At 74.2% G+C, this 54,668-nt stretch carries 53 protein-coding genes and 6 tRNA genes (1 of these 59 only partly in view); 20 read left to right on the forward strand and 39 right to left on the reverse strand.

The window, feature by feature from the left end:
• Positions 1-75 precede the first annotated feature (75 nt).
• Positions 76-2,469 carry an SCO7613 C-terminal domain-containing membrane protein gene (locus tag ACZ50K_RS21870; protein ID WP_468905525.1) on the forward strand — a complete coding sequence of 798 codons (2,394 nt, stop codon included), beginning with the start codon at positions 76-78 and terminating at the stop codon, positions 2,467-2,469.
• A 50-nt stretch (positions 2,470-2,519) separates the two neighbouring features.
• Here the strand turns inward: ACZ50K_RS21870 and ACZ50K_RS21875 are convergent.
• Both ACZ50K_RS21875 and ACZ50K_RS21880 read right to left on the reverse strand, forming a co-directional pair.
• A tRNA-Val gene (locus ACZ50K_RS21875) sits at positions 2,520-2,591 on the reverse strand.
• Positions 2,592-2,646: 55 nt separating this feature from the next.
• Positions 2,647-3,090 carry a TIGR02611 family protein gene (locus ACZ50K_RS21880; protein ID WP_468905527.1) on the reverse strand — a complete coding sequence of 148 codons (444 nt, stop codon included), beginning with the start codon at positions 3,088-3,090 and terminating at the stop codon, positions 2,647-2,649.
• Positions 3,091-3,267: 177 nt separating this feature from the next.
• Between ACZ50K_RS21880 and ACZ50K_RS21885 the strand changes: the two genes are divergently transcribed.
• Positions 3,268-3,681 (forward strand): SsgA family sporulation/cell division regulator, encoded by a 414-nt coding sequence (locus ACZ50K_RS21885; protein WP_030011909.1) that lies wholly within the window; start codon positions 3,268-3,270, stop codon positions 3,679-3,681.
• A 184-nt stretch (positions 3,682-3,865) separates the two neighbouring features.
• On the forward strand, positions 3,866-4,423 hold the full coding sequence (locus ACZ50K_RS21890; protein ID WP_468905529.1) for a CGNR zinc finger domain-containing protein: 558 nt from the start codon (positions 3,866-3,868) through the stop codon (positions 4,421-4,423).
• Positions 4,424-4,426: 3 nt separating this feature from the next.
• Here ACZ50K_RS21890 and ACZ50K_RS21895 read toward each other — a convergent pair whose 3' ends face one another.
• Both ACZ50K_RS21895 and ACZ50K_RS21900 read right to left on the reverse strand, forming a co-directional pair.
• Positions 4,427-4,600: a hypothetical protein gene (locus ACZ50K_RS21895; RefSeq protein WP_468906041.1), complete on the reverse strand. Its 174-nt coding sequence runs from the start codon at positions 4,598-4,600 to the stop codon at positions 4,427-4,429.
• Positions 4,601-4,668: 68 nt separating this feature from the next.
• Positions 4,669-5,088, reverse strand: coding sequence for a hypothetical protein (locus ACZ50K_RS21900; protein WP_468906004.1), 420 nt, complete (start codon positions 5,086-5,088; stop codon positions 4,669-4,671).
• 188 nt (positions 5,089-5,276) lie between these two features.
• Here ACZ50K_RS21900 and ACZ50K_RS21905 point away from each other — a divergent pair, with 188 nt between their 5' ends.
• A complete protein-coding gene (locus ACZ50K_RS21905) occupies positions 5,277-5,777 on the forward strand; it encodes a DsbA family protein (protein WP_468905531.1) in 501 nt (166 codons plus the stop codon).
• On the opposite strand, the gene ACZ50K_RS21910 is transcribed toward ACZ50K_RS21905, so the two are convergent.
• Genes ACZ50K_RS21910 through ACZ50K_RS21920 form a run of 3 tightly spaced genes read right to left on the reverse strand, consistent with a single transcriptional unit; the run spans position 5,774 to position 8,549 of the window.
• A complete protein-coding gene (locus ACZ50K_RS21910; RefSeq protein ID WP_468905533.1) occupies positions 5,774-6,631 on the reverse strand; it encodes a GNAT family N-acetyltransferase in 858 nt (285 codons plus the stop codon). The genes ACZ50K_RS21905 and ACZ50K_RS21910 overlap by 4 nt on opposite strands.
• 41 nt (positions 6,632-6,672) lie before the next feature.
• Positions 6,673-7,494, reverse strand: a complete 822-nt coding sequence (locus tag ACZ50K_RS21915; RefSeq protein WP_468905536.1) for an aminotransferase class IV — start codon at positions 7,492-7,494, stop codon at positions 6,673-6,675.
• A complete protein-coding gene (locus ACZ50K_RS21920) occupies positions 7,491-8,549 on the reverse strand; it encodes a chorismate-binding protein (RefSeq protein WP_468905538.1) in 1,059 nt (352 codons plus the stop codon). Before ACZ50K_RS21920 ends, ACZ50K_RS21915 begins: the two co-directional genes overlap by 4 nt.
• Positions 8,550-8,725: 176 nt before the next feature.
• On the opposite strand from ACZ50K_RS21920, the gene ACZ50K_RS21925 reads away from it, so the two are divergent.
• From ACZ50K_RS21925 to ACZ50K_RS21945, 5 genes are all read left to right on the forward strand, one after another.
• Positions 8,726-8,798, forward strand: a tRNA-Gly gene (locus tag ACZ50K_RS21925).
• 40 nt (positions 8,799-8,838) lie between these two features.
• Positions 8,839-8,912: transfer RNA gene (locus tag ACZ50K_RS21930), tRNA-Cys, on the forward strand.
• 1 nt (position 8,913) lies between these two features.
• Positions 8,914-8,985 (forward strand) — tRNA-Val (locus ACZ50K_RS21935).
• Between the two features lie 34 nt (positions 8,986-9,019).
• A tRNA-Val gene (locus tag ACZ50K_RS21940) sits at positions 9,020-9,091 on the forward strand.
• Positions 9,092-9,114: 23 nt separating this feature from the next.
• Positions 9,115-9,189: transfer RNA gene (locus ACZ50K_RS21945), tRNA-Val, on the forward strand.
• Between the two features lie 50 nt (positions 9,190-9,239).
• Here ACZ50K_RS21945 and ACZ50K_RS21950 read toward each other — a convergent pair.
• The 4 genes from ACZ50K_RS21950 to ACZ50K_RS21965 form a co-directional block, all read right to left on the reverse strand.
• The gene (locus ACZ50K_RS21950; RefSeq protein WP_468905541.1) at positions 9,240-9,530 is read right to left on the reverse strand and encodes a TFIIB-type zinc ribbon-containing protein; all 291 of its coding nucleotides are present in this window, start codon (positions 9,528-9,530) and stop codon (positions 9,240-9,242) included.
• A 65-nt stretch (positions 9,531-9,595) separates the two neighbouring features.
• Positions 9,596-10,639, reverse strand: coding sequence for a phosphotransferase family protein (locus ACZ50K_RS21955; RefSeq protein WP_468905543.1), 1,044 nt, complete (start codon positions 10,637-10,639; stop codon positions 9,596-9,598).
• 221 nt (positions 10,640-10,860) lie between these two features.
• Positions 10,861-11,052: a hypothetical protein gene (locus ACZ50K_RS21960; RefSeq protein WP_468905545.1), complete on the reverse strand. Its 192-nt coding sequence runs from the start codon at positions 11,050-11,052 to the stop codon at positions 10,861-10,863.
• Between the two features lie 181 nt (positions 11,053-11,233).
• Positions 11,234-11,479, reverse strand: coding sequence for a hypothetical protein (locus ACZ50K_RS21965; RefSeq protein ID WP_468905547.1), 246 nt, complete (start codon positions 11,477-11,479; stop codon positions 11,234-11,236).
• 207 nt (positions 11,480-11,686) lie between these two features.
• On the opposite strand from ACZ50K_RS21965, the gene ACZ50K_RS21970 reads away from it, so the two are divergent.
• Positions 11,687-12,904, forward strand: coding sequence for a serine/threonine-protein kinase (locus ACZ50K_RS21970; protein WP_468906007.1), 1,218 nt, complete (start codon positions 11,687-11,689; stop codon positions 12,902-12,904).
• Positions 12,905-12,941: 37 nt separating this feature from the next.
• Here ACZ50K_RS21970 and ACZ50K_RS21975 read toward each other — a convergent pair whose 3' ends face one another.
• The 9 genes from ACZ50K_RS21975 to ACZ50K_RS22015 all read right to left on the reverse strand — a co-directional run bounded on the left by ACZ50K_RS21975 (position 12,942) and on the right by ACZ50K_RS22015 (position 25,071).
• Positions 12,942-13,754 (reverse strand): TrmH family RNA methyltransferase, encoded by an 813-nt coding sequence (locus ACZ50K_RS21975; RefSeq protein WP_468905549.1) that lies wholly within the window; start codon positions 13,752-13,754, stop codon positions 12,942-12,944.
• A 43-nt stretch (positions 13,755-13,797) separates the two neighbouring features.
• A complete protein-coding gene (gene cobA / locus ACZ50K_RS21980; RefSeq protein WP_468905551.1) occupies positions 13,798-15,030 on the reverse strand; it encodes a uroporphyrinogen-III C-methyltransferase in 1,233 nt (410 codons plus the stop codon).
• Between the two features lie 208 nt (positions 15,031-15,238).
• Entirely contained in the window at positions 15,239-19,048 is a 3,810-nt protein-coding gene (cobT, locus tag ACZ50K_RS21985) for a nicotinate-nucleotide--dimethylbenzimidazole phosphoribosyltransferase (RefSeq protein WP_468905553.1), read from the reverse strand.
• A 220-nt stretch (positions 19,049-19,268) separates the two neighbouring features.
• Complete coding sequence (cbiE, locus tag ACZ50K_RS21990) at positions 19,269-20,471, reverse strand: precorrin-6y C5,15-methyltransferase (decarboxylating) subunit CbiE (protein WP_468905556.1); 1,203 nt, start codon at positions 20,469-20,471, stop codon at positions 19,269-19,271.
• 69 nt (positions 20,472-20,540) lie between these two features.
• Positions 20,541-21,200 carry a GNAT family N-acetyltransferase gene (locus ACZ50K_RS21995; protein ID WP_468905558.1) on the reverse strand — a complete coding sequence of 220 codons (660 nt, stop codon included), beginning with the start codon at positions 21,198-21,200 and terminating at the stop codon, positions 20,541-20,543.
• A 150-nt stretch (positions 21,201-21,350) separates the two neighbouring features.
• Complete coding sequence (locus ACZ50K_RS22000) at positions 21,351-22,214, reverse strand: MetQ/NlpA family ABC transporter substrate-binding protein (protein WP_468905559.1); 864 nt, start codon at positions 22,212-22,214, stop codon at positions 21,351-21,353.
• Between the two features lie 112 nt (positions 22,215-22,326).
• On the reverse strand, positions 22,327-23,013 hold the full coding sequence (locus ACZ50K_RS22005) for a methionine ABC transporter permease (RefSeq protein WP_468905562.1): 687 nt from the start codon (positions 23,011-23,013) through the stop codon (positions 22,327-22,329).
• A complete protein-coding gene (locus ACZ50K_RS22010; protein ID WP_468905563.1) occupies positions 23,010-24,053 on the reverse strand; it encodes a methionine ABC transporter ATP-binding protein in 1,044 nt (347 codons plus the stop codon). Before ACZ50K_RS22010 ends, ACZ50K_RS22005 begins: the two co-directional genes overlap by 4 nt.
• Positions 24,054-24,423: 370 nt before the next feature.
• Positions 24,424-25,071, reverse strand: coding sequence for an HAD-IA family hydrolase (locus ACZ50K_RS22015; protein ID WP_468905564.1), 648 nt, complete (start codon positions 25,069-25,071; stop codon positions 24,424-24,426).
• A 68-nt stretch (positions 25,072-25,139) separates the two neighbouring features.
• Between ACZ50K_RS22015 and ACZ50K_RS22020 the strand changes: the two genes are divergently transcribed.
• On the forward strand, positions 25,140-25,508 hold the full coding sequence (locus ACZ50K_RS22020; RefSeq protein ID WP_468905567.1) for a hypothetical protein: 369 nt from the start codon (positions 25,140-25,142) through the stop codon (positions 25,506-25,508).
• On the forward strand, positions 25,501-25,944 hold the full coding sequence (locus tag ACZ50K_RS22025; RefSeq protein WP_468905569.1) for a hypothetical protein: 444 nt from the start codon (positions 25,501-25,503) through the stop codon (positions 25,942-25,944). Before ACZ50K_RS22020 ends, ACZ50K_RS22025 begins: the two co-directional genes overlap by 8 nt.
• Here ACZ50K_RS22025 and ACZ50K_RS22030 read toward each other — a convergent pair.
• The 3 genes from ACZ50K_RS22030 to ACZ50K_RS22040 form a co-directional block, all read right to left on the reverse strand.
• Positions 25,934-26,437: a GNAT family N-acetyltransferase gene (locus ACZ50K_RS22030; protein ID WP_468905571.1), complete on the reverse strand. Its 504-nt coding sequence runs from the start codon at positions 26,435-26,437 to the stop codon at positions 25,934-25,936. The two genes, ACZ50K_RS22025 and ACZ50K_RS22030, sit on opposite strands and share 11 nt — an antisense overlap.
• A 37-nt stretch (positions 26,438-26,474) precedes the next feature.
• On the reverse strand, positions 26,475-26,990 hold the full coding sequence (locus tag ACZ50K_RS22035) for an RNA polymerase sigma factor (RefSeq protein ID WP_468905574.1): 516 nt from the start codon (positions 26,988-26,990) through the stop codon (positions 26,475-26,477).
• Between the two features lie 73 nt (positions 26,991-27,063).
• Complete coding sequence (locus tag ACZ50K_RS22040) at positions 27,064-28,272, reverse strand: glycerophosphodiester phosphodiesterase (protein WP_468905576.1); 1,209 nt, start codon at positions 28,270-28,272, stop codon at positions 27,064-27,066.
• A 293-nt stretch (positions 28,273-28,565) separates the two neighbouring features.
• Here ACZ50K_RS22040 and ACZ50K_RS22045 point away from each other — a divergent pair, with 293 nt between their 5' ends.
• On the forward strand, positions 28,566-29,195 hold the full coding sequence (locus ACZ50K_RS22045; protein WP_468906009.1) for a lysophospholipid acyltransferase family protein: 630 nt from the start codon (positions 28,566-28,568) through the stop codon (positions 29,193-29,195).
• A gap of 44 nt (positions 29,196-29,239) precedes the next feature.
• Here the strand turns inward: ACZ50K_RS22045 and ACZ50K_RS22050 are convergent, their stop codons facing one another.
• From ACZ50K_RS22050 to ACZ50K_RS22060, 3 genes are all read right to left on the reverse strand, one after another.
• A complete protein-coding gene (locus ACZ50K_RS22050) occupies positions 29,240-30,730 on the reverse strand; it encodes a membrane-associated oxidoreductase (protein WP_468905578.1) in 1,491 nt (496 codons plus the stop codon).
• Positions 30,731-30,823: 93 nt separating this feature from the next.
• Positions 30,824-32,368 (reverse strand): MFS transporter, encoded by a 1,545-nt coding sequence (locus tag ACZ50K_RS22055; RefSeq protein WP_468905580.1) that lies wholly within the window; start codon positions 32,366-32,368, stop codon positions 30,824-30,826.
• Entirely contained in the window at positions 32,368-32,916 is a 549-nt protein-coding gene (locus ACZ50K_RS22060) for a TetR/AcrR family transcriptional regulator (protein ID WP_468905582.1), read from the reverse strand. Before ACZ50K_RS22060 ends, ACZ50K_RS22055 begins: the two co-directional genes overlap by 1 nt.
• An 88-nt stretch (positions 32,917-33,004) precedes the next feature.
• Between ACZ50K_RS22060 and ACZ50K_RS22065 the strand changes: the two genes are divergently transcribed.
• A complete protein-coding gene (locus ACZ50K_RS22065) occupies positions 33,005-33,514 on the forward strand; it encodes an HAD domain-containing protein (protein ID WP_468905585.1) in 510 nt (169 codons plus the stop codon).
• Positions 33,515-33,607: 93 nt separating this feature from the next.
• On the opposite strand, the gene argH is transcribed toward ACZ50K_RS22065, so the two are convergent.
• Complete coding sequence (gene argH, locus ACZ50K_RS22070) at positions 33,608-35,035, reverse strand: argininosuccinate lyase (RefSeq protein ID WP_468905587.1); 1,428 nt, start codon at positions 35,033-35,035, stop codon at positions 33,608-33,610.
• Between the two features lie 157 nt (positions 35,036-35,192).
• On the opposite strand from argH, the gene ACZ50K_RS22075 reads away from it, so the two are divergent.
• The 3 genes from ACZ50K_RS22075 (at position 35,193) to ACZ50K_RS22085 (ending at position 37,998) form a co-directional block, all read left to right on the forward strand.
• On the forward strand, positions 35,193-36,620 hold the full coding sequence (locus ACZ50K_RS22075; RefSeq protein ID WP_468905589.1) for a hypothetical protein: 1,428 nt from the start codon (positions 35,193-35,195) through the stop codon (positions 36,618-36,620).
• Positions 36,621-36,705: 85 nt separating this feature from the next.
• Positions 36,706-37,287: a pyridoxamine 5'-phosphate oxidase family protein gene (locus ACZ50K_RS22080; protein WP_468905591.1), complete on the forward strand. Its 582-nt coding sequence runs from the start codon at positions 36,706-36,708 to the stop codon at positions 37,285-37,287.
• Between the two features lie 3 nt (positions 37,288-37,290).
• Positions 37,291-37,998: a L,D-transpeptidase family protein gene (locus tag ACZ50K_RS22085; protein ID WP_468905593.1), complete on the forward strand. Its 708-nt coding sequence runs from the start codon at positions 37,291-37,293 to the stop codon at positions 37,996-37,998.
• A gap of 40 nt (positions 37,999-38,038) precedes the next feature.
• Here the strand turns inward: ACZ50K_RS22085 and ACZ50K_RS22090 are convergent, their stop codons facing one another.
• The 6 genes from ACZ50K_RS22090 to ACZ50K_RS22115 form a co-directional block, all read right to left on the reverse strand.
• Positions 38,039-38,575 (reverse strand): arginine repressor, encoded by a 537-nt coding sequence (locus ACZ50K_RS22090; protein WP_468905596.1) that lies wholly within the window; start codon positions 38,573-38,575, stop codon positions 38,039-38,041.
• Positions 38,576-38,582: 7 nt separating this feature from the next.
• Positions 38,583-39,827: an acetylornithine transaminase gene (locus ACZ50K_RS22095; protein ID WP_468905598.1), complete on the reverse strand. Its 1,245-nt coding sequence runs from the start codon at positions 39,825-39,827 to the stop codon at positions 38,583-38,585.
• Complete coding sequence (argB, locus tag ACZ50K_RS22100; protein WP_468905600.1) at positions 39,824-40,735, reverse strand: acetylglutamate kinase; 912 nt, start codon at positions 40,733-40,735, stop codon at positions 39,824-39,826. The genes ACZ50K_RS22095 and argB overlap by 4 nt, the downstream gene beginning before the upstream one ends.
• The gene (gene argJ, locus ACZ50K_RS22105) at positions 40,732-41,889 is read right to left on the reverse strand and encodes a bifunctional glutamate N-acetyltransferase/amino-acid acetyltransferase ArgJ (RefSeq protein WP_468905603.1); all 1,158 of its coding nucleotides are present in this window, start codon (positions 41,887-41,889) and stop codon (positions 40,732-40,734) included. The genes argB and argJ overlap by 4 nt, the downstream gene beginning before the upstream one ends.
• Entirely contained in the window at positions 41,886-42,926 is a 1,041-nt protein-coding gene (gene argC, locus ACZ50K_RS22110) for an N-acetyl-gamma-glutamyl-phosphate reductase (RefSeq protein WP_468905606.1), read from the reverse strand. Before argC ends, argJ begins: the two co-directional genes overlap by 4 nt.
• Positions 42,927-43,154: 228 nt before the next feature.
• The gene (locus ACZ50K_RS22115) at positions 43,155-44,585 is read right to left on the reverse strand and encodes an aminotransferase-like domain-containing protein (protein ID WP_468905608.1); all 1,431 of its coding nucleotides are present in this window, start codon (positions 44,583-44,585) and stop codon (positions 43,155-43,157) included.
• On the opposite strand from ACZ50K_RS22115, the gene ACZ50K_RS22120 reads away from it, so the two are divergent.
• Entirely contained in the window at positions 44,584-45,549 is a 966-nt protein-coding gene (locus ACZ50K_RS22120) for a DMT family transporter (protein ID WP_468905610.1), read from the forward strand. The two genes, ACZ50K_RS22115 and ACZ50K_RS22120, sit on opposite strands and share 2 nt — an antisense overlap.
• Before the next feature lie 73 nt (positions 45,550-45,622).
• On the forward strand, positions 45,623-45,820 hold the full coding sequence (locus tag ACZ50K_RS22125; protein WP_468905612.1) for a DUF1918 domain-containing protein: 198 nt from the start codon (positions 45,623-45,625) through the stop codon (positions 45,818-45,820).
• A 34-nt stretch (positions 45,821-45,854) separates the two neighbouring features.
• Here the strand turns inward: ACZ50K_RS22125 and ACZ50K_RS22130 are convergent, their stop codons facing one another.
• Positions 45,855-47,105, reverse strand: coding sequence for a glycoside hydrolase family 10-like protein (locus tag ACZ50K_RS22130; RefSeq protein WP_468905614.1), 1,251 nt, complete (start codon positions 47,103-47,105; stop codon positions 45,855-45,857).
• 139 nt (positions 47,106-47,244) lie between these two features.
• On the opposite strand from ACZ50K_RS22130, the gene ACZ50K_RS22135 reads away from it, so the two are divergent.
• Complete coding sequence (locus ACZ50K_RS22135) at positions 47,245-48,138, forward strand: 3-hydroxybutyryl-CoA dehydrogenase (RefSeq protein WP_468905616.1); 894 nt, start codon at positions 47,245-47,247, stop codon at positions 48,136-48,138.
• Positions 48,139-48,180: 42 nt separating this feature from the next.
• On the opposite strand, the gene ACZ50K_RS22140 is transcribed toward ACZ50K_RS22135, so the two are convergent.
• From ACZ50K_RS22140 to pheS, 5 genes are all read right to left on the reverse strand, one after another.
• Entirely contained in the window at positions 48,181-48,711 is a 531-nt protein-coding gene (locus ACZ50K_RS22140) for an NUDIX hydrolase (RefSeq protein WP_468905619.1), read from the reverse strand.
• Between the two features lie 65 nt (positions 48,712-48,776).
• A complete protein-coding gene (locus ACZ50K_RS22145; RefSeq protein ID WP_468905621.1) occupies positions 48,777-50,117 on the reverse strand; it encodes a tetratricopeptide repeat protein in 1,341 nt (446 codons plus the stop codon).
• Between the two features lie 389 nt (positions 50,118-50,506).
• The gene (locus ACZ50K_RS22150; protein ID WP_468905623.1) at positions 50,507-51,697 is read right to left on the reverse strand and encodes a PP2C family protein-serine/threonine phosphatase; all 1,191 of its coding nucleotides are present in this window, start codon (positions 51,695-51,697) and stop codon (positions 50,507-50,509) included.
• 209 nt (positions 51,698-51,906) lie between these two features.
• Entirely contained in the window at positions 51,907-54,435 is a 2,529-nt protein-coding gene (pheT, locus tag ACZ50K_RS22155; RefSeq protein WP_468905626.1) for a phenylalanine--tRNA ligase subunit beta, read from the reverse strand.
• A protein-coding gene (pheS, locus tag ACZ50K_RS22160) for a phenylalanine--tRNA ligase subunit alpha (protein WP_468905629.1) crosses the window boundary here: on the reverse strand, positions 54,435-54,668 show its final stretch. Its footprint extends 894 nt past the window's final position; 234 of the gene's 1,128 nt are visible here — the last part of the coding sequence; the start codon falls outside the window, past its right edge; its stop codon occupies positions 54,435-54,437. The genes pheT and pheS overlap by 1 nt, the downstream gene beginning before the upstream one ends.

Here is a 54,668-nt window from a genome sequence, read left to right on the forward strand (position 1 = left end):
GGTGAGTAGCGGGGTGGCCGGGCTGAGTATCCGTACCCATGTGCGGGGGCCGTGACCGGCGACACACTGCGGAACATGGAGAACGCACTGCCGCCGGCCGAGGAGCTGGCGCTCATCGACCGCGAACTGGCCGGACTGGACGCCCGTCGCGGGTACTTGCTGGCGCGCCGGGCCCAGTTGATCGCTCTGCTGCGGCAGGCCGCCGGGCGTCCGCCGGTCCCCGTGTGGGGGCCCGTGCCCGCGGCCCCGGCGGCGGGTCCGGGTGCGCAGGGCGTGCTGCTGGTGCTGGGCGCGGTGCTGCTGGGGGTGGCGGCGCTGGCGTTCACGCTGCTGAGCTGGGGTGCGATGGGGATCGGCGGCCGGTCGGCGGTGCTGGCGGTGCTGACGGCGGCCGCGCTGGCGGCTCCGGTGGCGCTGCTGCGGCGGGGTCTGGGGTCCACGGCGGAGGCGGTGGCCGGGCTGGGGCTGCTGCTGACGGTGCTGGACGTGTACGCGGTGTACGCGGTGGGCCTGTCCGGCGTGGACGGTGTCGCGTACGCGTCGGGGGCCTCGGCGGTGCTGGCGGCGGTCTGGGCGGGGTACGGGCTGCTGCTGCGCGGGGCGCGGCTGCCGCTGCCGGCGGCCGTGCTGGTGGCGCAACTGCCGCTGCCGCTGGCCGCGTTGGCTTCTTCCGCCGGTCCGTCCGGGGTGGCCTGGGCGCTGCTGGTGACGGCGGGTCTGGACGCGCTGCCGGTGCTGTGGGGGCGCCGGGGTGCGGTGGTCGGCTGGTGTGCCGGGGTGTCGGGGGCGGTGCTGGGTGCGGCGGCGCTGCTGACCGGGGCGGCGGAGTCGGCGGCGACGGGTGCGGTGGCCCCGTCGCTGCTGCTGGCCTCGGCGGCGGCCGGTTGTGCGGCGGTGTCCTGGCGGTCCTCGGTCCTCGCGGCGGGGTCGGCGGGCTCGGCGGTGGCATCGGTGGCGGCGTACGGTCTGGCGGCGGTCGCGGGGCTGGCGGCCGTGGGGGCGGTCGGGGGGCTGGTGCGGCCGCCGCTGGACTCGGAGTGGCTGGTGCTCGCCTTCCTGGTGCCGGCGCTGCCGCTGCCGGCCGGGCTGCGGGCGGGCCGGCTGCCGCGGCCGGTGCGGCGGGGGCTGGCGGGGGCCGGGGCGGCGGTGTGGCTGCTCGCGGTGCTGACGGTGCTGCCGGCCCTGGTGTCGGCGCTGGTGGGTCGGCTGGGCGTGCTGGACCGGGTGTGGGAGTCCTCGGCGCGGGCGCCGGAGCTGCTCTGGCCGGGGGCGGCGGCCCCGGTGGTGCTGCTGCTGGTGGCGGGCGCGGCGGCCGTGCTGGACCGGTCGGCGTCCCCCGCGGGGGTCCGGGCGGCGGCCGGGGCGGTCGCGGTGGGGCTGGGGTGGGCGGGGCTGTTCCTGGCGCCGCCGGCGGCCGGGCTGCCGGGCCCGGTGGTGCCGGCGGTCCAGCTGGCGGTGAGCCTGGCGGCGGGGGCGGTGGCCCTGGGCGGGCTCCGGGGCCCGGTGGCGGGTGCGGTGGCGGCGGTGTGTGCCGCGGTGGGCACGGCGGACGTGGCGCTGGCCTCGCTGGACGGGCGGGCGGCGACCTTCGCGGTGTTCGGGGTGCTGGTGCCGGCCGCGGTCGCGGGGGCGGCGTACCGGCCCGCTCCGGGGGTGCTGAGGGCCGGGGCGGGGGTGCTGGCCGTCGGGTACGCGACCGGGCTCGCCGTGGCGCTGGGCGGGCTGCTGGAGCTTCCGGTGCACCTCTGGGGGCTGCTGGTGCTGGTGGTGCCCGCCGTGGTGGCCGTCCGGCCGCCGGGACGGGACGGGGTTCCGGGCCCCCGGGTGCCGGTGGAGGTCGCGGCCGCCGGTTCGACGGCCCTGGCGGTGCTGCTGGCGGCCGGCGAGTCGGCCTGGCTGGCGCTGCTGCTGGCGCTGTCCGGGGTGGTGTGCGCGGGCGCGGCGGTACGGGCGGACCGGCGCCGGGTCGGGTACGCGGCGGGGGCGCTGTTCCTCGCGGCCGCCTGGGTGCGGCTGGCGGCCTCGGGGGTGTCGCTGCCGGAGGCGTACACGCTGCCGGTGACGGTTCCGGCGCTGCTGGTCGGCCTGCTGCGGCGGCGCCGGGATCCGGAGGCCTCGTCCTGGACGGCGTACGGTCCGGGTCTGGCGGCGACCCTGCTGCCCTCCCTGCTGGCGGTGTGGGGCGACGGCCACTGGGCGCGGCCGCTGCTGCTGGGCCTGTCGGCGCTGGCCCTGACCCTGGCGGGGGCGCGGTTCCGGCTGCGGGCCCCGCTGCTGCTGGGCGGCGGGGCGCTGGCCCTGGTGGCGCTGCACGAGCTGGCCCCGTACGTGGTGCAGGTGGCGGACGCGCTGCCGCGCTGGGTTGTGCCGGCCCTGGCGGGCCTGCTGCTGCTGGTGGTCGGCGCGACCTACGAGAAGCGGCTGGCGGACGCCCGCCGGCTGCGGGCCGGTCTCGGCCGGCTGCGGTGAACGCGAAGGGCCCGGAGACTTCGAGGAAGTCTCCGGGCCCTTCATCCGGGTGGGCGATACTGGGATCGAACCAGTGACCCCTTCGGTGTGAACGAAGTGCTCTCCCGCTGAGCTAATCGCCCCGGCGCACCGCAAACATTACCGCATGTCAGCGGTGCTCCCGACCAGCCGCCCGGCTCACTGGTTCATGGCGTTCCAGGGCATGACCAGGCCCCACTGCCACAGGTAGACAGCCGTCAGCGCGCCGGCGATCAGCAGGCCGGCGGTGGTCAGGATGATGTTGCGGCGGCGGACCTTGGGGTCCAGGGCCCGCTTGGCCGCCTCGGTGACCTTGCGCTTGGTCCAGCGCAGCACCAGCTGGGCCCAGACGAACTCGGTCGCCCAGATCGCCATGCCGCCGAAGATGACCACCCAGCCCGGTCCGGGCAGCGGCAGCATGATGATGCCCGTGATCACCACGGCCAGGCCGACGATGAAGACGCCGACCTGCCAGCTGAGGTGCAGGGTCCGGCGGGCCTTGATGAACTCCGGCGCCCGCGAGCCGAGCGGCGGCTCGGCGGCGGTCTCCTCCGCTTCCCCGGCTTCCCCAGTGGCCTTGATTTCGTCACTCCCCGTATTCATGCTCCTGAATCTACCGGAGCCGAAAGCACACGTGAATGGGCGTTTCGATCCGCCGTCCGAGGGACCCGAAGGTCCGCAAAACGGTCAGAGGGGTTTACAACGGCACCGTAGGTGGCATGTCGATTTCGCCGACGTGCGAATCCCCGAGCGCACACTGAGCGAAAGGCCCTGGCGCTTATGAACACCACGGTCAGCTGCGAGCTGCACCTGCGCCTCGTTGTGTCGAGCGAGTCATCTCTGCCTGTTCCCGCGGGCCTGCGGTATGACACGGCCGACCCCTACGCCGTGCACGCCACCTTCCACACCGGCGCCGAGGAGACGGTCGAATGGGTATTCGCCCGCGACCTCCTCGCCGAGGGCCTGCACCGGCCCACCGGTACCGGAGACGTCCGGGTCTGGCCGTCCCGTAGCCACGGCCAGGGCGTCGTCTGCATCGCCCTGAGCTCACCGGAGGGAGAAGCGCTGCTCGAAGCACCCGCCCGAGCACTGGAGTCGTTCCTGAAGCGGACCGACGCCGCGGTTCCACCAGGAACCGAGCATCGGCACTTCGACCTCGACAAGGAGCTGTCCCACATCCTGGCCGAAAGCTGACGGGACGGGTTCCCAGGACCGTCAGACACACGAGCCAGCCCGACCCGCCACCCACACCGTCCGAACTCGGGGCGACGGTGTGAGGCGGGCAGCCACACACGGCATGACCGGCGCTGTTCCCACGGAATCCGTCCGCGGGAGCAGCGCCGGTGCGCTTTTCCGGTGAACCGCTAGAGTCACCCACGTGCAGATTCCCCACGACACCCGCCGCGCCCTCGATGTCGTCGTCGCCCTGGTGAACACCGCGCCCGACGGTCAGGGACCGGACGGGCTGGCGGACGTCGGCGCGCTGCGGACCTTCGTCGAAGAGTTCTCGATCAGCGACGTCGGCCAGCTGGGCGCCCGCGATCTCGCCGGGGTGCGCGCCGTCCGCGGGAAGTTCGCCCAGGTGTTCGCCGCGCCGGGCGCCCGGGCCGCCTCGGTGCTGATCAACGAGCTGGTGGCCACCGCCGGCACCACCCCGCAGCTGACCGACCACGACGGCTACGACTGGCACGTGCACTACTTCGCCCCGGGCGCCTCGGTCGGCGACCACCTGGCGGCGGACGGCGGCATGGCCCTGGCCTTCATCGTGGTCTCCGGGGAGCAGGAGCGGCTGCGCCGCTGCGAGGCCCCGGACTGCCGGCGCGCCTTCGTGGACCTGTCCCGGAACCGCTCCCGCCGCTACTGCGACAGCCGGACCTGCGGGAACCGCCTCCATGTGGCGGCCTACCGGGCCCGCCGCAAGGAAGCCGCCGAGTAGGGCTCAGCGCAGGAACAGATCGTGCACCGAGGCCAGCAGGAGCAGCACCCCGATCACGGTCAGGAAGATCATCAGCGGCGGCTGGGAGAGCGCGAAGAGACAGCCGCGCGGCTCCTCGGCGGCGGCGGGGACGCGTCCCGGCGGCTCGCCCTGTGTGGTGTCGGGCATGTCGAGCATGTCGGGCGATGATGGCGCAGCACGGCCCGCTCAGTCCCTCAACACGCCAGCGGAGGCGCGGGAGTTCGTCAGATCCCGTGCTTCTTGAGGATCGCTTCGATGTCCGAGAAGTCCTCGCCGGCCGGAGCCGGGGTGCGGGTCGGTGCGGCCTTCGGGATGCCGGGGGCGGCGGCGGGCGCGGAACCGAGCGAGGGCGCAGAGGCCCCCGGGGCGACGGCTTCCTGGCGGCCGGCCCGGCGGCGCTCCACGGCCCGGGTGCCGGTGAACAGCAGCCAGGCCAGGCCGAGCACCCCGAAGCCCGCCCACACGGAGGGTTTGAAGACGATCCCGGAGACCCAGCCCACCACTCCGGTCATCACCAGCCCCACCGGCACCAGCGAGTAGGCGGCGATCCGGGTCGCGGCGAGGAAACGCCTGCGGTAGGCGGTCACCGCGGCCAAGCCCAGGCCCGCCGCGGACACCGCCGAACAGATGGTCTCGGCCAGCATGCCGTCCTCCAGTGCCGTGGGGTGTGTCACCGTCCATCCTGCACCGCCGGGCCCCGGTGCGGCCACGGTCCGGCGGCCTGACCGGCGGATCTCCGGGAGATCTCCGGGTCGGGCCTCCTCCCCAGGTGGGGCTCCCCCGGCGGACTCCCCCGGCCCGGTCCGGCCGGCGGGCTGGGAGACTGTCCCCCATGACCTCTTCCGTCGTTCTCGAAGTCTGGTGCGAACTCCAGTGCCCGGACTGCCACACCGCCCTCGACGACGTGCGCGCGCTCCGCGCCCGTTACGGGGACCGGCTGGACATCGTCCTGCGCCATTTCCCGCTGGAGAAGCACAAGCACTCCTTCGCGGCCGCCCAGGCCGCCGAGGAGGCGGCGGAGCAGGGCCGCGGCTGGGACTACGCCGAGGCCGTCCTGGCCCGCACCGCGGAGCTGGGCGAACGCGGCGAGGCCCTGCTGCTGGACGTGGCCCGTGAGCTGTCCCTGGACGCGGAGGAGTTCGACACCGCGCTGATCGACGGCCGGCACATCCTGATCGTGGACGCGGACCAGGCCGAGGCCAAGGCCATCGGGGTCACCGGCACCCCCACCTATGTGATCGGCGGCGAGCGGCTGGACGGCGGGAAGTCCCAGGAGGGCCTGCGCGCCAGGATCGAGGCCGTCGCCGACCGCCTCCTCGAAGAGACGGCCTAGAGCAGGTCCTTGGCGCAGTTGACGTACGTGGTGCGGTAGCCGAGGGAGTCGTAGAGGGCCCGGGCCGGGGTGTTGCCCGCGAAGACCTGGAGGCCCAGCCGGTCCGCGCCGGCCTCCCGGGCCTGCCGTTCGGCCAGCAGCATCAGGCCCCGGCCGTGGCCCCGGCCGCGGTGGGCCGCGTCCACCGCCACGTCGAACACGTACGCCTGGCCCGCCGTCGCGGCCGGACCGGAGCCGGTGCGGTCCGGGAGGGCCAGCCACAGATGGCCCACCGGCTCCCCGGCCGCCTCCAGCACGGACAGCCGGATCCCCGGGGTGGCCGGGCCCTGGGGCAGGGCCTCGCGGTGGTCGTGGTCGGACTTGGTCCGGGCCGCCTCCTCGGACATGCCCCGGCTGGTCCAGTCCCGTGCGTACCCCTCGACCGCCCGCTCCAGCCAGGGCCCGTACTCGGCGTCCGTCATGGGGCGGTCCAGCAGCCCGGCGGGCAGTTGTGGCGGCGGTCCGGCCGGCAGGCCGAGGGCCATGTTGCGGCTGTACTCGGTGTAGCCGAGCGCGCCGGCCATCCGCAGGCCGGCCGCCGATCCGGCGGGCACCGAGACCCGCACCCGCCGGCAGCCCCAGGACCGCAGCACCTCCTCGGCGGCCAGGGCCGCCACGGTGGCCCGGCCGCGCCGCCGGTCGCCCTCCTCGATGCCCAGGTCGCGGATCTCGCCGACGGTGGGCCCGAAGGGGGTGTCCGAGGCGAGCAGCAGCGAGCCGACCCGCCGACTGTTGACCCGGACCTCGTACGGACGGGAACGCGCGCCCCCGCTGGTCTGCTGAAGCGGCCCGCTCGGCCGCAGGGTGGTGGTCATCGCTTCGGTTCTACCCGCCGGGACGCCGCCCGTCAGCCCGTTTACGGGTCCAGATCCGCCCCGGACCGCTCGGCGAAGATCCGCATGGCCTCCGCGGTGACCGGCCCCGGGGCGCCCGGGAGCTCCCGGCCGTCGATCCGGTGGACCGCCTGCACATCGCGCAGGGTGGAGGTCAGGAACACCTCCTCGGCCTCGTCGAGGGCCTCGAAGGGCAGGTCGGTCTCCTTGGCTCCGGCCCACTCCACGACCAGGGCGCGGGTGATCCCGGCCAGCGCGCCGGAGCTCACCGGCGGGGTGTGGAGCTCGCCGCCGAGGACCACGAACACATTGCTGCCGGTGCCCTCGCAGAGCCGGCCCACGGTGTTGGCGAACAGCGCCTCGGAGGCGGCCGAGCGGTGCGCCTGGGCGAGGGCGACCACGTTCTCGGCGTACGAGGTGGACTTCAGGCCCGCGATGGCGCTGCGCTCGTTCCGCACCCAGGGGACGGTGATCACGGCGGTGGTGTCGGGCCGGCGGGCCGCGTCGCCGAGGGCGACCACCAGGGTCGGGCCCTCCTGCCCGCGGTCGGAGCCGAGCGGGGACAGTCCGCCGGTGTAGGTGATCCGCAGCCGGCCGAGCGGCAGCGGCTGGGCCGCGAGGACGGCCGCGCAGGCGTGCCGGACCTCGTCCAGGTCGGGTTCGGGCAGGCCCATGCCGCGGGCGGAGCGGGCCAGCCGGTCCAGATGGCGGGTGAGCGCGAAGGGCCGGCCGTGCCGGGCGACCAGGGTCTCGAAGACCCCGTCTCCCACGGTCAGCCCGTGGTCGAACACCGACACCCGCGCCCCGTCCGCGTCGTGCAGCGCTCCGTCGAGCCAGATCTTCACCGTACGGTCCTTCCGCTGTGCTGGTACGTGCCCGACGCTACCGCGAGCAGCCGGGAGGCCTTGAGCTCGGTCTCCGCCCACTCCCGGTCCGGGTCCGAGCCCCAGGTGATGCCGGCCCCGGTGCCGAAGCACAGCCGCGGCCCGGCGGGGGCCTGCCGGTCGATCCAGAAGGTCCGGATGCCCACCGCGAGCTGTGCGGTGCCGCGGTCGGCGTCCACCCAGCCGATGCCCCCGCAGTAGGGGCCGCGCGGGGCGGTCTCCAGCTCCGCGATGATCCGCAGGGCGGAGGACTTGGGGGCGCCGGTGACGGAGCCGGGCGGGAAGGTGGCGGCCAGCAGTTCGGGCCAGCCGGCCCCTTCGGCGAGTTCCCCGCTGACCGTGGAGACCAGGTGCACCAGACCGGGGTGCTCCTCCACGGCGCAGAGTTCGGGGACCGCGACGGATCCGGTGGCGCAGACCCGGCCCAGGTCGTTGCGGACCAGGTCCACGATCATCACGTTCTCGGCGTGGTCCTTCTCCAGGAGGTCGGCGGCGGTCCGGCCGGTGCCCTTGATCGGCCCGGACTCGATGTGCCGTCCGGAGCGGCTCAGGTACAGCTCGGGCGAGGCGGTGGCGATCTCCACCCCGTGGGCCGGAAGCCGAATCGTTCCTGCGTACGGCGCGGGGTTGCCGCGCGCCAGCAGGGCGGTCAGCGCGTCCACATCGGCGCGGTCCGGGTCGGGCAGCGGCGCGGACATCACCCGGCAGAGGTTGGCCTGATAGACCCCTCCGGTGGCGATGTGCTCGCGGATCCGGCGGACGCCGGACACGTAGGCCTCCCGGTCCAGCGAGCTGGTCCAGCGGTCGGCGGCGGGGCCGTGCCAGGCGCCCGGGGCGGGTTCGGGCACGGGATCGGGACGGACGTCGCCGAAGCGGGCACAGGTGACCCGCCCCTCGAAATCGGCCGAGACCGCCCAGAACCCGGTGGAGTCGAGGGCGGAGACATCACCGGTCACGTCCCGGAGATCGGTGGCGAGGAGGCCGCCGAAGCGGGCCATGGGCTGCAGGTCTTGCACGGCTGTGAGTCTATGACCGGCGGCCGCGCGGCGCCGGAGAGGTGACGGAGAGGTGACCCCCGGTGATCGGAGGGCAGCACGCTGCGGAAACGCGTTTTTGAGCTGGCCCGGGAATCCGCTAGAGTTCAACACGTCGCCGGGGAGCGCGGGAGAAACCCCGAGCAGGACGGCGACATGCGGACGTAGCTCAGTTGGTAGAGCACCACCTTGCCAAGGTGGATGTCGCGAGTTCGAGTCTCGTCGTCCGCTCGATGTGGGGGATCTTCCCGAACCCCTGTTTCACACTCCTGGTGGAGTGGCCGAGAGGCGAGGCAACGGCCTGCAAAGCCGTCTACACGGGTTCAAATCCCGTCTCCACCTCCAAGGACGATTAGCTCAGCGGGAGAGCGCTTCCCTGACACGGAAGAGGTCACTGGTTCAATCCCAGTATCGTCCACTGGATCTTCGGATCCCGGATCCACGGATCCCCCGCGCGATTAGCTCAGCGGGAGAGCGCTTCCCTGACACGGAAGAGGTCACTGGTTCAATCCCAGTATCGCGCACGCAGTAACTCCGCAGCACACCCGCGCGATTAGCTCAGCGGGAGAGCGCTTCCCTGACACGGAAGAGGTCACTGGTTCAATCCCAGTATCGCGCACCATCACCGGAAGCCCCGGCCGTTCCCCGGCCGGGGCTTCCGCGTTCCCCCGGTCAGGAGGAGAAGAGCATCCGGCCGAAGCCGCGGTTGTGCCCGTGGCCGTGACCGTGGTGGCCGCCGTGGTGCTGCGGGGCTCCCCAGGCGGGGGCCGGGGCGCCGTGCTGGGCGGGGTAGGCCGGCGGGGCCGGCGGCGGCGGGACCTGACCGTACTGGCCCTCCATGCGGGTCAGGGCCTCCAGCTCTCCGTAGTCCAGGAAGATGCCCCGGCAGCCGCTGCACTGCTCGATCTGGACACCGCTGCGGTTGTACGTATGCATCATCGCGTGACACTTCGGACACTGCATGATCGGCTCACTCCTCGCCGTCGGACCTCGCCCCCGCGCGGCAGGCGCGGTGGCACGGACTCACCTTACGACGGAGGCGGCGGCTCCAACTGGGCCGGGATTGTTCCTATTCGGCCACAGGAACCGGTCACCGCCCGCTCCACCTCGTCGAGTCGGCGTTCCTCGGTCAAAGCCCTGGCCACGGCCAGTGCGCCGGTCTGCACCGTCAACGCGCGTGCGGCCAGATCGAGTTCCGGCCAGGGGTCGCTGCCGGGCGGGCCGGCCGCCGGGCCCCCGGCGGCCCGGTAGGCGTCGAGGAAGCACAGCCAGTCCTCGGGGGCCAGCAGTCCGGCCGCGTACCAGGCGGCGGGGCGGGCCAGGTCCCAGGCCGGCGGACCGATGCCGAGGTCGTCCACGTCGATCAGCCGCCAGCCGGCCCGGACCCGGACAAGCTGGCCCAGGTGCAGGTCCCCGTGGCAGAGGGCGTCCCCGGCGGCGGCCGGGGCGGGCGCCTCGCCCCGGGCCCAGGCCGGCAGGGTGGCGGCGGCGGCCCGGACGGCCGCCGCGTCCTCGGCGACCTCGGCGGGGATCCCGGCGCCGGTGCCGGACGCGGATCCGGCGGCGGCCAGGGCGGTGTCCATCCGGCGCAGCGCCCGGGCCAGTTTGGCCGGTCCGCGCATCGGGGGGACCGGTCCGGGCAGCCGGCCGGTCGGGACCGAGTGCAGAGCGGCCAGCAGCCGGGCCGCGGCCGCCCAGGGGGCGTCCTCGGGGCGTTCGGGGTCCACCGGGGTCCCGTACGGCCAGAGGGTCACCGCGCGGCCCGCCCGTTCCTCGGCGGCGGGCCGCAGCGGGGGCAGCAGCACCCCGGCCAGCTCCGGGGCGGCTGCCACCCGCAGCCGTACCGCCAGCCCGGCCCGGTCGGTGTCCGGCGCGTGGGCCTTGGCCACGGTCTCCCCGCGGCGCAGTACGGTGCCGTCCGCCCGGTCCGCGAGCACCACCGCGGCCGGGGTGGGGGCCGGGGCCGGTTCCGGGGACGGCGGCGCGGCGGAGGGTTCGCGGGGGGCCGGGACGGCGGCTGCCAGAGCGGCGGCCAGGGCCTCGGTCACGGCTGCGGTCACGGCTGCGGTCATGGTCTGGCCCCCCGGGTCGTTCGGGCGCGCGCCCCCTCGGATCGTACGCGGCCCGCCCGCGGGGCGGGGACGAGCGGGCGCGGACAAAAAGGGTGCTGTTCCCGCGACTCCCCAGTCGTGGGAACAGCACCCTTTTCACTGCCGTCCGCCGCTCCCCCGTCCCCACGGGGTGGTGGGCGATGTCCTTGGTCCGGGCCGCTCTCCCGGACCTGGGGCGCCGCTCAGCGCCCCAGCAACGCGCTCACGGACGACGCTTGGGTCACCACCTGCTCCCAGCCGCCGAAGAGCACGACCAGGAGGGTGGCCAGGGGAAGGACCATGGCCGCGGCCACCAGTGGATGGCGCGTACCGGACGCGGACTGGTGCGCGTTGAACGCGAAGGTCTTGCGTCCCTGCTCTGCGCGGTCCGACATGGTCCTCTCCCTGTGGTTGGCAGCGGCGGGTGTATGACCTCGGGGGACGAGTTAGTCACCCGCCGCTTGTGTTCAACCTTAGGAGCGCTGGAGCCGCGGGTCCTCATGCCTGCGAACCCTTTGCCGGGCCTCCGGGAGGATGACGGTCCCCCTCCCGCGTACTCCCCTGGTTGGAGACCGATCACTCCGTCTGAGGGTCTTCCCGGAGGGGTCCCCCCGGAACCGGCTGCTCCACCAGCGCGAGCACCCGGTTGGCCATGAACCGGGCGGTCCGCACGGGCTGACCGCTCCGGGTGACTTCGCTCACTTCCACCACTCCCCTGCGCACCGCGGTCTCCACCCGGCGGCCCGCCCGGGTGGCCACCACCTCATACGTCCGGGTGGTGTCCCCGGCGTCCACGACGATCTCGACCCTGTCGCCCTTCATCGCCAATCCCCCTTACGCGATGGACTCTTGAGCGCCCACCCGCCCCGAACGAGCCACCGGGGCAGGAGTTCTGAGCACCCCTCAAGTGTCCCAGTCCGCACTGACAATCGAATCTCCTGACGAGGGCGCGGCCTCTGAGCGGACATGGCGGATGGTCCGTAAGCTGTGCCACGTCAACAGGACGACCGGTCAGTCAGCGGGGTGGACATGGCGATGATGCGGCTCCGGCGCGAGGACCCGCGTGTCGTCGGCTCCTTCAGGCTGCACCGGCGGCTCGGCGCGGGCGGCATGGGTGTGGTCTACCTGGGCTCTGACCGGCGCGGCCAGCGGGTGGCGCTCAAGGTGATCCGGCCGGACCTCGCCGAGGACCAGGAGTTCCGTTCGCGGTTCGCCCGCGAGGTGTCGGCGGCCCGGCGGATCCGCGGCGGCTGCACCGCCCGGCTGGTGGCCGCCGATCTGGAGGCCGAGCGCCCCTGGTTCGCCACCCAGTACGTGCCCGGGCCCTCGCTGCACGACCGGGTGGCCGAGGACGGCCCGCTGACGGCCGCGCAGATCGCCGCCGTGGGCGCCGCGCTCTCCGAGGGCCTGGTGGCCGTGCACGAGGCCGGGGTGGTCCACCGTGACCTCAAGCCCTCCAACATCCTGCTGTCCCCCAAGGGACCCCGCATCATCGACTTCGGCATCGCCTGGGCGACCGGGGCGAGCACCCTCACCCATGTGGGGACGGCCGTGGGCTCGCCCGGCTTCCTGGCCCCCGAGCAGGTCCGCGGGGCCGCCGTCACCCCGGCCACCGACGTGTTCGCGCTGGGCGCCACCTTGGCGTACGCGGCCACCGCCGACTCCCCCTTCGGACACGGCAGTTCCGAGGTGATGCTGTACCGGGTGGTGCACGAGGAACCGCAGCTGCACGGGGTCCCGGACGCCCTGGCGCCGCTGGTCCGGGCCTGTCTGGCCAAGGATCCCGAGGACCGGCCCAGCACCCTCCAGCTGTCCATGCGGCTCAAGGAGATCGCGGCCCGCGAGGCCCAGGGGATGACGGACGGGCGGCCGCCGGCCCAGCGGGCCCGGCAGCCGGAGCGGGCCGAACGGGCCGGCCGGCCCGACCTGCCCACCGAGTTCACCGGGCAGCGCACCGAACGGCGTACGGCCGGCACCCCGGCCCCGCGTCCGCAGGGGACGAACGGCCGGGCCCCCGCCGAGGGACCGCCGTCCAGGCCGTCCTCGCCGCGTCACCCGGGCCGCGGACCGGGACCCTCCTCCCGGCCCACCGCGGGCCGTACCGGGGGCCGTCCGGCGCCCCGCACCACCGGGACCGGGCGCCGGCCCGGCCGGCCGGACCCCCGGCTGCTGCGGCAGCGGCTGATCGTGTTCGTGGTGGTGACCCTGATCGTCGCCCTGGGCATCGCGGCCGCCCAGCAGCTCTGAGGAGCCGCCGGGCGGCGCCGCCTCGGGGGCGCGCGGGTCAGCGGCCGGCGCCGGCCACCGCGTAGAAGGCCACGGCCGCCGCCGCGCCCACGTTCAGCGAGTCCACCCCGTGGGCCATCGGGATCCGCACCCACTCGTCGGCCGCGACCAGCGCCTGGGTGGACAGTCCGTCGCCCTCCGCGCCCAGCATCAGGGCCACCCGCTCCAGCGACTGCGGGGCGGCCTCGTCGATCGCCGAGGCCTTCTCGTGCGGGGTCAGCGCGAGGAGTTTGAAACCCGCCTCGCGGACCGAGTCCAGCCCCTTGGGCCAGGCGTCCAGACGGGCGTACGGCACCGAGAACACGGCGCCCATGGACACCTTCACCGACCGCCGGTACAGCGGGTCGGCGCAGTCCGGGGAGAGCAGCACGGCGTCCATCCCGAGGGCGGCGGCGCTGCGGAAGATGGCACCGATGTTGGTGTGGTCGTTGACCGCCTCCATCACCACCACCCGGCGGGCGGTGGACAGCAGCTCCTGCGCCGTGGGCAGCGGCTTGCGCTGCATCGAGGCCAGCGCCCCGCGGTGCACGTGGTAGCCGGTGACCCGCTCGGCGAGGTCCGGGCTGACCGCGTACACGGGTGCCGGGAGCTCGTCGATGACATCGCGCATCACGTCGACCCACTTGGCGGAGAGCAGCATCGAGCGCATCTCGTAGCCGGCGTCCTTGGCGCGTCTGATGACCTTCTCGCCCTCGGCGATGAACAGGCCCTCGGCCGGTTCGCGCCGGCGCCGCAGCTCGACGTCGGTCAGGCCGGTGTAGTCGCGCAGGCGCGGGTCGTCGGGATCCTCGACGGTGATGAGATCAGCCACAGGGTGATACTGCCTTGTCCTGGGTTCGGTGCCAACGGCTCGGTCAGCCGGCGGACTCGGTGGTGTGGACCGCCACGACCTCGCCGATGACGATCACGGCGGGCGGACGGACGTCCTCCGCGCGGACCCGCTCGCCGACCGTGGCCAGGGTGGCGTCCACCCGGCGCTGGGCGGCGGTGGTGCCCTCCTGGACCACGGCGACCGGGGTGTCGGCGGACCGGCCGTGCCGGACCAGGGCCTCGGCGATGGCGCCGATCTTGTCCACGCCCATCAGGACCACCAGGGTGCCGGTCAGCCGGGCCAGGGCGGCCCAGTCGACCAGCGACCGCGGGTCCTCCGGGCCGACGTGCCCGCTGACCACGGTGAACTCGTGCGCCACGCCCCGGTGGGTGACCGGGATCCCGGCCGCGCCCGGCACCGAGATGGAGCTGGAGATGCCGGGGACCACCGTGCAGGGGATCCCGGCCTCGGCGAGGGCCTGGAGCTCCTCCATCCCCCGGCCGAAGACGTACGGGTCCCCGCCCTTGAGGCGGACCACGTTCTTCCCGGCCTTGGCGTGCTCGATCAGCGCGTTGTTGATGGCCTCCTGGGCCATGAACCGGCCGTACGGGATCTTCGCCGCGTCGATCACCTCGACGTGCGGCGGAAGCTCCGCGAGCAGGTCGCGGGGGCCCAGCCGGTCGGCGATCACCACATCGGCCTGGGCGAGCAGCCGGCGGCCCCGCACGGTGATCAGGTCCGGGTCGCCGGGCCCGCCGCCGACCAGGGCCACCCCGGGGGTGCCGCGGTGGCCGTGCCGGTGCCCGGGCGCGGCCAGGGTGCCGTCGCGCAGGCCCTCGACCACGGCGTCGCGGACGGCGGCGGAGCGGCGCGGGTCGTTCCCGGTGAGCACGGCCACGGTGACGCCCTCGCTGCGGCCGGTGGCCGGGGTCCAGGCGGTGGCGGCCTCCGCGTCGTCGGCGCGGACCGCCCAGATCCGGTTCCGCTCGGCCTCGGCCGAGGCCAGGTCGTTGGCGGCCCGGTCCCGGGTGGCGATCAGCACGTACCAGGCCTCGGCGAGGTCGCCCTCCCGGTACCGGCGCCGCTCCCAGCGGATCTCCCCGGTCTCGGCCATCGCGTCCACCGAGGGGGTGGCCGAGGGCGAGACCAGCAGGACGTCGGCGCCGGCCGCCACCAGGGCGGGCAGGCGGCGCTGCGCGACCTGGCCGCCGCCGATGACGACGACACGGCGGCCGGCGAGACGGAGCCCTACGGGATAGGCGGGGTGTTCGGCCATGGCGGTGCGGCTCCTGAAGGCGGCGGTGGTTCTGCTGTGCCGCTGCGGCGTTGGAGCGGCTTGTCCGGGGTGACGTGCGGTTTCACGCCGTGCGGGTCCACGATACGACCCGCCGGTCGGCGGGTCTCCCCGGACCCCGCGCAGGGGTGGTCCGGCACCGCGCGGGACCGGGAATCCGGTGCCGGGCGGGGTGCCGGGCGCCCCGGTGCTACTTCTCGGTGACCCCGGCCGAGTCGAAGGTGGCGACCTCGTGCATGGCCCGGGCGGCGCTCTGGACCAGCGGCAGCGCCAGCAGGGCGCCGGTGCCCTCGCCGAGGCGGAGGTCCAGGTCGACCAGCGGGCGCAGGCCCAGCTTGTTGAGCGCGGCCACATGGCCGGGCTCGGCGCTGCGGTGTCCGGCGATGCAGGCGGACAGCGACTCCGGGGCGATGGCCCGGGCCACCAGGGCGGCCGCGCCGGCACTGACCCCGTCCAGGATCACCGGCGTACGGAGCGAGGCCGCGCCCAGGATCAGGCCGACGATCGCCGCGTGCTCCAGGCCGCCGATCGCGGCCAGGACGCCGATCGGGTCGGCCGGGTCGGGCCGGTGCAGCTCCAGGGCCCGGCGGACCACCTCGACCTTGCGGGCGTGGGTCTCGTCGTTGATGCCGGTGCCGCGGCCGGTGACCTCGGCCGGGTCGACCCCGGTGAACACCGAGATCAGGGCGGCGGACACGGTGGTGTTCGCGATGCCCATCTCACCGGTCAGCAGACCCTTGTTGCCGGCGGCCACCAGGTCGCGGGCGGTCTCGATGCCCACCTCGATGGCGGCGACGGCCTCCTCCCGGGACATGGCGGGCCCGGTGGAGAGGTCCGCGGTGCCCGGGCGGACCTTGCGGGGCAGCAGTCCGGGGGTGGCGGGCAGATCCCCGGCCACACCCACGTCGATCACGCAGACCTCGGCGCCCACCTGGTTGGCGAAGGCGTTGCAGACCGCGCCGCCGCCCAGGAAGTTCGCCACCATCTGGGAGGTCACCTCCTGCGGCCAGGGAGTGACGCCCTGGGCGTGCACCCCGTGGTCACCGGCGAAGATCGCCACCGCGGCGGGCTCCGGGATCGGCGGCGGGCAGACCCGGGACAGCCCGGACAGCTGTGCGGAGATGATCTCCAGCATGCCGAGCGCGCCGGCCGGCTTGGTCATCCGCTTCTGGCGCTCCCAGGCCTCGCCGAGCGCCTTGGCGTCCAGCGGGCGGATCCCGCCGACGGTCTCGGCGAGCAGGTCGTGCGGCTCCTCGCCGGGCAGCGCCCGGCGGCCGTACGTCTCCTCGTGGACCACCCAGGACAGCGGGCGGCGCTTGGACCAGCCGGCCTGCATCAGCTCCGGCTCGTCGGGGAACTCGTCCACGTAGCCGACGCACAGGTAGGCCACCACTTCGAGGTGCTCGGGCAGACCGAGGGCGCGGACCATCTCGCGCTCGTCGAAGAAGCTGACCCAGCCGACGCCGAGGCCTTCGGCGCGGGCGGCGAGCCACAGGTTCTCCACGGCGAGGGCCGAGGAGTACGGGGCCATCTGCGGCTGGGTGTGCCGGCCCAGGGTGTGGCGGCCGCCGCGGGTCGGGTCGGCGGTGACCACGATGTTCACCGGGGTGTCGAGGATGGCCTCGATCTTCATTTCCTTGAACTGCTTGGCCCGGCCCTTGGGGAGGGACTTGGCGTAGGCCTCGCGCTGCCGCTCGGCGAGCTCGTGCATGGTCCGGCGGGTCTCGGCGGACCGGATGACCACGAAGTCCCAGGGCTGGGAGTGGCCGACGCTCGGCGCGGTGTGGGCGGCTTCCAGGACCCGGAGCAGGACCTCGTGCGGGATGGGGTCGGTGCGGAACCCGTTGCGGATGTCGCGGCGTTCGCGCATCACCCGCAGGACGGCCTCGCGCTCGGCGTCGGCGTAGCCGGGGGCCGCCTCGCCCGGGGAGGGCAGGGGGGCGTCCGCGCCCGCGGCTCCGGCGGGGAGCTCGGGGCCGGGCACCGGGTCGGCGTACGGGTCGGGCTCGCCGGCCGGGACCCCGGTCAGGTCGAGCGGGGCGGCGGGACCGGCGGCGGGCGCGGCGACCGGTTCGGGGGCCTGCGGGTCGACCGGGAGGACCTGGTCGACGAGGACCTGGTCGACCGGGGCGGCGGGTTCCGCCGGGGTACCGAGGTCTACGGGGGTGCCGAGGTCCACGGGGGTGGTGTGGTCCACCGGGGAGGCGGGAGCGACCGGGATCGGCAGTCCGCCGTCCGCGGGCTGGAGCGGGTCCTGGGCAGGGGCCTGGGCCGGTTCCTGCGCCGGGGTCGGGGTCGGGTCCGTGGCGGCTGCCACGGACCCCGCCTCCACCGGCGCCGCTTCCGCGGCCGTGGCGGGGGCCTGCGGGTCGGCCGGGGCGGTGGGGTCCACGGGGAAGGCCGGGGCGGCGGCCGGGGCCTGCGGATCGGTCACGGGCGGGTGCGTCGGCGCGTCCGCCGGGGCGGGGTCCGCCAGCGCCTCCGGGGCGACGGCGGGCGGCTCCTCGGCCGGGGCCGCGGGGGCGGCGGCCTCCACGGGCCGGTCGAGCGGGGCGGGGGCGTCCGGGAGGACGGCCAGCAGGGGCTCGGGCGCCTCCGGGAGGGCGGCCGGGGCGACCGCCGGGGCCTCGGGGGCCACCGGGGGCGCCGGGTCCTGCTGGGGCGCCGGCACAGGCTCCGCAGCGGCGGCCGGGTCGGGAGCGTCCGCGTCCAGGAACACGACGGCCGGGGCGGGAGCTTCGGCCGGGGCGGCGCTGGCGGCGGGCTGGTCGGCCTCGCCGGGCAGGCCGGCGGGGTCCGCCGGGGCGAAGGGCTCGGCCGGGAGCGTGCCGGGGGCGATGTCGGCGGGAAGCAGCCCGCCGGCCTCGGCGGGCGGGCTCACGGCCGCCTGGGCGGCCGGTACGGCCGAACCGAGCAGCCCGACGGGCTCCACGGGCAGCGACGGGACCTCGCCCTCGGCCACACCGGCCGCGGCATCGGCATCGGCATCGGCATCGGCCGGGACCTGCTCCGGGCCGTCCGGCACCATCGCGTCGGGCTGCACGGCCTGGGGGCCGACGGATTCGGGTGCGGCGGCCTCGGGCGCGAGGACCTCGGGGGCGGCCGCTTCGGGGGCGACGGCCTCGGGCGCCGCAGCCTCCGGAGCCGGGGCCTCCGCGCCCGTGAGGTCCGTACCGTCCGGACCGGCAGCGGCGGCGGGCGCGCCCTCGGGGCCGGGTTCGGCCACGGCGGCGGGGCCCTGGGCTTCGGCCGGGGAGGCCGGCTCGGTGAGCGGGGGGACCTCGGCGGGGGTGTCCGCGGCCTCGGGGAGCGGGTTCGCCGTCTCGGCGGGAGCCGACCACGGGGTGCCGCTCTGCACGGGCAGGTCGAGGAATTCGGGGCCGGTCTGCTGGGGGGCCGCCGGGACCGGGGCCGGGCCCCGGTCGGCGAGCGAGCGTACGACCCCGCCGGTGGCGTCCGGGACGGGCGGGCCCATGTGCAGCGGGCGGCGGACCGGGGGCGCGGCCGGGACGGCGGCGGGCGCGGCCGTGCGCGGGCCGCCGAGGTCCATGCCTCCCAGGTCGACGCCGCCGAGGTCGATGGCGCCGGAGTCCCGGCCGCCCGCCTCGTGCGCGCCGTCGGGGTAGTTGGGGTAGCCGGTCTCCGGGTGCGCCGCCCCGGGGAACGGGGTCCCGGTGAAGGAGGGGTCGGCGAAGGAGGGCTGCGGGTAGGCCGCGGGATCGGCGTAACCGGATTCCGGGAAGGGGGTTTCGGCATAGCCCTCGACGGGGTAGGCCGGAACCGGCGGGACCACCTGGGGGTCGCTCCAGGAGCCCTGGCCGCTGGGCATCAGCAGCAGTTCGTCCTCGTCCTCGCCGGGGTTGTCCGCGAGGTCCTGGAAGGCGTAGGCAGCCGGGGCGGGAACGCCCTGGGCCGGAATCGGCGCGGGGATGCCCTGCTGATCCACCATGCCCGCGTTGTCCGGAAGGCCCTCGCCCGGAACCTGGCCGGTGTCGGTCATGCGTACCCCTCGCCCATCGGTTGTGCTTCTTCCGTCGCCCGGCGCCCTTCGGACGCGACCACTAGGCATTGTCGCGTCCGTCGCGCCACCGTGGCGGCCAATACCGCTGCGGTCCGCTGTGGACTGTGCCACGTCGCGCGGTCCGCGGCGGCGCCGTACCCCAATGGCCCGGAAGGTCCAGGGCGGTACGACGATCGGCCAGCCTACCCGGGCGGGGTGACTAGCGGGGCACGGGGCGGGCGGCGGACAGCAGGAACACCACGGACCGGTCCTGTTCGGTCCAGGTGTTCGGGTCCAGGCCGAGGGTCTGGAGGAGGGCGCACTCGACCTCGTAGCCGCGGCCGGCCAGGGCGCGGCCCAGGGCCTCCGCCTCGTCGCGGCTGGAGGCGTGGGTGACGATCCGTTCGGGGCGGCGGTCGGCGCAGGCCTCCACCACCGGGACTCCCCCGCCGCCGACCCGCACCACATCGGGTTCGGGGAGGTCCTCCAGGACCAGCGGGGCGGTGCCGAGGACGGTCTGGAGCTGGACACCGCGGGTGCGGGCGGCGGCGGTTGTGCGTTCGCAAGCGTCCGGGTCGGCGTCCACGGCGATGACGGCGGCGCCGAACGCGGCCGCGTCCACGGCCAGGGCTCCGGAGCCGGTGCCGATGTCCCAGAGCAGGTCGCCGGGGCGCGGGCCGAGCCGGGCCAGCTGGGCGGCGCGGAGCTGGGCGGAGCCGCCCTCGGTGGCGTCGGCGGCCGGGTCGGGCCGGGCCCAGCCGCGCGGGGGTTCGGCCGGGGCGTGGCCGAGCCGCCAGCCGGCCTCGCCGGAGGGGGCTCCGGCGCCCCCGACGACGATGACCACGTTGGGGTCGCGCCAGTTGTGGTCGGCGGCCTTGTCGGAGGTGAGGACGGTCACCTGTTCCCGGTCGGTGCCGAGCTCCTCGCAGATGACGAAGGTCCGGTGCACCCCGTGGAGGAGCAGGGCGAGTTCGGCGGGCCCGGCGCCGGGCGAGGTGAGGACGGCGACCTTGGGGTGGACGCGGCAGATGTTCACGGCCCGGCGCAGGGTGCGCCGGTGGGCGACGACCACCTGGGCGTCGTCCCAGGGCATGCCGGCCCGGGCGAAGGCGGCGGCGACCGCGGAGACGGCGGGGACGACCTCCACTTCGAGGCCGTGTTCGGGCGCGCGGAGGGTGCGTACGACGCCGAAGAAGCCGGGGTCGCCGTCGGCGAGGACCACCGCGGTGCCGCGGTGGCCGGCGATGCGGCGGGCGGCGAGCCCGAGGCTGCCGAGCCTGATCCGTTCGGCGGCGGGCGGGATCTCGGGGAGGTCGAGGTGGTGCGCGGCGCCCGCCACCAGGGTGGCGGCGGCGAGTGCGGATCTGGCGGCAGCGGTGAGGGGTGAACCGTCCCAGCCGATCACCGTGACCCGGTCGGCCATCGTCGTCAGTCTCCAGATCCTGGGGTGGTGGGCGGAGGCGCGGACCAGTGAGCGTACCCGCTGGGCGGATCAGTTCCGGTCGGTGGAGACGGCGTAGCCGGCGGCTTCGGCCATCTGGCCGCCGTAGGCGTCCTCGTACTCGTCCAGGCCTTCGAGGTCCTCGGGGACCAGGCTCCACACGATGAGGTCGGTGCGGGTCTCGACCCACTGGCCGTTCTCGGTCTGGGTGCGCACTATCCAGGCGTTGCGGAGGACTCCTTCACTGATGCAACCGATCTTCTGGGCCACCTGCTGGGCGGCGGTGTTGTCGGCGGCGGTGCGGAGTTCCAGCCGGGCGAAGGCCTGTTCGCGGAAGAGCCACTGGGCGACGGCGAGGACGGACTCGCTGGCGTAGCCCTCGCCGCGGGCCCAGGGGGCGGTGATGTACCCGGCCTCGGCGGCGCGGGTGCGCCAGTCGGTGTTGCGGAGGTGGACGACGCCGACCAGGCGCTGGGTGAGGAACTCGGTGACGGCGAGGACGATGCCGCGGCCCTCGGTGCGTTCGGCGCGGGCCTGGCGGGTGACCCAGCGGTGCGCGTCCGTGTGGGTGTAGGGGTGCGGGGCGTCGGTCCAGGCCGTGACGAGTTCGTCGTTCATCATCTCGGCGAGCGCGGGGACGTCGGCCTCCTCGAAGGGGCGCAGCACCAGCCGGTCCGTGCTGATGGCGACGTCCGGGAAGGTGGTAGTCATGCGCAGCTCCATGCCTGAGACGGTGGTGCGGGACCGTTGGTGCGGGCCGTAGAGCCACAGCATGCAGCATCGGTGCGCCGATGTGCATGGCCGGGCCCCGCGCCCCCGGTGACGGGGGTGCGGGGCCGGTGCCGCCGGTCTGGGGCGGGGTCAGGACTTGGGGGTGCCGAAGGCCGGGGTGACCGAGCCGTCGTACTTGTCCTCGATGAACTTCTTGACCTCGGGCGAGTTCAGCAGCTTGGCGAGCTTCTGGATGCGCGGGTCGTTCTCGTTGCCCTTCTTCACGGCGAGGAAGTTGGCGTACGGGTTGCCCTCGGACTTCTCCAGGGCGAGGGCCTGCTCCTTGGGCTTGAGGTCCGCCTCCAGGGCGTAGTTGCCGTTGATGACGGCGGCGTCGACCTCGCCGAGGGCGCGCGGCAGGGTGGCGGCCTCCAGCTCCTTGAACTTCAGGCCCTTGGCGTCGGCGATGTCGGACAGCTTGGCGCTGGTGCCGGCGCCTTCCTTGAGGGTGATCAGGCCGTTGTCGGCGAGCAGGTGGAGGGCGCGGCCCTCGTTGGTGTTGTCGTTGGGGACGGCGATGGTCTGGCCGGCCTTGATGTCGGTGAGGGCCTTGGCGTTCTTGGAGTAGAGGCCGAGGGGCTCCAGGTGGACGTTGACGACCGGCACGATGGTGGTGCCGTTCTTGGCGTTGAAGTAGTCCAGGTAGGGCTTGTGCTGGAAGTAGTTGCCGTCGACCTGGCCGTCCTGGGTGGCCTTGTTGGGCAGGACGTAGTCGGTGAACTCCTTGACGTCCAGCTTGAGGCCCTCCTTCGCCGCCAGGTTGTCCTTGACGAACTTCAGGATGTCGGCGTGCGGGGTCGGGGAGGCCGCGATGGTGAGGACGGCGTTGGCGTCGGCGGTGCCGTCGGCCTTCTTGGAGGAGGCCGGGTCCGAGGAGCTGCCGCAGGCGGTGAGGCCCAGGGCGAGCGCGGCGGAGGCGGCGGCGACAGCGGTGAGCTTGGTGTTCTTGCGCACGAAGAGTGCCTCTTTCTTGGTGGTGCGGGTGACGCCCGAGCACGACAAGTGCGGGCTGGCCGGTTCTTGGAGAGGGGAGAGGGTCTGGGGGGTGCGGTGTGCCCGGGCCGGTTCAGGCTGCCCGGCCGCGGCGGGCGAGCAGGCGCACCGCGCCGTCGCCGATCAGCTGGACGACCGTCACGATCAGGATCAGGAGGATGACGGTGGCGAGCATGAAGCCGCCTTCGAACCGCTGGTAGCCGTAGGTGATGGCGAGGCTGCCGAGGCCTTCGCCGCCGACGGCGCCGGCCAGGGCCGAGTAGCCGACGAGGACGATGACGGTGGTGGTGACGCCGGAGACCAGGGAGGGCAGGGCCTGCGGGAGGAGGACCTTGCCCACGATGGTGGGGACGCCGCCGCCCATCGACTGGACGGCTTCGACCAGTCCGTGGTCGACCTCGCGGACGGAGGTCTCGACGAGGCGGGCGAAGAAGGGGATGGCGCCGATGGAGAGCGGGACGATCATCGCGGTGGGGCCGATGTAGGTGGCGGTGCCGGTGAAGACGCCGATGACCCACTTGGTGACCGGGATCAGCCAGATCAGCAGGATGATGAAGGGCATCGAGCGGCCGATGTTCACGATCACGCCGAGGACCTTGTTGAAGGGACGGTTCTGCAGCAGTCCGCCCTTGTCGGTGAGGACCAGCAGGATGCCCAGCGGCAGGCCGCCGAGGACGGTGACCGCGGTGGCCCAGAGCACCATGTAGAGGGTGTCGTAGACACCCTGGCCGAGCAGGGGCTGCATTTCGGACCAGGTCACTTGGCACCGTCCTTGACCAGTTCGACCAGCTCGGTGTCGGGGTCGATGACATCGACCTGGAGGCCCTGCTCGCGCAGGAAGCCGACCGGGACCACGTTGTCCTCGTAGCGTCCGGGCAGTTCGATGCGCATCCGGCCGATCTGGCGGCCGCCGAAGGTGTCCATGGCGGCACCGAGGATCGATATGTCGATGTTGTACGTGCGGGCCAGCTGGGAGATCACCGGCTGGGTGGCCGTGTCGCCGTGGAAGGTCACGTCGACCACGGTGTGCTCCTCGGTGCTGGCGGCGCCGGTGAGCGGGAAGAGTTCGGCGGCGAGCTCGGAGCCGGGGGTGGCGAGCAGGTCGGTGACCGTCCCGGACTCCACGATGCGGCCCTTCTTCATCAGGGCGGCGGAGTCGCAGATGCTCTTGACCACGTCCATCTCGTGGGTGATCAGGAGGACGGTCAGGCCGAGCTGCCGGTTGAGGTCGCGCAGCAGGGTGAGGATGGAGCGGGTGGTCTCGGGGTCCAGGGCGCTGGTGGCCTCGTCGGAGAGCAGCACCTTGGGGTCGCCGGCCAGGGCGCGGGCGATGCCGACGCGCTGCTTCTGGCCGCCGGAGAGCTGGCCGGGGTAGGACTTGGCCTTGTCGGCGAGGCCGACCAGGTCGAGGAGTTCCAGGGCCTTGCGGGAGCGCTCGCGGCCGGAGGTCCCGAGGATCTCCAGGGGCAGCTCGACGTTGTCCTGGACGGTCCGCGAGGACAGCAGGTTGAAGTGCTGGAAGACCATGCCGATGCTGCTGCGGGCCCGGCGCAGGTCCTTGCCGGCCCGGCGGCCGCGGCCGGCCAGGGCGGTGAGCTCGGTGCCGTCCACGGTGACGGTGCCGGAGGTGGGGCGCTCCAGCAGGTTCACGCAGCGGATGAGGGAGGACTTTCCGGCGCCGCTCTGGCCGATGACTCCGTAGACCTCGCCCTCGCGGACGTGGAGGTCCACGCCGGCCAGGGCGGTGACCTCTCGGCCACGGGACTGGTAGACCTTCGTGAGGCCCGATGTGGTGATCACAGGATTTCCGTCGCTGTCGAGTGCGCGGCACGGCGGGCGGCCGGCACGGAACAAACATCTGGGGGGATGCGGGCAGGAGCGGTCCGGGGCGCGGACGGGCTCGGCGGGGGCTTGCCCGGGGTTCGCTTCGGGGCGCGAGGTTCAGCGGTCTTCGCCGGTCGGGCGGGGTGCTGCGGAACGGAGAGGGGCCCTCAGAAGGCGCACATTCGACACAGACAACGAGCACCGGGCGTCATCATCGCCTCGGTCGCAAAGGTGCGGCTGCTCGTCGTGGTCATGGGCCCAAGTAAAGCAGACGGAGTCGTTCACCGATCAACGCTGTCCGCTATGCGGACGGATTCCGGCCGCATAGCGGACAAGCCGGATGCCGTCAGCCCTTCGTCCCGATCTCCAGACCACCCTCGGTGACCTGCACGTTCAGTGCCGAAAGGTCCGCTACGACCAGATCCGCGCGCAGCTCCGAGGCCTGGTGCGTTGTGGTCAAGGCCACGGTCCGCATGCCCGCGGCCGCCCCGGCGGCCAGTCCGGCCGGGGCGTCCTCGACGACCACGCAGCGGGCCGGGTCCACCCCCAGCCGGGCGGCGGCCAGCAGGAAGGGCTCCGGGGCCGGCTTGCCGCGGGTGACGTCCCCGGCGGCCACCAGCGCGGGGGCCTCGATACCGGCCTCCCGGAGCCGGGCCTCGGCCAGCGGGCGGGTGGCCGAGGTGACCACGGCCCAGCGGCCGGCGGGCAGCCCGGCGAGCAGTTCGGCGGTGCCGGGCAGCAGGACCACTCCCCCGGCCACGTCCGACACCTCCAGGTGCTCGATCCGGGCGAGGGCCTCGGGGACCCGGTCGGCGGGGAGCAGTTCGGCGATGATCTCGACGGCCGGGCGGCCGTGCAGCTCCACCCGGGCGAAGGCCTCGCCGGTGATCCCGTACTCGCCCGCCCAGCGGGTCCAGCAGCGGTGCACGGACTCCATGGAGGAGACCAGGGTGCCGTCGTTGTCGAACAGCAGGGCTTCGGCTTGCAGCTTCATACCCTCCAGCAAAGCCCGGGCGCGGGGGTGAGCGCATCGGGTCTTTCGGCCCGTAATACCCTCGCAGCATGCTCGACGCCCTGACGGTCGCCATCGGCGTGGCCTCCCTCGCCCTCGCCGCCTGGTGCGGTTTCGCCGCCTACCGGGACCAGCCCACCAAGGACTGGCACTTCATCGGGATGGCCGTGGTGACCCTGCTGGCCCTGGCGCAGCTGGTGGTCGGGGTGCTCGCGCTGGCGCGCGGGGAGAAGCCCGACGAGGGCGGGGTGATCTTCACGGCCTATCTGCTGGGCGCCCTCGCGGCGGTCCCGGCGGCCGGGATGCTCAGCCTGGGCGAGCGCACCAAATGGGGTTCGGTGACGGTGGCCGCGGGCGCGGTCGTCCTGGCCGTGCTCGAAGTACGGCTCCACGACATCTGGGGAGGCACCGGTGCCTGACACCGCGGCGGAACGCGCACGGGACACGGAGCGGCCCGACCGCCCGGCCCGGCTGGTGTCGGGCCCCGGCCTGCTGCTGGTCTGGCTGTACGGGGTGATGGTGGTCGGCGCGGTGTCCCGCTCGATCTACCAGATCTCCACCGAGTTCGACCGGGCCCCGCTGGCCTACGCCCTGTCCGGGCTGGCCGCGCTGGTGTACGCCTTCATCACGTACTCGCTGGTGCGCGGCGGTGAGCGGGCCCGCCGGGCGGCGCTGGTGTGCTGCGCCGCCGAGCTGGCCGGGGTGCTGGCCGTGGGCACCTGGACGCTGGTGCGGCCGGACGCGTTCCCGGACGCGACCGTGTGGTCGGACTTCGGGATGGGCTACCTGTTCATCCCGGTGATCCTTCCGGTCACCGGGATGCTCTGGCTCAGGAAGTCCCGCGCTACGCGCTGACCGCGTAGTCGGACGGGACCGCGTCCTTCTCCAGGATCACCAGTTCCATGCCGTCGGAGGCGGTGCGGCCGCCCACCGTGACGTAGCCGGCCTTGCGGTAGAGCCGCAGGTTGGACTCGCTGCGGCGGCCGGTGTGCAGCCGGTAGCGGGTGGTCCCGGCCCGGCCGGCCAGCTCCGTCTCCACCGCGCGCAGCAGCCGGGCGCCCAGCCCGTGGCCCTGGAGCCGGGGGTGCACGCACAGCTTGGCGATCTTGCCGGTGCCGTCCTCGTCGGTGGAGCCGCGCACCGCGCCGACCACCTCGTCACCGAGCCGGGCCACCAGGACGGTGTCCGTGCGCAGCTCCGACTTGAGGGAGTCCAGGGACTGGGTGAGAGGCTGGATGCGGTAGTTGCCGTACAGCTCGGCCTCGCTCTGGAAGGCGAGGTACTGGAGCTTGAAGATCTGCTCCACGTCCTCGTCGGCCGCCGCCGAAATGGTCACGCTCATGCCCATGTGCGCATGCCTCCTGCTCACCCGGTAGCCCTGTGGTCTACCGCTCCCTTCCCCGCAGGCCGGGAGCCGCAACCTCTGCAGCCAGCATTCTGCGCAGACATCCCAGGCAACGGGAACGTACGGGCCCTAAACTTCCTTGTGAGATACCCAACTCTCCTGCGATTTCACGGTAAGTGAGGTCCCTGGGCGAAAGAAGTGCCCCCATCAGTTCCGGACAGCGTCCGGGCAATCGGGCGACGGCCGTCCGGAGGTCCCGGTGCTGCTCCCGGTCGAGCAGCCGCTGTTCGAAGCCGGGGCCCTCCTGTTCGGTGCCGGGCAGGTCGCGACGGTGGCCGTACGGCACCTCGCGGCGGGTCCGGCGGCCCGCCCGGCGGGCCTCGGCCCGGACCAGTCGGCGCAGCCAGCGGGCCGGTTCGGCCGGCCGGGCCGGGCCCTGTTCCAGCAGCCGCACCCAGACGTCCTGTTCGAGGTCCGCCGGCTCCACGCCGGCGGCCTCGGCCTCGGCCGCCGCCTCGGCGGAGAGCAGCGGCCCCAGTTCCTTCAGCAGATCCATGCCCGGCGGGACGTGCGGTCCGGGGCCGGTGGTTTCCGGCCGGACCGCAGCCCACTCGAACGGGAAGTTCCGCTTATCGGTTGACCGTCGGGCGGTCCGCGGGGCGGCGGCCCGGGCGGAAGTCCTCGGCGGCCAGCAGACCGGTGTCCGGGTTGTCGGTGAAGATCCCGTCGATGCCCTGTTCGAAGTACCGGCGGTAGGCCCCGAAGGAGTCCCCGTAGGCCGCCGGGTCGGTGCCGGTGCGGTGGTCGGCGGGCAGGAAGGCGTTCTCGTTGCGGGCCGTGTACGGGTGGAGCACCAGCCCCCGCGCGTGGGCGTCCCGCACCAGGGTGGTCGGGGTGCCCAGCCGGCCGGCCGCGTCGCGGGGGATGACCAGGTCCAGGGTGGGGCCGATGCCCTGGGCGAACCCGGCGATCCAGCGCAGGCCCGCCGGGGTGACCAGGTCGGCCACCGTGCGCGGGTCCCCGGCCTGCTCGAAGTCCCAGGGGCGGGTGTTCGCGGCGGACAGCAGCACCACCCGGGGCGCGGAGACCAGCCCGGCCATCCGGCGCATGCTGGACGGTTCGAAGGACTGCAGGAACACGGCCGCGTCCCGGTGGTCCCGGCCGTACCGGCGGAGCAGCCGGGCCAGCGGCTCCTCCAGGCCGAGGCCCAGGGACCGGAAGTAGCTGGGGTGCTTGGTCTCCACGTGCAGCCAGACCCGGCGGCCGCGCCGCCGGCCCTCGCGGTCGGCCCAGCGGAGCACCTCCTCGAAGGTGGGCACCGCCCACCGGCCGTCGTAGAGGGTGTTGCGCGGGCGGACGGCCGGAATGCGCTCCTTGGCGCGCAGGGTGCGCAGCTCGGCCAGGGTGAAGTCCTCCGTGAACCAGCCCTCGACCCGCACCCCGTCGACGGTCTTCACGGTGCGGCGGGAGGCGAACTCCCCGTGGTCGGCGACATCGGTGGTGCCGCCGATCTCGTTCTCGTGCCGGCAGACCAGATGGCCGTCCCGGGTGGGCACCAGGTCCTGCTCCACCACGTCGGCGCCCAGGTCCAGGGCCAGCTGGTAGGAGCCGAGGGTGTGCTCGGGGCGGTAGCCGCTGGCCCCCCGGTGTCCGATGACCGTCGGATACGGGAGGTCCCGGTAGCCGCCCCCGCCGTGCCGGTCCGCGCCCGGCGCCGCGCCCGTGCCGCCGGCCGCGCCCGCGGCCGCCGCCGGGGTGGCGGCCGCGCCGAGCGCTCCGCCGGCCGCGAGTACGGCCGCCCCGATCACCGTGCGCCGTGCTGCCCCGCCCTGCGTCATGAGTGACTCTCCCCGTCGTCGGTGCCCTCGGTGCCGCCGCTGCCCGGATCGGCGGTGCGATGGTAGGCAGCGGGGGGTGTCCGCCGGGCCAGCGGCGGCCGAACATGGCGGAAACGCGTGCCGACGCCCGTCAACACGGCGTAACCATCCCGTGAACCCGATGTGCGTTCCGGCGGGGCCCGCGAGTATCGTCCTCACCTGCACTGCCTCCGTGGGGTGCGCACCCGCTTGCCGATGCCGGAGGGCTCACGTTGTTCCGTACCGCGCTCATCAAGGCCACTCTCGGTCCCGTCATGCGGATGATGTTCCGCACCCGGGTGGAGGGGGTCGAGAACATTCCCGGCGACGGTGCGGTGATCCTCGCGGGCAACCACCTCACCTTCATCGACTCGATGATCCTTCCGCTGGTCTGCGACCGGACCGTGCACTTCATCGGCAAGGACGAGTACGTCACGGGCAAGGGGCTCAAGGGCCGGCTGATGGCCTGGTTCTTCACCGGCTCCGGCATGATCCCGGTGGACCGGGACGGCGCGAACGGCGGGGTGGCGGCGCTGATGACCGGGCGCCGGGTGCTGGAGGAGGGCAAGATCTTCGGCATCTACCCGGAGGGCACCCGCTCCCCCGACGGCCGGCTCTACCGGGGCCGGACCGGGATCGCCCGGCTGACCCTGATGACCGGGGCTCCGGTGGTCCCGTTCGCGATGATCGGCACCGACAAGCTCCAGCCCGGCGGCAAGGGCATGCCCCGCCCGGGCCGGGTGACCGTCCGCTTCGGCGAGCCGATGGAGTTCTCCCGCTACGAGGGCATGGACCGCGACCGCTATGTGCTGCGGGCGGTCACCGACTCCGTGATGGCCGAGGTCATGCGGCTCTCCGGCCAGGAGTACGTGGACATGTACGCGACCAAGGCCAAGGCGGCCTGAGCCCGCGCCGGGCCCGGCCCGGCCGTCCGGCCCGTCCGGCCCCGCTACTGCCGGCGCAGCGAGCGGCTGACGCCGGCCGCCGTGGTGGTGGGCAGCACCCAGCCGGTGACGATCAGCAGATAGGACAGCCACTGCTGCCAGCCGGTCGGGGCGAAGGCCTGTTCCTGGCCGAAGCCGATGATCGGCAGCATCAGGTCCAGGGTGTAGAACACGGCGTTGAAGGCGGGTGACTCGTCCGCCTTGAGCGGGGGCGGCTGCCGGACCGTGTAGGCGACCGTGCCGATCATCAGCAGGGCCAGCAGCCAGCCGGCGGCCCGCATCGGGCGGAACCCGTAGCCCACCGTGGCGTCCTGGAGCAGCCCCCAGAGCCGGGCGGCCCGGGGCAGGGTGCGCCGGTGCCGGCGGAGCCTGGCGAGCTGGACGGTGCGGGCGGCGGCCTCGTCGCCCACCGTGCGGTAGGCCCCGGCGAGCTGCTCGTAGGAGGACGGCAGATAGCCGGTCTCCTCCCGCTCCAGCACGGGCAGCCGCTCCTCGGGCGGCAGGTGCGGGCCCAGGGCGCGGTAGCCGAGCCCCTCCAGCCGGACCTTCTCGGGCCAGGCCGAGGGCGGCACGTGCAGCAGGTCGAACTGGGAGCGGCGAAGGTTGACGGTGCCCTGGATGGTCTCGCAGCCGCGCAGCCAAACCTCGCCGATGACACAGCTGCTGGCCCGCAGGGCGAATCCGCCGGGCGCGACCAGCCGGGCGTGGGCCAAGTTGAGCTGGCCCGGTATCCGGGAGCCGGTGAGGTTGACCCGGCCCTCCGCGTGCAGCCGCATGGCGCGCAGATCGGTGCCGACCGTGAGGGTCTCGGCGTGCAGGGCGGTGCCGCCGGGGGCCAGCAGCCGGGCGCCGTCCAGGTTGATCTGGCCGCCGACCACGGCCCCGTTGACCCGGGTCTGGCCGTGCACGGTCAGTTCGGTGGCGTGCACGTCGGTGCCGATCTCGGCGTGGTTGAACTGGAGCGGGGCCTCGCCGGCGAGTTCCCCGGTGACCGGTCCGAGCACGGCACCGCCGAGGAAGAGCCCGCCGCCCACCCGGGCCCCGGCCAGCCGGACCGGGCCGGGGATCCGGCAGCAGGAGAGCCGCAGCGCCAGCTCCACGCGCAGGGTGGAGGCGGTCAGGCCGGGGAGCCAGGAGTCGCTGAGGGTCAGGGCCCGCAGCTGGGCCCCGTAGAGCCCGGGTTTGCGTTCGAACCAGCAGCCGCGCATCCGGATGGGGTGCTCGATCACGGCGTACTTGAGGTCCAGCTTCCCGGTGACCCGGACCCCCTTGAGCTTGATCCCGGGGACCTGGCCCTCGATCCGGGGGCCGCCGAGCAGCAGGGCCTTGAGGACCTCGGCCCGCACGGTCCGCTCGGGGCCCCAGGAGGTCCCGAAGCCGGGGTCGCCGGGATCCTCGGCGGGCCCCTCGGGATCCGTCCGGAAGTCGACGCCCTCGCCGCGCGGGAAGGCCTCCCAGACGCGTCGTTCGGCCGGGGTCAGCTCGTTGATCTCCATCGCGGGGATGGTGTCCCGCGATCGATAACGCTGTCAACCACGGTCCGGACGGCCCGCCCTGAGGTTCCGTCAGGACGGGCCGTCCGGGTCCGGTCAGTGCTCGATGCCGTCCTGGAGCTCCTGGCCGCGCAGCAGGAACCAGGCGGCCGCGGCGGTGGCCAGCAGTACGGCCGCGCCGACCCCGGAGGCCAGCCGGAGGCCGTCCACGAAGGCTTCCTGGGCGGCCGAGACCATGGTGTGCGCGGTCTGCGGGTCCAGGGTCTTGGCGGCCTCGACGGCTCCGCCCAGCGATTCGTGGGCGGCGTCGGCTGCGGCCTGCGGGACGTTCGCCGGGGCGGTGAAGCCCTGGTAGACGCCGGTGACGATGGAGCCGAGCAGGGCGATGCCGAGGGCGGCGCCGAGTTCGTACGCGGTCTCGGAGACGGCCGAGGCGGAACCGGCCTGCTCCTTGGGCACGCTGGAGAGGATCACGTCGGCGGTGACGGTGAAGGAGAAGCCCGCACCGAGACCGACGACCAGCAGCGCGGCGCCCAGCAGCGGGTACCCGGTGTTCTGGTGCACCAGGGTGATCACGGCGAGCGCGATGCCGATCGCGGCCAGACCGCCGGAGACCACGGCCCGCACCGAGTACTTCCGGGCGTACCGGCCGGCGACCAGACCGGTGACCACGGCGCCGACGGCCGCCGGGAGCTCGGCCAGACCGGCCTCCAGCGGGTCGCGGCCCTGCACCAGCTGGAGGAACTGGGAGAGGAAGAACACCAGCCCGGACAGTCCGAACACGGTGAGCAGGTCGGCGAGGACCGCGCCGGAGAAGCCGCGGTGCTTGAAGAGCCGCATGTCGAGCAGCGGGGCGGTCAGGGTGAACTGGCGGCGGACGAAGGCGTAGAGGGCGCCGGCACCGAGCACCGCGGCGGCCCACACCTCCCAGGACGGGCCGTGGGTGGCGAGTTCCTTGACCGCGTACACCACGGCGATGATGCCGACCAGCGAGAGGCCGACCGAGACCAGGTCCCAGGGGCCGCTGACCGGGTTCTTCGACTCGGGCAGCAGCTTGATGCCGACCACGACCAGGACGATCATCACGGGCAGGTTGATCAGGAAGACCGAACCCCACCAGAAGTGCTGGAGCAGGGCCCCGCCGACCACCGGGCCGACGGCGGCGCCGGCCGAGGCGGTGGCGCCCCAGATGCCGATCGCCAGGCTGCGTTCCTTGGGGTCGTGGAAGATGTTCCGGATCAGCGCCAGGGTGGACGGCATCAGGGTGGCACCGGCCACGCCGAGCAGCGCCCGGGCGACGATCATCATCTCGGGGCTGGTGGCGTAGGCGTTGAGCACCGACACCGCGCCGAACGCGGTGGCGCCGATCAGCAGCAGCTTCTTGCGGCCGATCCGGTCACCGAGCGAGCCCATGGAGACGAGCAGGCCGGCGATGACGAAGGAGTAGATGTCGCCGATCCACAGCAGCTGGGTGCCGGACGGCTTGAGGTCCTCGGACAGCGCGGGGGTGGCCAGGCCGAGCACGGTGGCGTCGACCGCGACCAGGAGCACCGCCAGGACGAGCACCGAGAGCGCCAGCCAGCGCCCCGGGCTCCTGGCCTCCGTTCCCTTCGCGAGGCTCGACTGCTTGGTTCCGGTCATCACTCCACACTCCGTCGTGCGCCACCGAGCAGCAACTCGATGATCATGTACTGAAAGTCCTTGGCGGCGACCCGGCCGTCCATCACGGCCCAGGCACAGGTGCCGATGAGGCCGTAGAGGGCCTCGGTGAGCCAGGCGGGGCTCAGGTCGATGCGGATGTCGCCCTCCTGCTGGCCGCGCCGGAAGAGCGCGCCGACCCGGGCGTCGAGCCGGGCCCAGCCCTCGTGGACCTCGTCGCCCTCGAAGAGCTGGTTCTCGGTCACCAGGAAGGCCAGCAGCTGGGCGTTGGGCTCGGCCTCGGCCACCAGCCGGCGCAGCGCGTCGACCGCGCTGCCCTCGTCGAGGCGGGCGTTGTCGAACGCCACCTCGAACTCGCGGATGCCGAGTTCCTCCAGCGCCCGGACGAGGGCGTCCCGCCCGGCGAAGTGCCGGTGCAGGGTGGCCCGCCCGATACCGGCGGCCTTGGCGACCTCGTCCATGGTGGCGGTCGACTTGCGGGAAAGCAGGGCGGCGGCGGCGCGCAGCACCTGGTCAGGATCCATGGCCATGAGACAACGATACCCCAGATGAGACATCAATGTCTCACCGAGCGGAAAACCCGAGGCCGCAGCGGGCCCACTGGGGCACCCTGACCCCATGAAGCCCCTGCTGCTCATCGATGTGGACGGCCCCCTGAACCCGTACGCGGCCAAGCCGACACGGCGTCCCGAGGGCTACACCACGCACCGCATGCGCCCCACCGGCTGGCGCGCGGCGGAACACCGCAACCCGCTCCGGGTCTGGCTGAACCCCTCGCACGGCCGGGAGCTGCTCGCGCTGGCGGAGGCGTACGAACTGGTGTGGGCCACCACCTGGAAGGACGAGGCCAACGACTGGATCGGCCCGGCCCTGGGTCTGCCCAGGCTGCCGTACATCGACTGGCCGGTGATGCACGGGGCCGCACCGGAGGGCACCTGCTGGAAGACGCGGTACGTGATCGAGCACGCGGCCGGCCGGCCCTTCGCCTGGGTGGACGACGACATCACGGAGCTCGACCGGCTGTACACGGCCCGGCACCACGAGGGCGGGGCCCTGCTGCGGCACGTGGACGAGCGGATCGGGCTGGTGCGGGAGGACTTCGCGGTGCTGGCGGGGTGGGTCGGGTGAGGGGGCGGAGGCGGGTTCGGTGGGGAACGGGGCGGGGGCGGTCGGAGCGGGGAGCTCCGGCCGCCCCCGGGGGCACCGCTGTCGCGTTGGCGACTACTGCTTGTGGACGGCCCAGGCGTGCTGGATCACCAGGTCCGCCTTCAGCTCGTTGAGCTGGAGCGCCACCGCCGAGGGGGCGGTGCCGCCCCGGCCGTTGCGGGAGGCCAGCGCGCCGGGGACGTTCAGGACCGTGCGGACCTCCGGGGTCAGGTGCTCGGAGATCTTCGCGAACTGCTCGTCGGTGAGCTGGTCCAGCTCGATCCCCTCCGCCTCGCAGACCTTCACGCACTCGCCCGCGACCTCGTGCGCCACCCGGAACGGCACGCCCTGCTTGACCAGCCACTCGGCGATGTCGGTGGCGAGCGAGAACCCGGCCGGGGCCAGTTCCTCCAGCCGCTCCCGGTGGACGGTGAGGGTGGCCATCATCCCGGTGAAGGCCGGCAGCAGCACCTCCAGGGTGTCGCAGGAGTCGAAGACCGGCTCCTTGTCCTCCTGGAGGTCCCGGTTGTAGGCCAGCGGGAGCGCCTTCAGGGTGGCGAGCAGTCCGGTGAGGTTGCCGATGAGCCGGCCCGACTTGCCGCGCGCCAGCTCGGCGATGTCCGGGTTCTTCTTCTGCGGCATGATCGAGGAGCCGGTGGAGAAGGCGTCGTGGAGGGTGACGAAGGAGAACTCCTTCGTGTTCCAGATGATGATCTCCTCGGCGATCCGGGACAGGTTGATCCCGATCATCGCGGTGACGAAGGCGAACTCGGCGACGAAGTCCCGGGAGGCCGTGCCGTCGATGGAGTTGCCCACCGAGCCGCGCTCGAAGCCGAGGTCGGCGGCGACCGCCTCCGGGTCCAGACCGAGGGAGGAGCCGGCCAGGGCGCCCGAACCGTACGGGGAGACCGCGGTCCGGGTGTCCCACTGCCGCAGCCGCTCCGCGTCCCGGGACAGCGCCTGCACATGGGCCAGCACATGGTGGGCGAAGAGCACCGGCTGGGCGTGCTGGAGGTGGGTCCGGCCCGGCATGGCGACGTCGGAGTGCGCCTCGGCGAGGCCGACCAGGGCGTCCTGGAGGTCGGCGATCAGACCGCCGATGGTCCGGGCGTGGTCCCGCAGGTACATCCGGAACAGGGTGGCGACCTGGTCGTTCCGGGACCGGCCGGCGCGCAGCTTGCCGCCGAGGTCCGGGCCGAGCCGCTCCAGCAGTCCGCGCTCCAGGGCGGTGTGCACGTCCTCGTCGGCGATGGTGCCGGTGAAGGAGCCGTCGGCGACGTCGGCCTCCAGCCGGTCCAGCCCCTCGATCATCCGGCCGAGCTCCTCGGCGGTCAGCAGACCGGCCTTGTGGAGCACCCGGGCGTGGGCGCGGGAGCCGGCGATGTCGTAGGGCGCCAGCCGCCAGTCGAAGTGGACCGACGCGGAGAGCTTCGCGAGGGCCTCGGCCGGACCGTCGGCGAAGCGGCCGCCCCAGAGCCGGACGTCACCGTTGTTGCTGCTCACAGCTACTGCTCCTCAAGACCGCATGACTTCGGATGTCCCAACCGCCTCCGCACCGTGCAGGTAACGGGGATGGCATAACTATGCATGACTCCGTATGTTTCGTCAATCGATACGCTGGGCGCCTCATGGGGCGGCGGGGCTGGAAGGGGCGGGTGTGATGACGCAGGACGAGGACAGCGGTCCGGAGCGGGCCCGGGAAGCCGTCACCCGGCTGCTCGCCGGCGCAGCCACGGCGGAGGTCCTTGAAGGCCTCGCGCCGGACGGGGACCCGGCGGCGGCCTGGGTCGCGCTGGACCTCGGCGTACGGGACCGGCCCTGGGGACGGGACGGCGCGGTCCTGGCCCGGCATCCGGTGACGGCGCTGTGCCATCCCGACGGGCGGATCCGGCAGCGCGCCCTGGACGCGGCCGCCGGGGACCGGGAGCTGCTGCCGGCCGTGGCGCTGCGCTGCGCGGACTGGGCCGGGCCGGTACGGGAGCGGGCCCGGGTCCTGCTGCGGGCCGCGCTGTTCACCGACCGGGACCGGACCCTGACCGCCCTCACCCCGCTGGTCCTGCGGCTGGGCGGTTGGGACCGGGGCGGCTGGGCGGCCGCCCTGTTCACGGAGGAGCTGCGGCAGGGTCCGTACGGTCCGCTGGACGCCCTCCGGAGCCATCCGGACGCCCGGACCCGGCGGCTCGCCGCCCGGACCGTGCGGGACCTCGGGCGGTTCGACGCGCGGGAGGCCGCCCGGTTGGCCGCCGGCGGCACGGGCACCGGCACCGACCCGTACCTCCAGGTGCTGTGGACCGAGGCGGCCCTGGAGGCGCTCGCCGGGTCCGCGGGGTCCGCTCCGGACGGGGAGGTGCGGGAGGTGGTCGACATCCTGCTGGGTGCCCGGGCGTCCCGGGTGCGGGCGGCCGGGGTCACCGCGCTGCGGCGGGCCGGACGGGCCGCGGAGGCGGACCGGTACCTGCTCGACCGGGCCGCCCAGGTGCGGGCCTGCGCCCGCTGGCTGTACCGCCTGGACGGCGGCGGTCCGCGCGACCGCTATCTGGCGGCGCTGCCCCGCCCGGCGGCGGTGCTGGGGCTGGCCGAGTGCGAGCACCGGCCCGACGCGGAACGGCTGCGCGGGCTGCTGGCGCACCCGGAGGGGGAGGTGCGGGCCGCCGCCGTCGCCGGGCTGCGGATGCTGGAGGCCGCTGTGCCGGCCGATCTGCGCCCGCTGCTGACCGACCCGTTCCCGGCCGCCGCCCGCGAGACGGCCCGGGCGCTGGCCCCGTGGGCCGACCGGCTGGACCCCGCGGAGCTGACGGAGCTGTTGGCCGCCCCGCGTCCCGCGCACACCCGGCGGGCGGCCTTCCGGCTGCTGCGGGCCCGGGGCGGGATGCCCCGGCTGCGGGCCACCGTGGGTCTGGTCGCCGACCCCGATCCCCGGCTCCGGACGCGGGCCACCGCCGATCTGCGGGCCTGGGACTGGCAGGACAGCCTCCGGAACGGGGACGCCGGCCCCGGGGAACTCGAAGGGCTGTTCCGGCGGGCCTCCGGGGTCTTCGACGCCCAGGAGCTGGGGCGGCGGCGGAGCCGGCTGGGGCTCGGGGGCTGACAGCTCCGGCTTCCCGGCTCCCCGGCTACCCCGCCCCCCCGGATATCCCGAGCACGGGCCGGACCGGGCGCCGGACAATCGCTCCATGGGAAAGACCTATGACCGGATAGACGGCAGGCTCAGGCGGTTCATCGAGGCGCAGCCGGTGTTCTTCACCGCGACCGCGCCGCTGGCCGGCGACGGGCACATCAACCTCTCGCCCAAGGGCAGGGCCGGGACCCTGGTCGTCGTCGACGAGCGGACCCTGGCCTATCTGGACTTCGGCGGCAGCGGCGCCGAGACCATCGCGCACGTCCGGGAGAACGGACGGATCACATTGATGTGGTGCGCGTTCAGCGGGCCGCCGACCATCGTGCGGGTGCACGGCGAGGGGGAGGCGGTGTTCCGCGACGACCCCCGGTGGGCCGAGCTGGTCGGGCTGTTCGGCGAGGCCGACGGGCCCTCCGCGCGGGCCGTGGTCCTGGTGCACGCCCGGCGGATCTCGGACACCTGCGGCTATGCGGTGCCGTTCATGGACTACCGGAGCGAGCGCACCCTGCACGCCGAGTTCTTCGGCCGCAAGACCGACGCCGAGTTCGCCGAGTACTGCGAGAAGAAGGACCATGTGGCGCAGTCCCTGGACGGCCTGCCTGCGCTGCCGCTGCCGCTTCCCCCGCGTACCGTCTGACGGGTGATCAGAACCGCACTGGCGGGCCTCGGCCTGTCCCTCGCCGCCGCGTTCCTCGCCCCCGCGCCCGGGGCCGCCGCGCGGGTCCCGCTGCCCGATCTGCTGGCCGACACCGGCGGCGGCAGCCAGTTGATCACCGCAGTGGCTCCCGGGCCGGGTTCCACCACCGGCCGGGTGACCTGGTGGGACCTGCGGGCCGGGCAGTGGTTCGAGGCGGGGACGGCCGAGGCCCGGTTCGGGGCCAACGGGCTCACCGAGGGGACCACCCGGCGGCAGGGCACCGAGACCACCCCGACCGGCCTGTACGACCTGCCGTACGCCTTCGGGATCCGGCCGGCCCCGGCCGGGACCTCGTACGGCTACCGGCCGGTGGGGCCCGACTCCTGGTGGTGCCAGGACAACGGCTCGGCCTCCTACAACCGCTGGACGGAACCGCTGCCCGCGGACTGCGCGCCGGGCTCGGCCGAGCATCTGGTGGGCTACCCGGAGCAGTACGCGTACGCGCTGGTGATCGGCTTCAACTACGACCGGCCGGTGCGCGGGCGCGGTTCCGGCATCTTCCTGCACGTGCACGGCAAGGGCGCCACGGCCGGCTGCGTGTCGGTGCCGGAGGCGGCGATGCGGGAGATCCTGCGCTGGGCGGATCCGCAGCGGGCCCCGCACATCGCGGTGGGGACCGAGTCCGGGCCACTGGCCGTCACCCGGTACTGATCCGCCACCGCCCGTCGCGCGTGGCCCGGCGCGGGTCCGGTCAGGACTCCTTCTGGGCCAGCCGCAGCAGGTGGTCGGCCAGGGCCTGGCCGCCCGTGGGGTCGCGGCTGATCAGCATCAGGGTGTCGTCGCCCGCGATGGTGCCGAGGATCTCGCGCAGTTCGGCCTGGTCGATGGCCGAGGCCAGGAACTGGGCCGCGCCGGGCGGGGTGCGCAGGACCACGAGGTTCGCCGAGGCCTCCGCGGAGATCAGCAGTTCCCCGGAGAGCCGCCGCATCCGCTCCTCCTTGGCGGACTCGCCGAGGGGGGCCTGCGGGGTGCGGAAGCCGCCCTCGCTGGGCACCGCGTAGATCAGTTCGCCTCCGGTGTTGCGGATCTTCACCGCGCCGAGCTCGTCGAGGTCCCGGCTGAGCGTCGCCTGGGTGACGCTCAGCCCGTCGTCGGCCAGCAGCTTGGCCAGCTGGCTCTGGGAGCGGACCGGCTGCCGGTTGAGGATGTCCACGATCCGGCGGTGGCGTGCGGTGCGGGTCTGCGGGACGGAGGGTCCGCCCTGCTCGTTGTCCTGCGCCTGGCTCATGGTCGTCTCATTCCCCGGTTCGTCCGCCCTCGGTTGCCGCGTCGAGGATGCCGGGCAGGGCCCGGACGAACGCGTCCAGTTCCGCCTCCGTGAGGACGAACGGAGGCATCAGCCGTACGACGTCGGGGGCGGGCGCGTTGACCAGGAAGCCGGCTTCCTGGGCCGCCCGCTGCACCTGCGGGGCGAACGGCCCGGTCAGCACGATACCCAGGAGCAGGCCGGAGCCGCGGACGTGGGAGACCAGCGGGTGGCCCGTCCCCTCGATTCCGGAGCGCAGCCGCTCCCCCGATTCCTTGACCCGGTCCAGGAGTCCCTCGGCGGCGATGGTGTCCAGGACGGCGAGTCCGGCCGCGCAGGCGACCGGGTTCCCGCCGAAGGTGGTGCCGTGCTGGCCGGGCTGGAGCAGGCCGGCGGCGTCCCCGAAGGCGGCCACGGCACCGAGCGGAAGACCGCCGCCCAGACCCTTCGCGAGTGTGACGAGGTCAGGTTCGATGCCCTCGTGGGCCTGGTACTCGAACCACTGGCCGCAGCGTCCGATGCCGGTCTGGACCTCGTCCAGGACCAGCAGGGTGCCGGTGGCCCGGGTGATCTCGCGGGCGGCCTTGAGATAGCCGGCGGGCGGGACCACGACCCCGTTCTCGCCCTGCACGGGTTCGATGACGACCAGGGCGGTGTCCTCGGTGACGGCGGCCCGGAGGGCTTCGGCGTCACCGTAGGGGACATGGGTGACCTCGCCGGGCAGCGGCAGGAAGGGGCCCTGCTTCTTGGGCTGGCCGGTGAGCGCCAGGGCGCCCATGGTGCGGCCGTGGAAGCCGCCCTCGGTGGCCACCATATGGCTGCGGCCGGTCAGCCTGCCGATCTTGAAGGCGGCTTCGACGGCTTCGGCCCCGGAGTTGCAGAAGAAAACCCGGCCTTCGCGGCCGAAGAGCTGGAGCAGCCGCTCGCCGAGGGCGATCACCGGTTCGGAGGCGAAGAGGTTGGAGACGTGTCCGAGGGTGGCGATCTGCCGGGAGACGGCGTCCACCACGGCGGGGTGCGCGTGTCCGAGGGCGTTGACCGCGATGCCGCCGACGAAGTCGGTGTACTGCCGGCCGTCGGCGTCCCAGACCTGGGCGCCCTCGCCGCGGACCAGGGCCAGGGCGGGGGTTCCGTAGTTGTCGGTGAGCGTGTCCTTCCAGCGGGTCCCGTACGCCTGGTTGCCGCCGGGGGTCCCGGTGGCTCCGGCGGTCCCGGTGGTGTCGGTGCCCGTCACTTGGTGCCCCCCTGGGTCGCGTCCGGCACGACCATCGTGCCGATGCCCTCGTCCGTGAAGATCTCCAGCAGGATGGAGTGCTGGACCCGCCCGTCGATGACACGGGCGGTGCGGACCCCGTTGCGGACGGCGTGCAGGCAGCCCTCCATCTTGGGGACCATGCCGCTGGACAGCTCCGGCAGCAGCTTCTCCAGCTCGGTGGCGGTGAGCTGGCTGATGACCTCGTCGCTGTTGGGCCAGTCCGCGTAGAGGCCCTCGACGTCGGTGAGGACCATCAGGGTCTCGGCGCCCAGGGCGGCGGCCAGGGCGGCGGCGGCGGTGTCGGCGTTGACGTTGTAGACGTGGCCGTCGTCGGCGCTGCGGGCGATGGAGGAGATGACCGGGATCCGGCCGTCCTCCAGCAGGGCCGAGATGGCGCCGGTGTCGATGGCGGTGATCTCGCCGACCCGGCCGATGTCGACGAGTTCCCCGCCGATGGTCGGGCGGTGCTGGACGGCGGAGATGGTGTGGGCGTCCTCGCCGGTCATGCCGACGGCGAGCGGGCCGTGCTGGTTGAGCAGCCCGACCAGTTCCCGCTGGACCTGGCCGGAGAGGACCATCCGCACGACGTCCATGGCCTCGGGGGTGGTGACCCGCAGGCCCGCCTTGAACTCGCTGACCAGGCCCTGCTTGTCGAGCTGGGCGTTGATCTGCGGGCCGCCGCCGTGCACCACCACCGGCTTGATGCCGGCCTGCCGCAGGAACACCACGTCCTGGGCGAAGGCGGCCTTCAGCTCCTCGTCGACCATGGCGTTGCCGCCGAACTTGATGACGACGGTCTTGCCGTGGTGGCGGGTGAGCCACGGGAGGGCCTCGATCAGGATCTCGGCCTTGGGGAGGGCGGTGTGCTTCCGCGCCGGGCCGCTCATGACGAGTACGCGCTGTTCTCGTGGACGTACTCGGCGGTGAGGTCGTTGGCCCAGATGACGGCGGACTCGGAGCCGGCCGCCAGGTCGGCGGTGATCCGCACCTCGCGGTCCTTCATGCTCACCAGGTCGCGGTCCTCGCCGACGGATCCGTTCCGGCAGACCCACACGTCGTTGATGGCCACGTTGAGCCGGTCCGGGTCGAACGCGGCGGCGGTGGTGCCGATGGCGGACAGCACCCGGCCCCAGTTGGGGTCCTCGCCGTGGATGGCGCACTTGAGGAGGTTGTTGCGGGCGATGGTGCGGCCCACCTCGACGGCGTCCTCCTCGGTGGCGGCGCCGACGACCTCGATGCGGATGTCCTTGCTGGCGCCCTCGGCGTCGCCGATCAGCTGGCGGGCGAGGTCCGCGCAGACCTGCCGTACGGCCTCGTCGAACTCCTCGGCGGCCGGCACGGCCCCGGAGGCGCCGGAGGCGAGCAGGAGCACGGTGTCGTTGGTGGACATGCAGCCGTCGGAGTCGACCCGGTCGAAGGTGGTGCGGGTGGCCGCGCGCAGCGCCCGGTCCAGGGCGGCGGAGTCCAGGTCGGCGTCGGTGGTGAGGACCACCAGCATGGTGGCCAGGCCCGGGGCGAGCATGCCGGCGCCCTTGGCCATCCCGCCGACGGTCCAGCCGTCCCGGGTGGCCTGGGCGGTCTTGTGGACGGTGTCGGTGGTCTTGATGGCGACCGCGGCGGCCTCGCCGCCGTCCGCGGAGAGCGCGGCGGCGGCCGTCTCGATGCCCGGGAGCAGCTTGTCCATGGGCAGCAGCACGCCGATCAGTCCGGTGGAGGCCACCGCGATCTCTCCGGCGTTGTGCTCGCCGCCCAGCACCGCGGCGACCTTCTCGGCGGTGGCGTGGGTGTCCTGGAAGCCCTTGGGGCCGGTGCAGGCGTTGGCGCCGCCGGAGTTCAGCACCACCGCGCTGACGGTGCCGCCGCGCAGCACCTGCTCGGTCCAGTGGACCGGTGCGGCCTTGACGCGGTTGGAGGTGAAGACTCCGGCCGCCGCCAGCCGGGGGCCCTGGTTGACCACGAGGGCCAGGTCCGGGTTGCCGCTGGCCTTGATGCCGGCCGCGATGCCCGCGGCCGTGAATCCCTGTGCTGCCGTAACCGTCACGGCGCGACTCCGATCGTGGAAAGTCCGAGGCTCTCGGGAAGCCCGAGGGCGATGTTCATGCTCTGGACAGCGCCGCCGGCGGTGCCCTTGGTGAGGTTGTCGATGGCGCTGACGACGATGATCCGCCGGACGGCCTCGTCGTAGGCGATCTGGAGCTGGACCGCGTTGGAGCCGTACACCGAGGCCGTGGCCGGCCACTGGCCCTCGGGGAGCAGGTGGACGAAGGGCTCGTCGGCGTAGGCCTTCTGGTACGCGGCGCGCACCGATTCGGCGGTGGTGCCGGGGGTGGCCCGGACGCTGCAGGTGGCGAGGATGCCGCGGGCCATGGGGGCCAGGGTGGGGGTGAAGGAGACGGCGACCGGGCCGCCGGCGGCGGCGCTCAGGTTCTGCACCATCTCGGGGGTGTGGCGGTGGCCGCCGCCGACCCCGTAGGGGCTCATGCTGCCCATCACCTCGGAGCCCAGCAGGTGCGGCTTGAGGGCCTTGCCGGCGCCGGAGGTGCCGGTGGCGGCGACGATCACGGCCTCGGGTTCGGCGAGGCCCTCGGCGTACGCGGGCCACAGGGCCAGGGAGACGGCGGTCGGGTAGCAGCCGGGGACGGCGATGCGCTTGGCGCCGGCCAGCGCGGCGCGGGCGCCGGGGAGTTCGGGGAGGCCGTAGGGCCAGGTCCCGGCGTGCGGGGAGCCGTAGAACTTCTCCCAGGCGGCGGGGTCCGTCAGCCGGTGGTCGGCGCCCATGTCCACGACGAGGACCTCGTCGCCGAGCTGGGCGGCGACGGCGGCGGACTGGCCGTGCGGGAGTGCCAGGAAGACCACGTCGTGCGGTCGGTCGCCGCCGGCCAGGACCTCGGGGGTGGTGGCCTCCAGGGTGCGTCCGGCGAGCGGGACCAGGTGCGGCTGCAGGCCGCCGAGGAGCTGTCCGGCGTTGGAGTTGCCGGTCAGTGCTCCGATCTCCACCCCGGGGTGGCCCAGGAGCAGGCGCAGGACCTCGCCGCCCGCGTACCCGCTCGCTCCGGCCACCGCTACACGTACCACCATCGGACCCTCCTCATCGATGGCATGACTATACGTAGCCATGCACGCTTATGCAAAGAATCGGGGTCCCGATCTGTCAGGTGCCCTGTCAGGTCCGGGCGCCGGGACCGGTCCCGGCGGTCCGTTCCCGGGTCCGGCCCGGCCCGGAGGGGCCGGAACTCCCCCGGTGCGACCCGCACGACACCACCAGTCTCGCCGACCGGTCCGGCCGCGGGACGCAGGTGTATGCGGTCAGCGGGCGGTGCCGGCCGCCAGCCGGCGGACCGCCTCGGTCAGGTCGGAGGGTCCGGCCGGGCCGGCGAAGCTGAGCCGCAGGTGCGGGCCGGGGGGTTCGGCGCAGAAGTACGGGCGGCCGGGCGCGACGGCCACCCCGGCCCGCAGCGCTGCGGAGACGGTGCCCGCCTCGTCGGTCCCGTCCGGCAGCCGGACCCACAGCTGGTAGCCGCCGGCCGGCCGGTGCGGCAGGGTCCAGCCCGGCAGCCCCGCGCGCAGGGCGCCGGCCAGCACCTCCCGGCGGTGCCGGAGGTCGGCGGCCACCGCCCGCAGATGGCGCGGCCAGGCCGGGGACCCGACCAGCTCCAGGGCGGCCTCCTGGAGGGGCCGGGGCACGAAGAAGCTGTCCACCACCTGGATGGCCCGCAGCCGGTCCAGCACCGGCCCGCGCGCCGACAGCGCGCCCACCCGCAGGCTCGGGGAGCAGACCTTGGTCAGCGAACGGACGTGCACCACCACCCCGTCGGGGTCCTCGGCGGCCAGCGGCGCGGGCAGCGGGCCGGCGTCCTCGTGGGCCAGCGCACGCGCGTAGTCGTCCTCGACCACGAAGGCCCCGGCGGCCCGCGCGATCCGCCGGACCTCCGCCCGCCGCTCCGCGGACAGCACCGCGCCGGTCGGGTTCTGGAACAGCGGCTGGCAGACGAACACCCGGGCGCCGGTGGCCTCGAAGGCGGCGGCCAGCAGCTCCGGGCGCACCCCGTCGGCATCGGCCGGCACCGGGACCGGGCGGCAGCCGGAGGCCCGGGCGATGGCGAGCAGTCCCGGATAGGTGGGGGATTCCACCAGCACCGGGGCGCCGGGCGGGGCGAGCGCGCGCAGGGCGGTGGTCAGGGCGCTCTGGCCGCCGGCGGTGATCAGCACGTCGGCCGCGCCGAGGCCGCCGCCGATCTCGCGGGCGAACCAGTCGCGCAGCTCGGTCAGCCCCTCCACCGGGGGGCGGCCCCAGGCCCCGGGACGGCGGCCGGCCCGGGCCAGGGCGGCGGCCATGCCGCGCTCGGGCTGAAGGGAGGGGTGCAGATAGCCGCTGTTGAGCTCGATCACCCCGGTGGGGGGCGCGGCCAGGGAGATCAGCACCCCGGAGGCGTCCACGGACCTCGGGACCACCTCGCCCGCCGGATCGGCGCTGAGGGCGACCTCCTGCCAGGAGGTGTCCCCGGCCTCCGGCGGGCCGGCGGGCCGGGGGCGGGCCCGGAACACCCCGGCGCCGGGGCGGGTGACCACCAGCCCCTCGGCGGCGAGCCGGGCGAGGGCCCGGGACACGGTGACCGGGCTGACCCGGTAGCGCTCCACCAGGGCCCGACTCGACGGCAGCTTTCCACCCACCGAGTAGCGGTCGAGTTCGGAGCGCAGCGATTCCGCCAGCTCCACCACACTGCTACGCTCATTCATGAGAGCCCAGAATAGCGCTACCACCTCCACCCGGATAGCGGTTCCCCCGACGGCGGCCCCGAGCACCGTCAAGAGCGGCACCGGCGCCGATGGCCGGGACAGCGGGCCCGGCACCGCGCGCGGCGGCATCCTGATGGCCGGGGCGGGCGTGATCGCCTTCTCGCTGACCTTCCCGTCCACCGTCTGGGGCCTGGAGAGCTTCGGCCCCTGGTCCCTGGTGTCCCTGCGGAGCCTGCTCGCCGCCCTGATCGCGGGCGCCTTCCTGCTCCTGCTGCGCGCCCCCCGGCCGGCCCGGGAGCACTGGGCCGGACTGGCCGTGGTGGCCGGCGGGGTGGTGGTCGGGTTCCCGCTGCTCACCACCCTGGCCCTGCGGACCTCCAGCACCTCGCACGCCGCCGTGGTGGTCGGCCTGCTGCCGCTGACCACCGCCGTGTTCGCCGCCCTGCGCACCGGGGTCCGGCCCTCGCGCGCCTTCTGGGCCGCCGCCGTCACCGGTGCGGCCGTGGTCCTCGGGTTCACCCTGGCCCAGGGCGGCGGCGGGGTCTCGGCCGGTGACGGCTTCCTGTTCGCCGCGCTGCTGGTGTGCGCGGCCGGGTACACCGAGGGCGCCCGGCTGGCCCGGGCCATGCCGGGCTGGCAGGTGATCGGCTGGGCGCTGGTGCTGTGCCTGCCGCTCTCGCTGGCGGGGTCCGCGGCCGGTCTGGCGTACGAGCCGGTGCGGCTGACCGGCCACGGGATCGCCGGGCTGGTCTGGGCGGCGGCCGGCTCCACCTTCCTCGGGCTGTACGTCTGGTACCGCGGGATGGCCCGGATCGGCGCGGCCCGGGCCAGCCAGCTCCAGCTCGCCCAGCCGATGCTGACCCTGTTCTGGTCGGTGGCCCTGCTCGGCGAGCGGGTGTCCCCCGCGGCCCCCCTCGCGGCCGGTGCGGTACTGGTCTGCATCGCTCTCACCCAACGGGCTTGAATCCGTCGAAAAGCCGTAAAATAACCCCACCGGAGAGGACACCGGCCCGGACCGGTTCGAGGGAGGTCAGCACATGCGAGCGACCGAGGGCGACCAGCTGGTGCAGCACGGCAGGATCGTGGGCCAGCACGACAAGGTGGGCGAGATCACCCAGGTGCTGGGCGAGAACGGCACCCCTCCCTACCGGGTCCGTTTCCAGGACGGGCACGAGGCCTTGATGGCCCCGGGCCCCGACTGCGTCGTACGGCACCCGATGGAGCCGGAGCACTGACGGCTCCGGCGACGGCACGGGAAGGGGGCCGCGCTCAGCGCGGCGGCGCCTGGGTCCGGTAGTGGTCGGCGACGACCCTGGCCATGGCCCCGTTGGGGTCCGCGGCCACCTGCTTCGCCGAGAAGTAGGCGTGGCCGCGGACCTCCGCGTGCGCCCCGGCCAGCGTCAGGTGCCGGGAGAGCTCGGCCGGGTCCCGCCAGGCCGCGGTGGGGCTGTCGCGGTCGCAGCGCCACAGCGCCTCCCCGATGTACAGGTCCACCCCGGTGCCCGCCACCGTCTCCGCCCACCAGGGCACCAGGTCCGCGTAGTCGGCGGTCGGATGACCGATGTGCCAGTAGCACTGGGGCACGATGTAGTCGATCCAGCCCTCCCTGACCCACTTGCGGGTGTCCGCGTAGAGGTCGTCGTAGGTCCCCAGGCCCGCCCGGGTCGGCGAGCCCAGCGGGTCCGTGTCCGCGTTGCGCCACACCGCGAACGGGCTGATCCCGAAGCGGGTGCCGGGGGCCGTCGCCCGCAGCCGCTGGGACATCTCCCGGACCAGGGAGTCGGTGTTGTGCCGGCGCCAGTCCGCGCGCGAGGCGAACCCGGCCCCGTGCAGCCGGTAGGCCTGCACGTCGTCGAACTCCCGCCCCGCCACCGGATAGGGGTAGAAGTAGTCGTCCCAGTGCACCCCGTCCAGCGGATAGCGGGCCACCGCGTCCAGCATCGCCTCCTGGACGAAGGCCCGGACCTCCGGCAGCCCCGGGTTGTAGTACAGCTTCCCGGCGTACGGCACGGTCCACTCCGGGTGCAGCCGCGCCGGGTGTCCGGCCGCCAGCCGGGACGGGTCGGTGTGCCCGTTCGCCACCCGGTACGGGTTGAACCAGGCGTGCAGCTCCAGCCCCCGGGCGTGCGCCTCGGCGACCGCCGTGCCCAGCGGGTCCCAGCCCGGGTCGCGGCCCTGCACCCCGGTCAGCCACTGGGACCAGGGCTCCTTCGCCGAGGGCCACAGCGCGTCCGCCGTCGGCCGGACCTGGAGGACCACCGCGTTCAGCCGGCGGCGCACGGCCGTGTCCAGCAGGGCCAGGAGTTCGGCCCGCTGCTCGCGGGCCCCGAGACCGGCGGCGGAGGGCCAGTCCACGTTCTCCACCGTGGCGATCCACATCGCCCGGAGATCCGCGGGCTCCGCGGCCCGGCCGGCGGGCTCCCGGGCGGCCCCGGCGGCGGTCGCCGTCCACGGGGACGAGGCGGAGGCGAGCACCCCCGCGGCCGTGGCCAGCAGACTCCGGCGGCCGATGTACCCCATGTGACGACTCCCCTGCGCTGGGTGACTTCGCGGTGCGTGCGCCCAGCATGCCCGCCCCGGGGACGTGGGGGGCGCAAGGTCGGGAGTAACGTCGGGGGGCGTGGCGGGCGCCGGAATCACACGGGGGACCCGCGGACGGATGAGCTGCGAAAGGCACGAAGTGACTGACCTCCCTTCCGACATCACCCGCGTCGGCGTAGTGGGCTGCGGCCAGATGGGCGCGGGCATCGCCGAGGTGTGCGCCCGAAGCGGCCTTGAGGTCAAGGTGGCCGAGACCACCGGCGAGGCACTGGAGATCGGCCGCACCCGGCTGACCAACTCCCTCACCAAGGCCGCCGAGCGCGGCAAGATCACCGAGGAGGAGCGGGACGCCACCCTGGCCCGGCTCAGCTTCACCACCGACCTCGGCGAGTTCGCCGACCGCGACCTGGTCATCGAGGCGGTCGTGGAGAACGAGCAGGTCAAGACGGAGATCTTCCAGGTCCTCGACCAGGTGGTCACCCGGCCCGACGCGATCCTCGCCTCCAACACCTCCTCGATCCCGCTGGTGAAGCTGGCCGTGGCCACCTCCCGGCCGGACCAGGTCATCGGCATCCACTTCTTCAACCCGGCTCCGGTGCAGAAGCTGGTCGAGCTGATCCCGGCCCTGACCACCGGGGAGGAGACCGTCAAGCGGGCCGAGGCCCTGGTGGAGCACGTGCTGGGCAAGCACGCGATCCGCGCCCAGGACCGCTCCGGTTTCGTGGTCAACGCCCTGCTGATCCCCTATCTGCTGTCCGCGATCCGGATGTTCGAGTCGGGGATCGCGAGCCGCGAGGACATCGACAACGGCATGGAACTGGGCTGCGCCCACCCGATGGGCCCGCTGAAGCTGGCGGACCTGATCGGTCTGGACACCGTGGCCTCGGTGGCCGACTCCATGTACGACGAGTTCAAGGAGCCGCTGTACGCCGCTCCCCCGCTGCTCCAGCGGATGGTGGACGCGGGCCGCCTGGGCCGCAAGACCGGCTCCGGTTTCTACCCGTACGGCTGACCCGGCCGCCGGACCCGCCCACGGCCTCCTCGGGCGCCGGGCTCAGCCCAGCCGGAGGTGGTGCAGCAGCAGGAGCCCGGCCGCCATGTTGGCGGCCGGGACCTCGCCGCGGGCGATCAGGTCCGGCACCAGCTTCAGCGGCACCCACTCGCGCCGGGAGGACTCGAAGGCGTCCTGCGGATGCCCGGTGTAGGTGGCCCCGTCGGCCCAGTAGAGGTGGTGGCGGGCATCGGTGAGCCCGTTGGCCGGCTCCACCGTCATCAGGTGGTGCAGCGGGCCGGGCCGCCAGCCCGACTCCTCCTCCATCTCGCGGGCCGCGGCCCCGGCGATGTCCTCGCCGTCCTCGACCACCCCGGCGGGCAGTTCCCAGCCCCAGCTGTCGGTGATGAAGCGGTGCCGCCACAGCAGCAGCACCTCGTTGGCCTCGTTGACGGCCGTGGCCGCGGCCACCGGGCGCAGCCGGATGACGAAGTGGTCCAGGTGCCGGCCGTCCGGGAGTTCCACATCCGCCAGGTTCACATCGAACCAGCGGTTCTTGTACACGGTCTGCTCACTCAGGTTCGTCCACTGCACGGTTCTGCCACCTTCCGTTCGAGTCGGTGGCAACATGGGAGCAGCTGCGTCCGCCTGGCGAAACGTCAGAGGGGCACCCTCAGGGACCCGTCGATCAGGTGGGCGGTCTCCTCCGCCCCCGCGCAGCCGCTGCCGAGCAGCTGTTCGCGGACCGTCCGCAGCCGGTCGCGCAGCCGCAGCGACTCCATGCCCTTGGCCCGCTCGGCCATCTCGGTGGCCGCCTCCACCGCCCCGTCGGCCTCCCCCTGCCGCAGCTGGATCTCGCAGAGCATCGCCAGCCGGTGCACCCGCCCCCGGTCGTGCGCCGGGGTCCCGACGGCGGCCACCGCCTGCTCCCGGGCCGCGTCCAGATCACCCAGACTGAGCAGGGCCTCCGCCACCTGGACGTTGACCAGGCCGGGTTGTACGTATCCGGTCTCGTCCGGCTCGCAGCCCCGCCGGATCCGCCCGGCGGCCGTCTCCGCCTGCCGGATGGCGGCCAGCGCGGCCCGGGTGTCGCCGAGCCGGGCGTAGGCCTTGGCCTGCATGGCGTGCAGATCGGCGGCGAGCGCCGGGGTGATGTGCCGGCCGGCGGCCCGCAGGGCGGCCTCGGCGAAGGCCACCGCCTGCCGGAACTCCCCCAGGTGCAGCGACTGGTTGACGATCAGCGCGATCACATAGCCGCCCAGGCCGCGGTCCCCGCTGGCCTTGGCCAGCCGCAGCGCCTGGTGGAAGTACCGCTGGGCCGGGCCGTGGGCGTCCGAGTCGTACGCGCAGATGCCCGCCACCGCCACCAGCGAGCCGGAGGCCCGGTGCAGCCGGCGGCCCAGCCCGTCCGGGTAGCTGCCGCGCAGCAGGGGCGCGGTCTCGCTGCCGAGGAAGCGGACGATCCGGGCCCGGGTGGCCAGTCCGCCGGCCCGCCGGTACATCAGCTCGTAGTGGTCGCGGGCCGCCCGCAGGATCTCGATGTGCTCGGGGCCGACCAGGGTGGGGCCGTCCCGGGACACGTCCGCGTCCTCCGGCGGGTTCTCCCACTCCCAGACCGGGATCACGGCGGGGGTGCCGGTCAGCGCGGCGGTCCGGGTCAGCGGGGGCCGGCCCTGTTCGTCGGCCCGCCACAGGGCGGTGGCCCGGTCCACGAACCCGCTGAGCGGGGAGCCGTGCGGGTCGCCGGGCCGGTCGGGCAGCCCCAGCCCGATGTCGTCCAGGCCGACCGGCCGGCCGATCCGCCGGCCGAGCACCTCGCAGATCAGGTCGGGCACCTGGCCGCGCGGCCGCTGGCCCTTCAACCACCGCGCCACGGCGGTGTGTTCGTAGCGCAGGGCGAGTCCGCGGGAGCGGCCCGCCTGGTTGACGTGGGCGGCGAGTCCGGCATGGGACATGCCCGCCTCGGCGAGGAGGGCGTCGAGCAGGGCGTTGGACTGCATGGGCCCCTCCCAGGGGTGTCCGGTGAGCCAGGCTAGTGGGTGCGGGCTTCACACGGGGTGTGAACCCGGTGCGCGCATAAATGCGCCGCGTGCCCTGCCGCCGCGGCGGGCCGGGCGGTTGACTGATGCCCTCGCCTCTCCATGAGGCAGCTCGGGCCGTCGGCTCCCCCTCGTACAGTGCGACGGCCCGCAGAGCGCCGCCCGTCTGTTGTCTGCCCGACACTCCACGGCAGGCGGGCGGCGCGTCCTGGCTCCGCCGCGGACGGTTGGTCTCCGGACACGGCGGGGCGGGCCGGCCCCCACCCACCCGGGCCGGTCCGCAGCGGCTCCGCCGGTTCCGCGCGGCCTCCCTCGGCCCCGCCGGAACCGGTGGACGCCGGACCACCGTTTCAGGGGCGGTGCCCGGCGGGCCCCAGGCCGTCGTCGCGCAGCACCAGCAGGGCGACGTCATCGGCGAGCCGCCCGCTGGTGTGGCGCAGCAGTGCCGCGTGGACCTCGGCGAGCAGCCGGTCCGGCGCCCGGGTGGCGGAGGCATCGGTGAGCGCCCGGAGCAGCGGGAAGAAGCGGCCGGCCCGGTCCCGGGCGTCGGCGACTCCGTCGGTGTGCAGGAACAGGCCCTGGCCGGGACCGAGTTCACCGCAGTCCTGGGCTTCCGGCAGGTCCGGCAGCGGCAGCACGCCGAGCGGTGGCAGCGGTTCCCGGGCGGCGAGCGGTTCGGGGCGGATCAGGGTTCCGGTCCCGGCCCCGGCCCCGGCCTCGGCCCCGGGGAGGAGGGTGCCGGTGCCGGGAAGGGTGCCGGTGCCGGTGTGCGGTCCGGGCCGTCCGGCGAGCGGCGACCGGCCGGTGGTGCCCGCCGGGCCGGGCCGCCGCGGGCCGCTCCCGCAGGGCTCGGGGCGGGGCTCGGCGGCCGGTCGGCCGGCCGGGACGGCGGGCAGCCGGTAGGGCCAGGGGTGCCCGCAGTTGAGGGCGCGGAGCCGGCCGCCGGGTCCGATCTCCAGGAGCAGTAGGGTCACGAACTCCTCGGCCACCGGGTCCGGTTCGGCCGTCCCGGGCCCCGGGGGCCCGGTCCGGTCCCGGTGCCGGTCGCGGAGATGGCGGCCCAGGGCGCGTTCCATCCGGCGGAGCACCCCGCCGAGGTCGGGCTCGTCGTAGGCGGCCTCGCGGAAGGCTCCGAGCACGGCCGCGGCGGGGCCGAGGGCGGCCGGCCCGTGGCCGCGGACGTCGCCGATGACCAGCCGCACCCCGTGCCGGGTGGGCAGGGCCTCGTAGAGGTCGCCGCCGACGGTGGTGCCGTGCGCCGCGGCCAGCTCCAGGCCGCCGATCCGGGGCGGGAGCGGGCGCAGCAGGGCCCGCTGGGCGGCTCCGGCGAGCTCGCGGGTGCGCCGGAGTTCGGCCAGCAGCCGCCGCCGGACGTGCAGGGCGCAGCCGGTGGCGAGCAGCAGGAAGGCCGCGCAGCTGGCGAGGCTGTGCCCGAGGGATCCGGGCGAGGAGAGCTCCCAGGAGACGGCGGCGGCCGTCGCGGTGGTCCAGAGCAGGACCCGCGTCGGGCGCACCCGGGGCGTCTCCCCGCGCATCGTCATGTCCTCCGGCCTCCCCTCGGCCGGGAACGATTGTGTCGACGGGCCGGGGTCCTGGACACGGGTCACCGGGCTTCTCACCCGAACGAGTGAGGGCGGGGTCGGGGGCCGGTACGGGGGACGCCGGGGCCGGTACCGGGGCAGCCGGGGAACGCGCAGGGGGCGCGTCCGGGGTTCCCGGACGCGCCCCCTGTCGGGCGGATCTGCCGCGGCTACTTGCCGCGGAGCACCGCTCCGGTGCGTTCGCCGGCCAGGGCCACCGCGGCGTCGCGGGCGGCCGTGGACTCCTCGGCGGTCAGCGTGCGGTCGGCGGCGCGGAACCGCAGCGCGTAGGCGAGGGACTTCTTGCCCGCGCCGACCTGGTCACCGGTGAACACGTCGAACAGCCGCAGCGATTCGAGGAGTTCGCCGGCGCCCTTGCGGAGGGCGGCCTCCACGGAGGCGGCCGGGACGGACTCGTCCACGATCAGCGCCACGTCCTGGGTGGCCACCGGGAAGCCGGAGATGCGGGGCGCGGACAGCGCCTCGCCGCCGGCCGCCTGGAGCCGGTCCAGGTCGATCTCCATGGCGCTGGTGCGGGCCGGCAGCCCGAGGGCCTTGACCACCCGCGGGTGCAGTTCGCCGGCGTGCCCGATCACGGTCTCCACCCCGTCGAGGGTGACGATCAGCTCGGCGCAGCGGCCCGGGTGCCAGGGACCGTACTGGCCCTGCCGGACGACCAGCCCGGTGCCGGCCTCGCGGGCCAGCGAGCGGGCGGCCTCGATCGCGTCGGCCCAGTCGGCCGGGCGGCCCTTGCCCCACCAGCCGGCCTGCTCGCGGGCGCCGGCCAGCACCACCGCGGCGTACCGCGGCTGGGCGGGCAGGGCCGCGTCGAGGGTGGCGATCTCCTCGTCGGTGGGCCGCCGGTCCACGGGCAGCCGGACGGCGACGCCGGCCTCGGCTCCGGCCCGGAAGACCGATCCGGTCTCGAACAGGGCGAGGTCGTGGCTGCCCCGGCTGTCGTTGCGGCGCAGCGCGCCCAGCAGGCCCGGCAGCAGCGTGGTGCGCAGCGCCGGCTCCTCGTCGGAGAGCGGGTTGACCAGCTTGACCACCTGGCGGGCCGCGTCGTGCGCGGGCAGCTGGAGCTGGTCGAAGACCTGCTCGCCGAGGAAGGGGTAGCTGAGCGCCTCCACGTAGCCGGCGCCGGCCAGCGCGCGGCCGGCCCGGCGGTGCAGCACCTGCCGGGGGGTGAGGCCGCGGCCGGAGGGCACCTGCGGGAGGGTGGAGGGCAGGTTGGCGTAGCCCTCCAGCCGGATGATCTCCTCGGCGAGGTCGTTGGGCTCGGCGAGGTCGGGCCGCCAGCTGGGGACGGTGACGACGAGCTCGTCCTGGCCGTGGACCTCGCAGCCGATCTCCTGGAGGCGGCGGACCACGGTCTCCCGGCCGTAGTCCATGCCGGCCACCCGGTCCGGGTGGTCGGCGCGCATGGCGACGGTCCGGGGGGCGCCCGGGGCGGTCACCTCGGTGACCCCGGCCTCGGCGGTGCCGCCGGCCAGCAGCACCAGCAGGTCCACGGTGCGCTGGGCGGCCGCGGCGGCCGCCTGCGGGTCCACGCCGCGCTCGAAGCGCTTGGAGGCCTCGGAGGACAGCTTGAGCCGGCGGGCGGTGCGGGAGATGGACACGGCGTCGAAGTGCGCGGCCTCGACGACCACGGAGGTGGTGCCGGTGACGGCGCCGGTCTCCGGGTCGGTGACGGAGTCGGCGATCTCGGTGTTGGCGCCGCCCATGACGCCGGCCAGGCCGATCGGCCCGTTCTCGTCGGTGATCACCAGGTCCTCGGCGTGCAGGGTGCGCTTGACCCCGTCGAGGGTGGTGAAGACCTCGCCCTGCTCGGCCCGGCGGACGCCGATGGCGCCGGTCAGGGTGGAGCGGTCGTAGGCGTGCAGCGGCTGGCCGAGTTCCAGCATCACGTAGTTGGTGACGTCCACGGCCAGCGAGATCGGGCGCATGCCGGCCTTCTGGAGGCGGCGGCTGAGCCAGATCGGGGAGCGGGCCTCGGGGTCCAGGCCGGTGACGGTGCGCGCGGTGAAGCGGTCGCAGCCGGCCGGGTCCTGGACGGCGACCGGGTAGCCGTACGAGTTCGGCGCCGGGACGTCCAGCAGCGCGGGGTCGCGCAGCGGCAGGCCGTAGGCGGTGGCGATCTCGCGGGCGATGCCGCGGAGCGACATGCAGTAGCCGCGGTCCGGGGTGACGTCGATGTGCAGGACCTCGTCGACGAGCTGGAGCAGCTCGATGGCGTCGGTGCCGGTCTCGTGCTCGGGCGGCAGCACGATGATGCCGTGCGTGCCGTCGTCGCCCATGCCGAGCTCGTCGCCGGAGCAGATCATGCCGTGCGAGGTCTTGCCGTACGTCTGGCGGGCCGCGATGGCGAAGTCGCCGGGCAGCACGGCGCCGGGGAGGACCACGACGACCTTGTCGCCGACGGCGAAGTTGCGGGCGCCGCAGACGATCTCCTGCGGTTCGCCGGTGCCGTTGGCGGTGCCGACGTCGACGGTGCAGAAGCGGATGGGCTTCTTGAAGCCTTCGAGTTCCTCGATGGTGAGGACCTTGCCGACGACCAGCGGGCCCTTGAGGCCGGCGCCGAGCTGCTCGACGGTCTCGACCTCCAGGCCGGCGTCGACCAGCTTGGCGGCCACCTCGCGGCCGGTGGTGCCGGCGGGGAGGTCGACGTACTCCCGCAGCCAGGAAAGCGGGACCCGCATCAGATCTCCATCCCGAACGGTCGGGTGAACCGGACGTCACCCTCGACCATGTCTCGCATGTCTTCGACGTTGTGGCGGAACATCAGCATCCGTTCGATGCCGAACCCGAAGGCGAACCCGCTGTAGACCTCGGGGTCCACACCGCAGGCGGTCAGCACCTTGGGGTTGACCATGCCGCAGCCGCCGAGCTCGATCCAGCCCTCGCTGGAGCAGGTGCGGCAGGGGCGGTCGGG

Source organism: Streptomyces sp. NPDC033845 (genome assembly GCF_055576225.1).

Coding starts and splice junctions, on each gene's coding strand:
- ACZ50K_RS22065 (WP_468905585.1), top strand. CDS start 33,005: ATGAAGCCCCTGCTGCTCATCGATGTGGACGGCCCCCTGAACCCGTAC.
- ACZ50K_RS21995 (WP_468905558.1), bottom strand. CDS start 21,200: ATGACTACCACCTTCCCGGACGTCGCCATCAGCACGGACCGGCTGGTG.
- ACZ50K_RS22130 (WP_468905614.1), bottom strand. CDS start 47,105: ATGGGGTACATCGGCCGCCGGAGTCTGCTGGCCACGGCCGCGGGGGTG.
- ACZ50K_RS22045 (WP_468906009.1), top strand. CDS start 28,566: ATGCGGATGATGTTCCGCACCCGGGTGGAGGGGGTCGAGAACATTCCC.
- ACZ50K_RS21905 (WP_468905531.1), top strand. CDS start 5,277: ATGACCTCTTCCGTCGTTCTCGAAGTCTGGTGCGAACTCCAGTGCCCG.
- ACZ50K_RS22055 (WP_468905580.1), bottom strand. CDS start 32,368: ATGACCGGAACCAAGCAGTCGAGCCTCGCGAAGGGAACGGAGGCCAGG.
- ACZ50K_RS22015 (WP_468905564.1), bottom strand. CDS start 25,071: ATGAAGCTGCAAGCCGAAGCCCTGCTGTTCGACAACGACGGCACCCTG.
- argB (WP_468905600.1), bottom strand. CDS start 40,735: ATGAGCGGCCCGGCGCGGAAGCACACCGCCCTCCCCAAGGCCGAGATC.
- ACZ50K_RS22150 (WP_468905623.1), bottom strand. CDS start 51,697: ATGACGATGCGCGGGGAGACGCCCCGGGTGCGCCCGACGCGGGTCCTG.
- ACZ50K_RS22115 (WP_468905608.1), bottom strand. CDS start 44,585: ATGAATGAGCGTAGCAGTGTGGTGGAGCTGGCGGAATCGCTGCGCTCC.
- cbiE (WP_468905556.1), bottom strand. CDS start 20,471: ATGGCCGACCGGGTCACGGTGATCGGCTGGGACGGTTCACCCCTCACC.
- ACZ50K_RS22040 (WP_468905576.1), bottom strand. CDS start 28,272: ATGACGCAGGGCGGGGCAGCACGGCGCACGGTGATCGGGGCGGCCGTA.
- ACZ50K_RS22125 (WP_468905612.1), top strand. CDS start 45,623: ATGCGAGCGACCGAGGGCGACCAGCTGGTGCAGCACGGCAGGATCGTG.
- pheT (WP_468905626.1), bottom strand. CDS start 54,435: ATGCGGGTCCCGCTTTCCTGGCTGCGGGAGTACGTCGACCTCCCCGCC.
- ACZ50K_RS21885 (WP_030011909.1), top strand. CDS start 3,268: ATGAACACCACGGTCAGCTGCGAGCTGCACCTGCGCCTCGTTGTGTCG.
- ACZ50K_RS22135 (WP_468905616.1), top strand. CDS start 47,245: ATGAGCTGCGAAAGGCACGAAGTGACTGACCTCCCTTCCGACATCACC.
- ACZ50K_RS22035 (WP_468905574.1), bottom strand. CDS start 26,990: ATGGATCTGCTGAAGGAACTGGGGCCGCTGCTCTCCGCCGAGGCGGCG.
- ACZ50K_RS22030 (WP_468905571.1), bottom strand. CDS start 26,437: ATGGGCATGAGCGTGACCATTTCGGCGGCGGCCGACGAGGACGTGGAG.
- ACZ50K_RS21970 (WP_468906007.1), top strand. CDS start 11,687: ATGGCGATGATGCGGCTCCGGCGCGAGGACCCGCGTGTCGTCGGCTCC.
- ACZ50K_RS21960 (WP_468905545.1), bottom strand. CDS start 11,052: ATGTCGGACCGCGCAGAGCAGGGACGCAAGACCTTCGCGTTCAACGCG.
- ACZ50K_RS22075 (WP_468905589.1), top strand. CDS start 35,193: ATGACGCAGGACGAGGACAGCGGTCCGGAGCGGGCCCGGGAAGCCGTC.
- cobA (WP_468905551.1), bottom strand. CDS start 15,030: ATGGCCGAACACCCCGCCTATCCCGTAGGGCTCCGTCTCGCCGGCCGC.
- argC (WP_468905606.1), bottom strand. CDS start 42,926: ATGGTGGTACGTGTAGCGGTGGCCGGAGCGAGCGGGTACGCGGGCGGC.
- ACZ50K_RS21895 (WP_468906041.1), bottom strand. CDS start 4,600: ATGCTCGACATGCCCGACACCACACAGGGCGAGCCGCCGGGACGCGTC.
- ACZ50K_RS21900 (WP_468906004.1), bottom strand. CDS start 5,088: ATGCTGGCCGAGACCATCTGTTCGGCGGTGTCCGCGGCGGGCCTGGGC.
- ACZ50K_RS21870 (WP_468905525.1), top strand. CDS start 76: ATGGAGAACGCACTGCCGCCGGCCGAGGAGCTGGCGCTCATCGACCGC.
- ACZ50K_RS21965 (WP_468905547.1), bottom strand. CDS start 11,479: ATGAAGGGCGACAGGGTCGAGATCGTCGTGGACGCCGGGGACACCACC.
- ACZ50K_RS22090 (WP_468905596.1), bottom strand. CDS start 38,575: ATGAGCCAGGCGCAGGACAACGAGCAGGGCGGACCCTCCGTCCCGCAG.
- ACZ50K_RS22020 (WP_468905567.1), top strand. CDS start 25,140: ATGCTCGACGCCCTGACGGTCGCCATCGGCGTGGCCTCCCTCGCCCTC.
- ACZ50K_RS21910 (WP_468905533.1), bottom strand. CDS start 6,631: ATGACCACCACCCTGCGGCCGAGCGGGCCGCTTCAGCAGACCAGCGGG.
- ACZ50K_RS21950 (WP_468905541.1), bottom strand. CDS start 9,530: ATGCAGTGTCCGAAGTGTCACGCGATGATGCATACGTACAACCGCAGC.
- ACZ50K_RS22080 (WP_468905591.1), top strand. CDS start 36,706: ATGGGAAAGACCTATGACCGGATAGACGGCAGGCTCAGGCGGTTCATC.
- cobT (WP_468905553.1), bottom strand. CDS start 19,048: ATGACCGACACCGGCCAGGTTCCGGGCGAGGGCCTTCCGGACAACGCG.
- ACZ50K_RS22120 (WP_468905610.1), top strand. CDS start 44,584: ATGAGAGCCCAGAATAGCGCTACCACCTCCACCCGGATAGCGGTTCCC.
- ACZ50K_RS22060 (WP_468905582.1), bottom strand. CDS start 32,916: ATGGCCATGGATCCTGACCAGGTGCTGCGCGCCGCCGCCGCCCTGCTT.
- ACZ50K_RS21880 (WP_468905527.1), bottom strand. CDS start 3,090: ATGAATACGGGGAGTGACGAAATCAAGGCCACTGGGGAAGCCGGGGAA.
- ACZ50K_RS22050 (WP_468905578.1), bottom strand. CDS start 30,730: ATGGAGATCAACGAGCTGACCCCGGCCGAACGACGCGTCTGGGAGGCC.
- ACZ50K_RS21955 (WP_468905543.1), bottom strand. CDS start 10,639: ATGACCGCAGCCGTGACCGCAGCCGTGACCGAGGCCCTGGCCGCCGCT.
- ACZ50K_RS22145 (WP_468905621.1), bottom strand. CDS start 50,117: ATGCAGTCCAACGCCCTGCTCGACGCCCTCCTCGCCGAGGCGGGCATG.